53 protein-coding genes and 1 pseudogene (1 of these 54 cut by a window edge) are annotated in these 57,671 nt (G+C 36.6%); 15 read left to right on the top strand and 39 right to left on the bottom strand.

Translation table 11 applies throughout. The features are described 5' to 3' along the window. The first annotated feature begins 105 nt into the window (after positions 1-105). Positions 106-1,161 carry an LLM class flavin-dependent oxidoreductase gene (locus JEM45_RS01000; protein ID WP_198687557.1) on the top strand — a complete coding sequence of 352 codons (1,056 nt, stop codon included), beginning with the start codon at positions 106-108 and terminating at the stop codon, positions 1,159-1,161. 124 nt (positions 1,162-1,285) lie between these two features. Here the strand turns inward: JEM45_RS01000 and tnpA are convergent, their stop codons facing one another. The 5 genes from tnpA to sppA form a co-directional block, all read right to left on the bottom strand. After that, positions 1,286-1,741, bottom strand: coding sequence for an IS200/IS605 family transposase (gene tnpA / locus JEM45_RS00995; protein ID WP_198687556.1), 456 nt, complete (start codon positions 1,739-1,741; stop codon positions 1,286-1,288). 197 nt (positions 1,742-1,938) lie between these two features. Next, positions 1,939-3,126, bottom strand: coding sequence for an acetate kinase (locus tag JEM45_RS00990; RefSeq protein WP_198687555.1), 1,188 nt, complete (start codon positions 3,124-3,126; stop codon positions 1,939-1,941). A gap of 9 nt (positions 3,127-3,135) precedes the next feature. After that, a complete protein-coding gene (locus tag JEM45_RS00985) occupies positions 3,136-4,032 on the bottom strand; it encodes a class I SAM-dependent methyltransferase (RefSeq protein ID WP_166626785.1) in 897 nt (298 codons plus the stop codon). A 100-nt stretch (positions 4,033-4,132) separates the two neighbouring features. Beyond that, positions 4,133-4,714 (bottom strand): RDD family protein, encoded by a 582-nt coding sequence (locus tag JEM45_RS00980; protein WP_051220507.1) that lies wholly within the window; start codon positions 4,712-4,714, stop codon positions 4,133-4,135. 11 nt (positions 4,715-4,725) lie between these two features. Next, positions 4,726-5,724, bottom strand: a complete 999-nt coding sequence (gene sppA / locus JEM45_RS00975; RefSeq protein WP_198687554.1) for a signal peptide peptidase SppA — start codon at positions 5,722-5,724, stop codon at positions 4,726-4,728. 194 nt (positions 5,725-5,918) lie between these two features. Here sppA and JEM45_RS00970 point away from each other — a divergent pair, with 194 nt between their 5' ends. Further along, a complete protein-coding gene (locus JEM45_RS00970; protein WP_026866842.1) occupies positions 5,919-6,716 on the top strand; it encodes an NAD kinase in 798 nt (265 codons plus the stop codon). A 53-nt stretch (positions 6,717-6,769) separates the two neighbouring features. On the opposite strand, the gene thiI is transcribed toward JEM45_RS00970, so the two are convergent. Genes thiI through JEM45_RS00955 form a run of 3 tightly spaced genes read right to left on the bottom strand, consistent with a single transcriptional unit; the run spans position 6,770 to position 10,845 of the window. Continuing rightward, complete coding sequence (gene thiI, locus JEM45_RS00965; RefSeq protein WP_026866841.1) at positions 6,770-7,972, bottom strand: tRNA uracil 4-sulfurtransferase ThiI; 1,203 nt, start codon at positions 7,970-7,972, stop codon at positions 6,770-6,772. Beyond that, positions 7,969-9,096 carry a cysteine desulfurase family protein gene (locus JEM45_RS00960; RefSeq protein WP_026866840.1) on the bottom strand — a complete coding sequence of 376 codons (1,128 nt, stop codon included), beginning with the start codon at positions 9,094-9,096 and terminating at the stop codon, positions 7,969-7,971. The genes thiI and JEM45_RS00960 overlap by 4 nt, the downstream gene beginning before the upstream one ends. A gap of 57 nt (positions 9,097-9,153) precedes the next feature. Then, positions 9,154-10,845, bottom strand: coding sequence for a septation ring formation regulator EzrA (locus JEM45_RS00955; protein ID WP_198687553.1), 1,692 nt, complete (start codon positions 10,843-10,845; stop codon positions 9,154-9,156). A gap of 113 nt (positions 10,846-10,958) precedes the next feature. Here JEM45_RS00955 and JEM45_RS00950 point away from each other — a divergent pair, with 113 nt between their 5' ends. The 4 genes from JEM45_RS00950 to fetB all read left to right on the top strand — a co-directional run bounded on the left by JEM45_RS00950 (position 10,959) and on the right by fetB (position 13,858). After that, the gene (locus JEM45_RS00950; protein ID WP_026866838.1) at positions 10,959-11,429 is read left to right on the top strand and encodes a GAF domain-containing protein; all 471 of its coding nucleotides are present in this window, start codon (positions 10,959-10,961) and stop codon (positions 11,427-11,429) included. Between the two features lie 221 nt (positions 11,430-11,650). Then, on the top strand, positions 11,651-12,253 hold the full coding sequence (gene rpsD, locus JEM45_RS00945; RefSeq protein ID WP_026866837.1) for a 30S ribosomal protein S4: 603 nt from the start codon (positions 11,651-11,653) through the stop codon (positions 12,251-12,253). A gap of 142 nt (positions 12,254-12,395) precedes the next feature. After that, on the top strand, positions 12,396-13,100 hold the full coding sequence (locus JEM45_RS00940; RefSeq protein WP_026866836.1) for an ABC transporter ATP-binding protein: 705 nt from the start codon (positions 12,396-12,398) through the stop codon (positions 13,098-13,100). Next, positions 13,097-13,858 (top strand): ABC transporter permease, encoded by a 762-nt coding sequence (fetB, locus tag JEM45_RS00935; RefSeq protein ID WP_026866835.1) that lies wholly within the window; start codon positions 13,097-13,099, stop codon positions 13,856-13,858. The genes JEM45_RS00940 and fetB overlap by 4 nt, the downstream gene beginning before the upstream one ends. A 14-nt stretch (positions 13,859-13,872) precedes the next feature. Here the strand turns inward: fetB and JEM45_RS00930 are convergent, their stop codons facing one another. The 7 genes and pseudogenes from JEM45_RS00930 to JEM45_RS00900 all read right to left on the bottom strand — a co-directional run bounded on the left by JEM45_RS00930 (position 13,873) and on the right by JEM45_RS00900 (position 22,872). Beyond that, on the bottom strand, positions 13,873-16,689 hold the full coding sequence (locus JEM45_RS00930) for an AAA family ATPase (protein ID WP_198687552.1): 2,817 nt from the start codon (positions 16,687-16,689) through the stop codon (positions 13,873-13,875). A gap of 128 nt (positions 16,690-16,817) precedes the next feature. Beyond that, on the bottom strand, positions 16,818-17,018 hold the full coding sequence (locus JEM45_RS00925; RefSeq protein ID WP_035856279.1) for a cold-shock protein: 201 nt from the start codon (positions 17,016-17,018) through the stop codon (positions 16,818-16,820). Between the two features lie 155 nt (positions 17,019-17,173). After that, positions 17,174-18,478 carry a CitMHS family transporter gene (locus JEM45_RS00920; protein ID WP_026866833.1) on the bottom strand — a complete coding sequence of 435 codons (1,305 nt, stop codon included), beginning with the start codon at positions 18,476-18,478 and terminating at the stop codon, positions 17,174-17,176. Between the two features lie 30 nt (positions 18,479-18,508). After that, a pseudogene (locus tag JEM45_RS00915) lies at positions 18,509-19,653 on the bottom strand (aldehyde dehydrogenase family protein); the annotation flags it as partial. A 119-nt stretch (positions 19,654-19,772) separates the two neighbouring features. Then, entirely contained in the window at positions 19,773-21,047 is a 1,275-nt protein-coding gene (locus JEM45_RS00910) for an amidohydrolase (protein WP_198687551.1), read from the bottom strand. Position 21,048: 1 nt separating this feature from the next. Further along, positions 21,049-22,230 (bottom strand): M20 metallopeptidase family protein, encoded by a 1,182-nt coding sequence (locus JEM45_RS00905; RefSeq protein WP_370545373.1) that lies wholly within the window; start codon positions 22,228-22,230, stop codon positions 21,049-21,051. A gap of 18 nt (positions 22,231-22,248) precedes the next feature. Beyond that, the gene (locus tag JEM45_RS00900) at positions 22,249-22,872 is read right to left on the bottom strand and encodes a GNAT family N-acetyltransferase (protein ID WP_198687549.1); all 624 of its coding nucleotides are present in this window, start codon (positions 22,870-22,872) and stop codon (positions 22,249-22,251) included. A 77-nt stretch (positions 22,873-22,949) separates the two neighbouring features. On the opposite strand from JEM45_RS00900, the gene JEM45_RS00895 reads away from it, so the two are divergent. Next, complete coding sequence (locus JEM45_RS00895) at positions 22,950-23,168, top strand: hypothetical protein (protein WP_198687548.1); 219 nt, start codon at positions 22,950-22,952, stop codon at positions 23,166-23,168. 15 nt (positions 23,169-23,183) lie between these two features. On the opposite strand, the gene JEM45_RS00890 is transcribed toward JEM45_RS00895, so the two are convergent. Then, positions 23,184-24,089 carry an alpha/beta hydrolase gene (locus JEM45_RS00890; protein WP_198687547.1) on the bottom strand — a complete coding sequence of 302 codons (906 nt, stop codon included), beginning with the start codon at positions 24,087-24,089 and terminating at the stop codon, positions 23,184-23,186. 133 nt (positions 24,090-24,222) lie between these two features. Between JEM45_RS00890 and queF the strand changes: the two genes are divergently transcribed. Beyond that, positions 24,223-24,711, top strand: coding sequence for a preQ(1) synthase (gene queF / locus JEM45_RS00885; protein WP_198687546.1), 489 nt, complete (start codon positions 24,223-24,225; stop codon positions 24,709-24,711). A gap of 104 nt (positions 24,712-24,815) precedes the next feature. Here the strand turns inward: queF and JEM45_RS00880 are convergent, their stop codons facing one another. The 6 genes from JEM45_RS00880 to JEM45_RS00855 form a co-directional block, all read right to left on the bottom strand. Beyond that, the gene (locus JEM45_RS00880) at positions 24,816-26,753 is read right to left on the bottom strand and encodes an FtsX-like permease family protein (protein ID WP_198687545.1); all 1,938 of its coding nucleotides are present in this window, start codon (positions 26,751-26,753) and stop codon (positions 24,816-24,818) included. Further along, positions 26,740-27,501 (bottom strand): ABC transporter ATP-binding protein, encoded by a 762-nt coding sequence (locus JEM45_RS00875; protein ID WP_198687544.1) that lies wholly within the window; start codon positions 27,499-27,501, stop codon positions 26,740-26,742. The genes JEM45_RS00880 and JEM45_RS00875 overlap by 14 nt, the downstream gene beginning before the upstream one ends. A gap of 102 nt (positions 27,502-27,603) precedes the next feature. After that, positions 27,604-28,596 carry a sensor histidine kinase gene (locus JEM45_RS00870; RefSeq protein ID WP_198687543.1) on the bottom strand — a complete coding sequence of 331 codons (993 nt, stop codon included), beginning with the start codon at positions 28,594-28,596 and terminating at the stop codon, positions 27,604-27,606. Between the two features lie 4 nt (positions 28,597-28,600). Further along, positions 28,601-29,275 carry a response regulator transcription factor gene (locus tag JEM45_RS00865; protein WP_026866822.1) on the bottom strand — a complete coding sequence of 225 codons (675 nt, stop codon included), beginning with the start codon at positions 29,273-29,275 and terminating at the stop codon, positions 28,601-28,603. 3 nt (positions 29,276-29,278) lie between these two features. Next, positions 29,279-30,472, bottom strand: a complete 1,194-nt coding sequence (locus JEM45_RS00860) for a DUF418 domain-containing protein (protein WP_198687542.1) — start codon at positions 30,470-30,472, stop codon at positions 29,279-29,281. A gap of 427 nt (positions 30,473-30,899) precedes the next feature. Continuing rightward, a complete protein-coding gene (locus tag JEM45_RS00855) occupies positions 30,900-32,033 on the bottom strand; it encodes an MFS transporter (RefSeq protein WP_198687541.1) in 1,134 nt (377 codons plus the stop codon). 106 nt (positions 32,034-32,139) lie between these two features. On the opposite strand from JEM45_RS00855, the gene JEM45_RS00850 reads away from it, so the two are divergent. Beyond that, the gene (locus JEM45_RS00850; RefSeq protein ID WP_026866818.1) at positions 32,140-32,628 is read left to right on the top strand and encodes a COG3014 family protein; all 489 of its coding nucleotides are present in this window, start codon (positions 32,140-32,142) and stop codon (positions 32,626-32,628) included. Between the two features lie 36 nt (positions 32,629-32,664). Here JEM45_RS00850 and JEM45_RS00845 read toward each other — a convergent pair whose 3' ends face one another. Continuing rightward, entirely contained in the window at positions 32,665-33,615 is a 951-nt protein-coding gene (locus JEM45_RS00845) for a dipeptidase (RefSeq protein WP_166626804.1), read from the bottom strand. Between the two features lie 147 nt (positions 33,616-33,762). Here JEM45_RS00845 and JEM45_RS00840 point away from each other — a divergent pair, with 147 nt between their 5' ends. Next, on the top strand, positions 33,763-35,091 hold the full coding sequence (locus JEM45_RS00840; RefSeq protein ID WP_026866816.1) for a YjiH family protein: 1,329 nt from the start codon (positions 33,763-33,765) through the stop codon (positions 35,089-35,091). 221 nt (positions 35,092-35,312) lie between these two features. On the opposite strand, the gene tyrS is transcribed toward JEM45_RS00840, so the two are convergent. Continuing rightward, entirely contained in the window at positions 35,313-36,575 is a 1,263-nt protein-coding gene (tyrS, locus tag JEM45_RS00835) for a tyrosine--tRNA ligase (RefSeq protein ID WP_235678933.1), read from the bottom strand. Between the two features lie 405 nt (positions 36,576-36,980). Between tyrS and JEM45_RS00830 the strand changes: the two genes are divergently transcribed. Next, complete coding sequence (locus JEM45_RS00830; RefSeq protein ID WP_198687540.1) at positions 36,981-39,503, top strand: transglycosylase domain-containing protein; 2,523 nt, start codon at positions 36,981-36,983, stop codon at positions 39,501-39,503. Between the two features lie 161 nt (positions 39,504-39,664). Here JEM45_RS00830 and JEM45_RS00825 read toward each other — a convergent pair whose 3' ends face one another. The 4 genes from JEM45_RS00825 to acsA all read right to left on the bottom strand — a co-directional run bounded on the left by JEM45_RS00825 (position 39,665) and on the right by acsA (position 44,790). Then, the gene (locus JEM45_RS00825) at positions 39,665-40,531 is read right to left on the bottom strand and encodes an IS3 family transposase (protein ID WP_051220504.1); all 867 of its coding nucleotides are present in this window, start codon (positions 40,529-40,531) and stop codon (positions 39,665-39,667) included. Positions 40,532-40,551: 20 nt separating this feature from the next. Further along, a complete protein-coding gene (locus tag JEM45_RS00820) occupies positions 40,552-41,223 on the bottom strand; it encodes a helix-turn-helix domain-containing protein (RefSeq protein WP_198687226.1) in 672 nt (223 codons plus the stop codon). A 91-nt stretch (positions 41,224-41,314) separates the two neighbouring features. Continuing rightward, positions 41,315-42,982: a formate--tetrahydrofolate ligase gene (locus JEM45_RS00815; protein ID WP_026866704.1), complete on the bottom strand. Its 1,668-nt coding sequence runs from the start codon at positions 42,980-42,982 to the stop codon at positions 41,315-41,317. A gap of 140 nt (positions 42,983-43,122) precedes the next feature. Beyond that, complete coding sequence (gene acsA, locus JEM45_RS00810) at positions 43,123-44,790, bottom strand: acetate--CoA ligase (protein ID WP_370545411.1); 1,668 nt, start codon at positions 44,788-44,790, stop codon at positions 43,123-43,125. A gap of 244 nt (positions 44,791-45,034) precedes the next feature. On the opposite strand from acsA, the gene JEM45_RS00805 reads away from it, so the two are divergent. The 3 genes from JEM45_RS00805 to JEM45_RS00795 are packed head-to-tail and all read left to right on the top strand — an operon-like array spanning position 45,035 to position 47,465. Then, positions 45,035-45,667, top strand: a complete 633-nt coding sequence (locus JEM45_RS00805) for a hypothetical protein (protein WP_026866702.1) — start codon at positions 45,035-45,037, stop codon at positions 45,665-45,667. Positions 45,668-45,684: 17 nt separating this feature from the next. Then, positions 45,685-46,320, top strand: a complete 636-nt coding sequence (locus tag JEM45_RS00800; protein ID WP_026866701.1) for a CBS and ACT domain-containing protein — start codon at positions 45,685-45,687, stop codon at positions 46,318-46,320. Next, on the top strand, positions 46,320-47,465 hold the full coding sequence (locus JEM45_RS00795) for an acetoin utilization protein AcuC (protein ID WP_035856160.1): 1,146 nt from the start codon (positions 46,320-46,322) through the stop codon (positions 47,463-47,465). The genes JEM45_RS00800 and JEM45_RS00795 overlap by 1 nt, the downstream gene beginning before the upstream one ends. Positions 47,466-47,578: 113 nt before the next feature. Here the strand turns inward: JEM45_RS00795 and ccpA are convergent, their stop codons facing one another. The 9 genes from ccpA to JEM45_RS00750 form a co-directional block, all read right to left on the bottom strand. Next, complete coding sequence (gene ccpA, locus JEM45_RS00790) at positions 47,579-48,568, bottom strand: catabolite control protein A (RefSeq protein WP_198687539.1); 990 nt, start codon at positions 48,566-48,568, stop codon at positions 47,579-47,581. Between the two features lie 161 nt (positions 48,569-48,729). Next, positions 48,730-49,158, bottom strand: a complete 429-nt coding sequence (locus JEM45_RS00785; RefSeq protein ID WP_198687538.1) for a YtxH domain-containing protein — start codon at positions 49,156-49,158, stop codon at positions 48,730-48,732. A 33-nt stretch (positions 49,159-49,191) separates the two neighbouring features. Then, positions 49,192-49,662, bottom strand: a complete 471-nt coding sequence (locus JEM45_RS00780; RefSeq protein WP_026866697.1) for a DUF948 domain-containing protein — start codon at positions 49,660-49,662, stop codon at positions 49,192-49,194. 90 nt (positions 49,663-49,752) lie between these two features. Further along, positions 49,753-51,054: a UDP-N-acetylmuramate--L-alanine ligase gene (gene murC / locus JEM45_RS00775; RefSeq protein ID WP_026866696.1), complete on the bottom strand. Its 1,302-nt coding sequence runs from the start codon at positions 51,052-51,054 to the stop codon at positions 49,753-49,755. Positions 51,055-51,069: 15 nt separating this feature from the next. After that, positions 51,070-52,755: a DNA translocase FtsK gene (locus JEM45_RS00770; protein ID WP_026866695.1), complete on the bottom strand. Its 1,686-nt coding sequence runs from the start codon at positions 52,753-52,755 to the stop codon at positions 51,070-51,072. A gap of 15 nt (positions 52,756-52,770) precedes the next feature. Next, positions 52,771-53,355: a YtpR family tRNA-binding protein gene (gene ytpR, locus JEM45_RS00765; protein ID WP_026866694.1), complete on the bottom strand. Its 585-nt coding sequence runs from the start codon at positions 53,353-53,355 to the stop codon at positions 52,771-52,773. An 11-nt stretch (positions 53,356-53,366) separates the two neighbouring features. Beyond that, the gene (locus tag JEM45_RS00760; RefSeq protein ID WP_035856157.1) at positions 53,367-54,185 is read right to left on the bottom strand and encodes a DUF1444 family protein; all 819 of its coding nucleotides are present in this window, start codon (positions 54,183-54,185) and stop codon (positions 53,367-53,369) included. Between the two features lie 15 nt (positions 54,186-54,200). Continuing rightward, complete coding sequence (locus JEM45_RS00755) at positions 54,201-55,190, bottom strand: PTS sugar transporter subunit IIC (protein WP_026866693.1); 990 nt, start codon at positions 55,188-55,190, stop codon at positions 54,201-54,203. 3 nt (positions 55,191-55,193) lie between these two features. Next, the gene (locus JEM45_RS00750; protein ID WP_166626805.1) at positions 55,194-56,267 is read right to left on the bottom strand and encodes a M42 family metallopeptidase; all 1,074 of its coding nucleotides are present in this window, start codon (positions 56,265-56,267) and stop codon (positions 55,194-55,196) included. A 70-nt stretch (positions 56,268-56,337) separates the two neighbouring features. Here JEM45_RS00750 and JEM45_RS00745 point away from each other — a divergent pair, with 70 nt between their 5' ends. Further along, positions 56,338-56,634, top strand: coding sequence for a hypothetical protein (locus JEM45_RS00745; protein WP_026866691.1), 297 nt, complete (start codon positions 56,338-56,340; stop codon positions 56,632-56,634). Positions 56,635-56,648: 14 nt separating this feature from the next. On the opposite strand, the gene JEM45_RS10895 is transcribed toward JEM45_RS00745, so the two are convergent. After that, positions 56,649-56,963: a beta C-S lyase family protein gene (locus JEM45_RS10895; RefSeq protein ID WP_235678879.1), complete on the bottom strand. Its 315-nt coding sequence runs from the start codon at positions 56,961-56,963 to the stop codon at positions 56,649-56,651. A gap of 67 nt (positions 56,964-57,030) precedes the next feature. Further along, positions 57,031-57,671 carry the 3' portion of an aminotransferase class I/II-fold pyridoxal phosphate-dependent enzyme gene (locus JEM45_RS00740; RefSeq protein WP_235678877.1) on the bottom strand. The gene runs 172 nt beyond the window's last position, so the window shows 641 of its 813 coding nt (coding positions 173-813); its start codon lies beyond the right edge, outside the window; it ends in the stop codon at positions 57,031-57,033.

Below are 57,671 nucleotides of genomic sequence, written 5' to 3'. Positions count from 1 at the left end.
ATTATTTGAAGCAATGCACTCAGTTCTGAGTTGCATTGCTTTTTTATTTATAGTATATCGAGTAAAATTAATTCAAATTCAAAATAATATTTTCAGGAGGTTCTTATGGAACTTGGAATCAACACATTTGGTGATGCAGGCTTAGATCCTGTCACTGGGAAAACAACAACTCATCCAGAAAGATTACAACAATTAGTAGAAGAAATTGCGACAGCAGACAGAGTTGGTTTAGATATCTTTTCTATTGGTGAACACCACAGAAATGACTATGCAGTCAGCTCTCCTGACGTTGTATTAGCAGCTGGAGCAGCGATGAGTAAAAACATCCGTCTATCTAGTGGTGTCACTGTCTTATCTTCGGATGATCCAGTACGCGTCTACGAGCGCTTTGCTACTCTAGACGGCATCTCTAATGGTCGTGCAGAAATAATGGCAGGACGCGGCTCATTTATAGAATCATTCCCTTTATTTGGTTACGATTTAAATGATTATAATACCCTTTTCGATGAAAAGCTCGACCTACTTTTACAACTGCAAAAAGGCGGTAAGATAAATTGGGAAGGTACACATCGTCCACCTTTAAAGGATGCTGAAATATTCCCTAAAACTGTACAAGATGAAATTCCGATATGGATTGCTAGTGGTGGTACACCGCAATCTGCCCAGCGTGCGGCCGTACTTGGTTTGCCACTTGTCTTAGCCATTATTGGTGGTAGTCCTTATCAATTTAAAAGAACAGCCGATTTTTATCGCCAAGTGGGTAAAGATGCTGGCCATGATGAAAGTAAATTAAAGGTTGCAACAAACTCACATGGCTTTATTTGGGACTCTGATGGTGAAGCAAGAGACCTTTTCTTCCCTGCAATATCTGGGTCAATGACTAAGCTTGGTCGTGAACGTGGATGGGGAACATATACAAGAGAGGCTTTCGATGCGATGGCTGATCCAAGCGGTGCGCTATATGTTGGTAGTCCAGAAACTGTCGCGCGCAAGATTGTCGATTTATATGAACACATGGGAGTTGAACGCTTTACATTACAAACTCCAGTCGGTGTCATGTCACATGACAAAGTCCTAAAAACTATCGAACTCTTTGGTGAAAAAGTCGCACCTCTTGTACATGAACGTGTAGAGAAGATCAAAGCCGAACGCCAGAAATAGTAAGTATCCACCCGTATAACGGGTAGCTTTTTTTCAGCCCTATAAGGGCTCATTCCGCACATACTCCCTAAAGGGAGCTCTCAAAAGACTGCCAACCGCTATTCACTTTACCTTTTATTTGGTTTTACTTTTTGAATGGATCCACGTATTCTCGTTTTGAAATTGAATCGAGCACCCTGTCATCTGCTTCCTGCTCTCTGATATACTTTTCAATCGTTTTTTGGTTCAGTCCGACGGTGCTCACATAGTATCCCTTCGCCCAAAACGTTCTGTTTCCATATTTGTACTTCAAATTCGCATGTTGTTCATGGATAAGTACGGCACTTTTCCCTTTCAAATATCCCATAAATCCAGAAACACTCAGTTTCGGCGGAATTCTCACAAGCATGTGTATATGATCAGGCATCGCATGTGCTTCGATAATTTCTACATCTTTCATATCACATAATCGTCTAAGTATTTTCCCTATGTCTTTTCGAAGTTGTCCACACACAACTTTTCTCCTATACTTAGGAGTAAATATTATATGATACTTACAATTCCATCTTGTATGTGATAAACTTTGGTCGTCTTTAGACATTCAATATGCCCCTTTCTTTTCTAAATAGCGGTTGGTAGCCATTATTTAGTATACAGAAAGGGGCATATTATCGCTAAAGCTACTTCATCCACACGCATAGCGTGTGGTTTATTTGTTTCGCACGTCTACGTGCTCAACCGACTGAAGTCACTAATTATAAAAATACACTCATCTAACTATTTAGATGAGTGTATTTTTTACTTAAGTCTCATGACTTCTCTTGCAATCATGACTTCTTCTGCCGTTGGAATAACAAGGACTTTTACAGGTGAATAGGAGTGACTGATTGTCGCTTCGACACCTCTTGTTTCGTCATTGGTTTTTTTGTCTAGGTAAACCCCCATAAACTCAAGGCTATCTAAGACCTTTTCTCTTATTAAACTCGAGTTTTCACCGACACCTGCAGTAAAGATAATGGCATCTACCCCACCCATACGTGCAGCGTATGATCCCATATATTTGTGGATACTCGAACTAAATACTTCTAAGGCAAGTTCCGCTCTATCATTACCTTTTTTAGCTTCTTCGGTTATATCTCTTAAGTCACTTGAGAAACCACTGACACCAAGTAGACCGGATTCTCTATTTAGAACATTCAATACTTCTACTGCGCTCTTATCAGTTTTTTCCATAATATAAGGAATTAAAGAGGGATCAATGTTACCTGAGCGTGTACCCATAGTCACACCGGCAAGTGGTGTGAAACCCATTGACGTATCGATGGATTTACCTGCCTTAACCGCAGCAATACTCGCACCATTCCCCAAGTGACAACTAATTAACCTTAATTCTTCTAGAGGACGTTTTAAAATTTCTCCTGCTCTTTCTGTCACGTACTGATGGCTCGTGCCGTGGAAGCCAAACTTTCTAATTCGATAGTCCTTATAGTACTTATAAGGCAAACTATATAAATATGAACTCTCAGGCATAGATTGATGAAAGGATGTATCGAATACAGCGATATGTGGCACATCCGGTAGAAGTTCCCTCATCGCCCTAATCCCCATTAAGTTCGCGGGATTATGGAGAGGTGCAAACTCTGACAATTCTTCAATATCTCTAACTACACTATCGTCAATCATAGTTGCCTCTGAGAACTTTTCACCGCCGTGTACCACACGATGACCAGTACCTTCTAGTTCGTCGATTGATGAGATAATATTTTTAGAAACTAAAATATCTAACATGATATTAACCGTTTCAGTATGGTTTTTAAAGTTTTGTTCAAATACTTCACGTCCACCTTTATAAGACAGCGTAAAAACACCATGATCTAATCCGATTCGTTCGACAAGTCCTCTGGCAATTTCTTGTTCCTCAGACATTTCAAACAGTTCAAATTTAAAAGAAGAACTGCCGGCATTGATTGCAATAATTTTAGTCATAAGCTTCAACTACTTTCTGCTGTATTGTTCATGCCATTCATTTAACTGTCTAACAAACTCCTGCATCTTACTCGCATCTTTAAAGTCAGGCACATCTCCAATTAAAACTTCATTATTTACAAGTGGTGAGAATCCTTTTTTAAGTACGATTAGTGACTTACGTTGCTTCTCTGTCTTAAATATAGTTGACGGTAAGTTTAAGAACATGAGTAAGGTCGCATCTTCTGAAATATATTGCTTAATCGTTTCATTGTTTTCTTCTAGTATATTCGAAGGGACAACAAAAATTCCAATATCATCTGTTTCAATAAGATTCATACCTGCTTCTAACATTAAAAGATGTGCGTAACTTTGACCTGCATCAAAAGCAGTTTTATATTTTTCTGCTGGTAGTGGATAATAACCGACTGGTAAATCCCCTACCGCAATATTACTCATCGGAATGCGACTCGGCTCAATCACATTTTGTGGATGAATGTACATCGGTGTTTCTAAAAACTCACATAGATTTGCATTAATTTCTGCTAAGGCAGGATCAACTTCAATCCCTGATAAGTTTAAATCAGTTACCATTTCCTTAATCGTCATTGCAAGATGGCCTGTACCACTGCCGATATCGACTAAATTTTTCTTATTATCATCTGTGAACAAGTCTACAATATGAGCAACTAAGTACCCAATCGCATCAGGTGTTAATTGGTGGTTACTCTGTACTGGCTCTTCTTTTACTTGGTAAAGATATGCAAACTGGAAGGCTTTTCTTTTATCCGAAAAAGTGCCCTTACTTTCAACTTGCAATAAGGCCTCTGCTAGCGCTTCTAATCTAGGACTTTCTTTTTCTTTTACGATTTCTTCTACTCTATTGATTAAATTCTCATACATTTCTTCCATTGCTGTTTTAGCCATTTTAAATCCCTCTTTACACAAAATATGGACTATCCATAAACCGGATAGTCCTAGTGTCTTGATTATATTACATGACTGACTTCGCATCAATCAGTTCACTTTAAAAGTTTCGTTCAACTGTGTGATCAATCGATGAAGTTTCACTTAAATTCGATTTAGTATCTGCTGACATTTCGTCTTTAATTCGACGTGAATATTTACTGTACTTATCATTCACAACGTAAGTGTCAGCTATAAAGTCGTGTAAACCAATCTTTGCATTGGTAAAAAAGACTGCAAGATATGGCAAGTATAATAAGAAGTTTGAAATAATTCGTCCCACTGTTTCTCTGTAAAACGTTTGTGCGAATGTTAACTTTTCACCTGTAGAAGAATTGACGCTTATACCTAGAATCATCTTACCAACTGTTTGTTTAAAGAAAAATGTCATCAATGTGAAATAGATAAAATATAACAACGTTGTACCTATGTTCTCTAAGGATAATGCTTCTATACCAAAGAAAACATTTCTTAAATCAAATATTGATAGAAGCGGTACAATGGTTAACTGAGCGACTCCCCAAAGTACAACAATATCAATGATGTATGATATGAATCTCGGGAAGAAACCTGCATGAGTCATGTTATTTAACGCTGTAATGTAATTTGTATCATCATGTTCGATACTTACTTGTTCAGTCATACGTTTCCCTCCTATTCATATAAGTACATCGGTTGAACACCTTGTCGGTTGTCGATTAGTTCTTGAACCATTCTAACCTCGCCACCACCGAACAAGTCACTTATGGCACTCTTAATCTGTACACCAAATGGGAATGAAGAATTGTAACCTCCATCAAACTCAACCACTTGTGGATTCCCACCGAGCTCTTCTTTTAAGGCAGCTAGTGCATCATCGAAGTGACCATTTTGGTCAACAAGTCCATTTTCAATTGCTTCCTCACCAAGGTAAATACGGCCATCAGCGATTGCACGTACTTCCTCTTCAGTCATACCTCTACCTTCAGCTACGACGTCAACGAAGTCTTGGAACATTGTATCTACAATACTTTGAATATATTCTTGTTCTTCTTCGGTCGCTTCTCTAGACGGTGACATCATATCTTTCATTTCTCCACTCTTATAAGTGTCAAATGAAATCCCGTGTTCTTCAGCTAACTGACCGTAGTTGATGCTCTGCATGATTACACCAATTGAACCAGTAATCGTTTGATCTGTTGCAAAGATCTGATCTGCTGGTGCAGAAACATAATAGCCACCAGAAGCGGCCATGTTACCCATCGAACTGTATATTGTTTTACCGCTTTCTTTAACTGCCATTAAGTACTTATGTATTTCAGCACTTTCATAGACACCACCACCAGGTGAGTTTACATTAAGAAGTACCCCGCTATATGTGTCATCTTCAGCAATATCTTTCAACGCCTGAATCGTCAACTCATGGTTATAACCTTCCGATCCAAACATGCCAACAGTTGCTCCAGTATCCTGAATGGTTCCTTCAAAGTTCAATACAGCGATTTTATTTCCTGCATCCCCTTCTTCAAGAATAGAAGATTTGCTTGCTTCAGTTGATGCAAGGTCATTAAACATATCTTCCCAATCACTTGCCCATAAAGAAGACATAAAGGACACACCAAGTCCTAAAATGACAATTGCAATTGCTGAAACCAATGCAATAATTCTTTTCATGAAAACACCCTTTCTATATTTAAGTCAAAGATATCATAACATTACCCCTAATAGCGTCACAATGAAACCTAATATCTTTTAAGGTACATTTAAGGTTATGAAGTTTATAGATTGATGACTAATAGAACTTTTAATTTTTCTATGGTAGTCTAGATTTAATAATAATCAGACAAAGAGTGAAATGGAGTAATCCTATGACAAAAAAAAGCATCTATTTATTTGAACCGACCTATAAAAATTCAAAGAAGATACTAACTGACTTACAACAACTATTTGAAGATATTGGTTATAAGATTGCCGATTCATCTGACACTGCTGACATTATTGCATCAATTGGTGCAGACGGTGCTTTTTTACAAGCAATTCGTAAGAGCGATTTTAGAGATGATTGCTTATATATCGGCATTGGAGTCGAAGACCGAAACCATATGTACGTCGATTTTAACTACCACAACTTAGCTGAAATACGTGAAGTCTTTGAGACAATGAATTTTGAAACACGTCAATACCCTATTATTGAAGTGAAGGTTAATGACAATCAGCCGAACTATTGTTTAAATGAGTTTACTATTCGATCAAACCTAGTAAGAACCATCATGATGGATATTTATATTGATGACTTCTTGTTTGAACATTTCAACGGGGATGGCCTAGTTATCTCCACACCTACAGGATCGACAGGCTACAACAAATCCCTTGGCGGTGCAGTTATTGATCCACTAGTTAAAGCGATGCAGGTGACTGAACTTGGTAGTGTGAACAACAATAACCACAGAACACTCGGAACGAGCTTCCTTTTATCGAAAAAACGACCAATTACTTTGGTCATAGACAATTCAATCGAGTATTATCCAATAATGAGTATGGATAATGAAGCACTGTCAGTACAAAACACTGAAAAAATTAGTGTAAAATTGAGTGACCACTCTATCAACACAATTAAACTTACGAACAATACATTTTGGCACAAAACTCAGAGAAACTTTTTATAGAATTAAGAAAACCAGGTCAATTTGACCTGGTTTTCTTATTATCATCTTACCTCTTACAGTAAATCACTAAAGTCGTCTTCAGCTTCTACTTTGTGGTTCGGTGTATAGATTTTAATATTTTCTATAGCTTTTTCGATCATTGAATCAAAATCGACCCCACTCTCAAATTTCTTAACTGATTCGAGATTCGGTTTCGTTTTTGGTGCATTCGGCTTAAAGATTGTACAGCAATCTTCAAATGGTAGAATGGATGTTTCATATGTCCCCATTTTTCTCGCCATCTTCACGATGTCATTTTTCTCTAAAGTGAGTAAGGGTCTTAAGACTGGCATACTTGTCACTTCATTTATAGCATACATACTTGTTAAGGTCTGTGATGCAACTTGACCTAAGTTTTCTCCGTTAACAATCGCTTCTCCCCCAATATTTTTAGCTAGTTGTTCTGCGATTCTCAGCATGATACGTCGAGTAGATGTCATGGATAGGTTATCCGGGACCTTATCGTATATTGTTGTTTGAAGTTCCGTGAATGGTACGATATGCAACTTTATATCAAAACCTGTACGGTCACTCATAATGTCCACAAGTTTTTTCACCTTATCTGTCGCCTGAGGACTCGTGTACGGTGGCGAGTGGAAATGAATGGCTTCTATTTCTACACCACGCTTCATAACATCAATACCTGCAACGGGTGAATCAATTCCACCTGAGAGCATGAGTAAAGCTTTACCTCCTGTACCAAGTGGTAAACCACCGAGACCTTTGATAGACTCATAATACATATAAATCGCATCTTGTCTGACTTCTACCATGATCTTATAATCAGGATTCTTCACATCAACAGTCATATGCTCTGTATTCGACATGACATGACCGCCGAGTAATTGTTGTACACCAAAAGTATCGAGATGATAATTTTTGTCCGCACGTTTGACTTCGATTTTAAAAGTCTCACCCGCTTTAATATTCTCAGCAAATTTCATGACTGTTTCTTTCATCGCTTCATCTGATTTTTCAATCTTAACTACAGGTGACGTGCTAAGAATTCCACTGATATTCATTAGCTTATCAATGACTTGATGTGGGTCTTCATCGTTAATTTCAATATAAGCACGGTCTCTATTTGCCTTTACGTCAACATCAAAACCTTTTAAGGCTTTTCTCATTCTATCTCTTAGTGCATAGACAAACATCATTCTATTTTTTGTCTTAAGGGTTAACTCACCATAGCGAATTAATATATGATCAAATTTCATTTTAGTACATCTCCTAATTCTTCATAGACTGATTTTAACGCTGTAACCAATGCGTCTACATCGTCTTGTGTCGTATAGTGTCCCATGGAGATTCTTATACTTCCTTCTATGACGTCATCTGGATTCTTTAAAGCAAGTAAAGTTTCATTTAACTCAGCTAATCTTGAGGCGCATGCGCTTGTTGTTGAGACTAATATGCCCCTTTTAGACAAGGCATTAACGACTACTTCTCCTTTAGCACCGACAAAGGACATATTCACGATATATGGTGCATCTTTCGGTTGGACTTTTATAGATTTTAAATCTTTTACGGCATCTCTAATCTGGCCATTAAAATCATTGAGTCGTATATTAACACTTCTTGCTTCTTCGAGCGTTAAACGTAGCGCTTTAGTCATTGCGGTAATACCTGGTAAATTCACAGTACCGCTTCTCACATTATACTCATGTCCCCCACCGTAAAATACCGGATGAAGATTACTCAAGGTCTTAACAAAAAGTCCACCCGCACCTTTTACACCATTGAACTTATGAGCAGAGATACTAATTGTATCAACGCCCTTATAATCAATATCTGTCTTACCAATTCCTTGGGTCGCATCGACATGAAAATGTGCTTTTGGATAATCTTCTAATATTTTAACCATTTGTTCAATCGGCTGAACACTACCAATGATATTGTTTAGAGACATCGTTGTTACGAAAATGACGTCGGAATCTAACTTTTCTTTAAAGTCTTCTAAATCTATCTTACCAACAGATGTCGTCTTTATATATTTTACGATAAAGCCTTCATCTTTCATCTCAGCCAAAACGTTAACAATACTTGGGTGTTCTAATTCACTCGTTAAAATCGTTTTACCAAATTGCTTTTTGTGTCTCAAGGTACTAAGTATAGCAATATTATTCGATTCAGTTGCCGAACTTGTAAATACTAAATCATAGTCTGGTAAATACATTAAATCAAGTATTTGCTTACGTGCGGCTTCTAACAATTTAGCTGCATTTTTACCTGCCTGATGAATACTTGCTGTATTATAGAAATATTTTTCACTCGTCGTGTTAAATGTTTCTAATGCTTCTTTGAATGGTTTTGTTGTTGCTGCATTGTCAAAATATATCATGTGTCACCTCTCACATTAAAATGACTTAGGATAATGACATATCCTAAGTCATGATGTTTACTTATCAAATTGTTTTTCAATTTTAGCGGCGCTACCAGGCTCTTTACTTTCAATTGCATCTTTTGCAACATCAAAAGCACGTTTGTAACGATTTTCTTTAAATAATCTTTCCGCTTCATCAAGTTGTTGGCTTAAGGCCTGATCTTGGCTACGGAATCTATTTCCGTATTGTACCATTAATTCTGTCAGTTGAGAATCCCTCATAACCGCACTCGCCTCAACTTCAAACTTGTTTGTCATCTTCACTGTGTCATTGACTTTCTCTTTGACGTACTCGACGTTTAAAGGTCGACGTTCGAACACTTTTTCAATGTCATTAATGTTCATTTCAATTTCATGCTTCATAACAACAAATTGTTCAGGTAAATTGACTAAGTTTGAAGACATCAAATCACGATACACTTTTTCTTTACGATCATTCACATACTGAAGATTTTCTTCTGCTTCTGCTTCGTCTTCACGTAAGTTAACTAAGTGTTCTTGAATGGCGTTTTGCTCTTCAAAAATCGTGTGTGCATTATTTTTAAGGTAGTCAATATTTTCAATAACAGCACTGTAACGTGTCGTATTCTTTTCAGTTTCGCTAATCATCTCACTGAAGATACCTGTAAGATTTTCAATTTCATTTTCATAATTATAGACTTTTTGAACATCCGACTCATCAATATGATACTGTTCTTTAATATACTCAATTTCAGTTCGTAGCGTATAGTTTAAGGACTTAGATTTAAGCAGTTCATCTTTGATGACATCTTGCTCTTGATCAAACTTGTTTTTTGCAGTTACTTCATGCTCAACAAGTGCATACATATCGTCTAATTCATCATGAATTCCTTCAAGTATCGTATCTGCTTCTTCAAGTTCAAGCTTAGCAACGAGTGGTTCTACCCGATTTAAGTTACTCTTCATTGTAGACAGACGATTTTCAACTTTGATATGGTCTAGGTCATAACCTTGGCCTCTTAAATCGCGACAACCATATCTAAGTTCTTGGAACTGTTGTGGCAGTTCCTTTTTAACTTCCTTAATTAACAGTGGAATCTCATCCATGTTTTCTTTTAAGTTCGAGAGTTCTGTATGGGTGTTAAAGATAAACTCATTCGCACGAATATAGTTCCCATCATTGACCATTTTTTCGTACTTAGCTGTCTCATTCTCATAAGATTTAATCACTTCTTCAAGTGGTTGTTTGGCTTCACCAAACTTGTGCCCATTGGCAAGCACATCACGTTTTGCTTCACGATATAGACGTTCACTATCGATGTACTGTTCTTTACCCTTATCTACAGACTCCATGAAACTTGCGATATCACTAGTCAGTTCATCATACTTGGCCTGAATCAGCTCAATATCTTCTCCGGCTGCTTCATTATTCTCAGTACTCTTATTAAACTTAAACTTCTCTATGTTTAACTTAGACTGCTCTAAAGACTCGCTTGCATGTGTACTGTGAGTATTAACAGTCTCATTCCACTCATTCTGCCAGCCATCATATAATTCCTTGGCTTCCCCGTGCAGATTGTAGCTTTTTAATTTGTCTATATCCAATTTAAATGGAAGATTTTTTGTTTCCTCTAATTTGCTGTACTGCTCATTTACCATCTGTGTTTTAACAGACCTCAGATATAAAAGCACAGCTGCCGTAACGATTACTAATATAATAATCGCAATTAATATATACACCCACATACACTTTACCTCCTATACATAAACTTAATTATAGCCCAAATCATTGCGTTCTAAAACAGATAAATGTATAATTCTTTAAAATCACATTATATAAATACAGTGCGGAGGTTGTCATGTTTACTGAAGTTGAAATAAAAGACTATGAGACACTTAACAAAATGCTAGAAGGTTTAGTTTCAGATGAAACAGATCGTATTGCTAACTTATCAAATGCTTCAGCACTACTTAACACATTCCTAAAAGATATCAACTGGGTTGGTTTCTATTTATATGAAGAAAAATCTAATGAATTAATCTTAGGACCGTTCCAAGGCTTACCAGCATGTGTACGTATAGAAAATGGAAAAGGTGTATGCGGTACTGCTTTTAGAGGAAATGATATTTTCATCGTCGATGATGTCAGTGAATTCCCTGGTCATATTGCATGTGATGCTAACAGTAAATCTGAAATTGTTGTTCCAATGTATAAAGACGGTGTCGGTATTGGTGTCTTAGACATAGACGCACCAATCTTAGAACGCTTTACAGAAGAAGATCGACTCGGCTTAAAAGCTTTTGTAGATACGCTGATTAAATATATTTAATATTGACTTTATACCTTAAGTCATGTATTATTATTTATTGTGTAAATGAACAGATAAGTAGCGGATGATCACTATTAGATAGTATGCATTCCCCCGCGTCAGGTATGTGCTGTGTAACCAATGCTATGAGGCGAAGGCACTTTAGAATGTATACCCTATTAGGAGATTATTCCCTTATGATGTTTTTTGCATAAATTAAAAAACATAAGGAGGAGCTAAATATGGCTCGTTTTACAGGTTCAATCTGGAAAAAATCACGCCGTCTTGGAATTTCTTTGACAGGCACTGGTAAAGAATTAGAACGTCGTCCTTACGCACCAGGACAACATGGTCCGACTCAAAGAGTTAAACTTTCTGAGTACGGTATGCAATTACAAGAGAAACAAAAACTTCGTTACCTTTACGGAATCAACGAACGTCAATTCCGTACGTTATTTAACCGTGCTGGTAAAATGCAAGGTGTACACGGTGAGAACTTCATGATCTTACTTGCGACTCGTTTAGACGCAATCGTTCGTGCAGCAGGTCTTGCTCGTACACAACGTCAAGCACGTCAGTTAGTTAACCACGGTCACATCACTGTTGATGGACAACGCGTTGACATCCCTTCATTCATCGTTAAGCCAGGTCAAGTTATCGGTGTTCGTGAAAAATCACGTAAACTAGATATCATTGCTGAAGCTGTTGAATTAAGCAACTTCACGCCAGACTACCTTACTTTCAATGAAGATAGCCTTGAAGTTACTTTTGACAGACTTCCAGAGCGCAGCGAACTTAACGCTGAAATCAACGAACAACTTATCGTTGAGTACTACTCAAGATAAGCACTTTCGAAACACTAGAAAGCCTGAGAACACTGGTATTATTACTGTTCTCAGGCTTTTTTCTTTTTCAATATTATTTTTTAATTATTTATGAAAGATAACTGATATGATATATAGGTAAATAACGAATTTGAGGTGGAACATGTCTTTAATTGAATTTAAAAATGTTAGTCACAAAGATATTCTGCATAATATTACCGGATCTTTTAAAGAAAATAAGATTACTACCCTTGTAGGTCCAAGTGGTGCTGGTAAAACAACATGCTTAAAGCATATCAACAGCCTCTTGTCCCCCAGTCAAGGAAATATATATTTTAAAGGACAAGATATTGAACAGATAAATAAAAAAGAACTAAGAAAGGAAATTGGCATGGCTTTTCAAAGCTCCCCAATGATCGAAGGAACAGTTTATGATAATTTAAATCTTCCTAAATCTATTTTTAATGAGAAGCTCGACACGGCCATTGCTAAAGACCTATTAGCATGCATGGATCTTAGTCATATCGATTTAAATCAAAAAGTGAAAGTACTTTCTGGTGGTGAGAGAAGCAGGCTTTCTATCGCTAGAACTTTAGTTAATGAACCTAAAGTTTTACTACTTGACGAGATAACCAGTAGCGTGGAATATCGTATGGTGAGAGAGATTGAACGCTTAATTTGTCAACTTCAAAAAAATGTGGGACTCACTGCCATTTGGATTACCCATGATTTAGAACAAGCTCGGCGTGTAAGTGATGATATGTGGTTTCTCAAAGACGGTCATTTACTTGAATTTGGTGAAGCTAGCCTTATCAACCAATCAGATAACACTTATATTCAATCCTTTGTGAGGGGTGAGTATGAATGACTTTTACACAACTACTATTATCGTTAGTATTTGTACTTATCCCTCTAGTACTTACTTTATATTTAAAACTTGGTTTAGAAAATGACATCATCATTGCGACTATACGTTCAACTATCCAACTTTTAATAATTGGTTATATACTAACCTTTGTTTTTGATGCAGAAAACCCAATTTTCATCATATTGATGATTATTGTCATGATTCTAGCCGCAACACAAAATGTTATTAAAAAAGGCAGTGGCATTCCTGGTATTGCATGGACGATTCTTCTTGCTATGATTACGGTAGAATTACTTTCAATGAGTCTTATGCTTAGCTTGGGTATTATAGATTTCACTGCTCAAGAAGTCATCCCAATATCAGGGATGGTTATTGGAAACAGTATGGTGCTCTCTCTACTATTTGTCAGCGAATTCAAAGAAGAAGTTAAAAGAAGTGATGAAATTATAGAACTAATATTATCCTTTGGTGGTGACAAAAAAAGTGCCGTATCAGGTAGTTTAAAATCTGCAATCAGAACAAGCATGATTCCGACCATAGAATCGCAAAAAACCATGGGTCTAGTACAACTCCCTGGAATGATGAGTGGGCTCATTATAGGTGGTGCAGACCCCTTAGAAGCAGTCTTATACCAACTTTTAATACTCTTTTTAATACTGATGACAGCAACGATTGCCTCAATTATCGTCGGATATCTATCTTATCCTAGGTTATTTAACAATAAGCTGCAATTTATCGGTATAAAAGAAGAAAGCTAATCCAAATAATTAGATTAGCTTTCTTCTTTGACAATTGATAAAATTGTTGAATCTATAATAAAGTCAAAATTATCTGGTTCTACATTCTCGTTAACTATATAATTTTTGTGCATCATTAGAAGCTTTTGAGTAAAGTTACGGGCGTAACGTCCACTCGTCTTTTCTTGATCTTTTAAACTCTCATATTTATTGATGACTGCCATTCTTAAGAAATCTTCATTGAATCGCCACTGATTCTTTAAATTATTAACGACAATTTCTGCAACTTCCTCAGCACTAAATTGTGGGAACTCTAAAGTATACGGGACTCTTGATCTTAAACCTTCATTTGATGACATAAACCGTTCCATATCAGCGGTGTAACCTGCAAAGATGACAATAAATTTCTCTCGATTATTTTCCATAGCTGTGATGAGTGTTTCAATTGCTTGTTTACCAAAGTCATTATCGCTATTTTCTATGGACAGTTGGTAGGCTTCATCAATAAACAGTACCCCACCCATTGCTCTATCAATTGCATTACTTGTGTTTTTCTCTGTATGACCAATATATGATCCAACAAGATCACTACGATCGACTTCAATTACTTTATCGTCAGGTAAAATGTCTAGGGCTTTAAAGAATTTTGCAATCAATCTTGCAATGGTCGTTTTTCCTGTTCCAGGGGGACCGGTAAAGCTCATGTGATAGGAAGACTTACCGACATCTATCCCTCTTTCTTCAAACATTTTATTTGCCTGAGCTTCTTTAATCAATTGGTTAATAAAAGTTTTCACATTATCTAATCCGGTCATGCTATTGAGCTCATCATGTAAGGCTTTTAAACTATTGACCGCTTCACTTTCATTACCTAAAAGATTTGTCCAATCTTCATCTGTAATTTTTAAGAAGTCATCTGACTCAATGGTTCCGGATTCAGCCACCCGATTCGATTGTTCTAGTATAAGTTTTTCATTAAAATTCCGAACAAATCTAGCATTACTACCATCAGTCGAGCGACTGTAAGCTTTCTTTAATTCTTTTGCATATTTTTGATGATCAAATTCATAATGTTCATTTTCTAACTCTTTAATGCCAATTTTCCCGAGTTCTTCAGTGCTATAATCTTCAAATTTAAAATAATGTGGAATTCTAGATTTCAAACCTGGGTTCATATTAAAGAAGTCATACATCTCTTTTGTATAGCCTGCAAAAATGATCATAATGTCATCCCGATTATCTTCCATATATTTAAGTATAGTATCGAGTGCTTCCTGACCATAATTCGTCGTTCCGCCTTCACTGTTTAAGGTGTATGCTTCATCTAGGAAAAATACTCCACCGTGGGCACTTTTTAATTTTTCTAAAGTAATTTCTGTAGTTTTTCCAAGATAACCGGATACTAGATCTTGTCTAGATACTTCAACGAATTTATTGTTCGATAAAGCACCTTCTTCATATAAAGCTTGACCGACTAATCTTGCGACTGTTGTTTTACCTGTTCCTGGGTTTCCAAGGTAGACAGAATGAAGAGACGACTGACGAACGGGTAAGCCTTTCTCCTCTTTTGCCTTGTTAATTTTAGCCAAGTTTATAAATTTCTTAACAGCATCTTTTACTTCGCCAAGACCGATTAAATTATTAAGCTGTTCTAATGCTTTCCCCTTCTTGACAGTCGGTTGCTCGTTACTTTGTTGATTTTCAACTTTGTTATTGTCGACATCTGTCATTAATTCTTGAATCTTCGTCTTTTTATCCTCAGTGTTTACTTTATAACTACCAGACACATCGACAGCGATTGGATAATAATCACTCTGAATATTATCGATGGTCAACTCTGAGTCAACGACTCTCATTATCGGGTTATAGGGAGATGACAAATTCTTAATTTCAACCGTTGAGTTTTCATGAATCTGCATGGAATATACAGGGGGTACAATCATCACAGCTAAATTCTCCACCTTAAAGTGACTCTTAGCATAGAGTTCAAAAAATCCATAGACAGTCATCCAACTCTTCTCAGTGAGCTGTGAATTTTTAAGAAACACGCCTCGAACCTTATTGCCATCGAAGGTTGCTTTACTATCATTTAGTTCAACACCAAAACCCTTAGCCCTAACATCTGTAACATCTGACTTTGTTAAAGTAAGGTTGGCATTAAACCCCCTAATCGGATTATCATTGATATCACCGATTACCGTACATAAATTTAAATCAGTTTGACTGTCAGTGATATATATATTTCTAGGATCGACCGAATCATAGAAATTTAAAGTTGATTTATTTGCTATAAATCTCGAACTTTCCTTAACATATACGCCGCCAGTAATTTTACAATCATCAATTAAGAGTGATGAGCTATTAACCACAATCCCATTTAGTTCTGACTTATAAATATCACCATTACAATCCTCACGGAGTTCTAAAGCGTAACTTCTTTCAACAATGTTATCCACTACAGAACGCTTCATTTTTAGCTCGCCACCACCATTGATAAAGACTGGACTCGCCATTCTTTTACTTCCAATTATCTTGACATTTTCTAAGGTAAGCTTCCCACCATCAACATAGATTCTCTCACCAGATCGTTCATCAGTAAGACCAAAATCAATCGTTAAATTTTTTAAATGTAATTCCCCTTGCACAGTAAAACCTGCACTGATCACGACACTTTCATTTTCACGGCCTTCTATTGCTGTATAACAATCTTTCGGTATGTTCATTCCGTCGATTAAAGTATGATATGGTTCAACCTGAGACATGATGATTCTGTCATTGTTTTTTATTGTTTTAAATACATCTTGAAAAGGAACTTCTCTTCTGCCATTACCGACTAATATATCTTTTCCCATCCCTAGTACCTCCATTAAAACAAAATAGGTATCATTTATTATACTAAAGTTCAGAATAATCTAAAGTAATGACTCAAACATAAAAAAAGAGACACCTTTCGGTGTCTCTCAAAATGTACTATTTATAATTAAGCTCCAGTAACGTTGACAGCTTGTGGTCCACGTTGACCTTCTTCGATTTCAAAAGTAACTTTTTGACCTTCTTCTAAAGTTTTGTAACCATCAGCTTGGATAGCAGAGAAGTGTACGAATACGTCGTCTCCAGCTTCTTGTTCGATGAAACCAAAACCTTTTTCAGCGTTAAACCATTTTACAGTTCCTTCATTCATTGAAAAAACCTCCTTGTGCTTATGCACGTGTTATTTTTGCAGTTTTGAACATTTAAAAGAGTTTTTTCAACTATGAAATAGAAACTATTTAAACTTATCTTAAAAACTACATTCTTAATATACCACACACTAGCAATTATGCCAAGTGTTTATTACTAAATAATACCGAGTATAAAGGCCACAGCCATTGCAAGTATACTGAATGCCCATACCCACCAAAAAGCATAACGGATATATCGACCCATTTCTATACCTGCAAGACCAACCGCTAGCCATAGAGCTGGAGAGAATGGACTGATGAAAGTACCGATGATATTACCTATCATCATTGAATAGGCTGCGACAATATTATCTACACCTTCTGCAACGACTATCTCCTCGACTACTGGTAAGAGTGCAAAGTAGTAGGCGTCGGTATTCAGGACTAGTTCCAACGGTGCACCGAAGAAACCAACAACATAATGTAAATATGGAATGAGCGCACCAGGTAAAATAACGATAATATCTTCAGCAAGTGAGTTCAACATTCCCGAGTTCTCTAATATACCTAAAAATGACCCTGCTGCTAGAATAATCGCAGCCATTAGCAGGGCACTCGGTGCATGTGCTCTAATACGCTCCATCTGTATGTCAACATTAGTATAGTTCACTACTAATGCGATACTTACAGCAATCATAAAAATTAAACCTGCAGGCAGTAATCCTGACATTAAAAATCCAACGACTAAAAGCGTTAATAATATATTAAACCATAAAAGCTCAGGTCGTACTAATGCTGTCTTCTCGTCTGATTTCTCTACATTAAATTCATCCATGTTGATTCCCTGAATCAATAGTCCATTTTTCTCAAGTCGTTTCTTCTCTAAGTTTCCGATAAATGCTGCCATTAAAACTAAGAGAACAATCAGTGAAATTTGTAAGGGAATTAAAGGTTGCCACAACTCTGATGGATCAGAACCTGTTATTGCCGCAGTACGACCTAAAGGTCCTGCCCAAGGCACCATATTCATGATACTGGCACTGATACCAATTAACATGACCAACAAATACGGACTCATATTAAGTCGCTTATATAGCGGAAGTAAAGCTGGTATAGTAATTAGAAATGTCGACGCACCAGACCCATCCAAGTGAGCAATGGCACCTATGATAGCAGTTGCCATTGCAATTAGTATGACATTTCCTCTAGAAAGTTTAACCATCCGTTGGATTAAAGGATTAAACATCCCAGTATCTTGCATAATTCCAAAGAACAATATAGCAAAAATAAACATTATAACAACTGAAATAACTGAAGCAATTCCGTCGTTAAAAAACGTTGTAATTTCTTCTAAACTAAACCCTGCTACAAGTGCCCCTATAAACGGTACTGTCACCAACGCAACAATTGGATTCAGCTTTTGTGTAATTAATAAAACAACTATCGATAGTATTACAATTAACCCAACTATCGTAAGCATAAAGATCCCCCTCTTTTATCTATCGACTTCAAGTTTTCCTTCTTCTTTACCAATTTCCAAGTATTTTTGAATTTTTTCAACTGATGATTCATCGATCACTGGCCCCATAAAGTTATCTTCTTCTGGGTTACCAATTGTTAAGTCTTTAGTTAAAGCAACAACTTTTTCTAATAGCTCATCATGAATATCTTCTAAAGCAATAACACGTGAACATGCTGAACATTTTTGACCAGAGAATGCAAATGCTGAAGTGACAATTGACTCTGCAGCTAAATCTAAGTCTGCACTGCTGTCAACTACGATTGTATCTTTACCACCCATTTCAGCAATCACGCGTTTAAGGTTAACTTGACCTTCTTGAACGACTGCTGCTTTTTCATAGATATCTACACCGACATCACGTGAACCTGTGAAGGATACAAATGCTGTATCTTTGTGTTCAACAAGTAAGTCACCAATTTCACGACTTGAACCTGGAATAAAGTTAACTACACCTTTTGGTAAACCTGCTTCTTCTAGTACTTCAACAAATTTATGAGAAATTACTGAAGCTTTAGAAGATGGTTTTAATAGGACCGTATTACCAGTTACTAAGGCTGCAGAAGTTGTCCCTGCCATAATTGCTAGAGCGAAGTTCCATGGGGAAATCACTAGCCCTACACCTAATGGAATGTAGTCAAAACGGTTTTTCTCACCAGGACGTGAAACGACTGCTTTACCGTTTTTAAGTTCTATATTTTGTCTTGCATAATATTCTAAGAAATCGATCGCTTCTGCAGTATCTGCATCAGCTTCTTTCCACGGTTTACCTGCTTCTTTTACAAGTAAAGCTGTGAATTCAAATTTTCTGTTACGAATAATGTTAGCTGCTTTAAAAAGTACATCTGAACGGAATTCAAATGTTGATTTTCTCCACTCTTTAAATGTTTCTTTAGCAACTTCCATTGCATCTAATGCTTCTTTTTCACCTGCTTGAGACATCTGTCCAATGATCTCGTCTTTTTGTGCAGGATTATAAGATGCTAATTTTTTTCAGTTAAGACTCTTTCACCATTAATAATCAATGGATAGTCAGAACCAAAATCTTTCTTAACTGTTTCAAACCCCTTATTTAATAAATCTCTGTTCTCTTCTTTAGAGAAATCAGTAAATGGTTCATGTTTGTACGGTATCATAAAATAAATTCTCCTTTGTTTTTAATATCCTTTAAAACTTATTAAATTCTTTCCGCATTTTTAAGATAACATTGTTTAAGAAAATCTCCAACTATTCCTTTGCATATTCTGTAAATTTTTTAATCCGCTTTCATTATTGCCAGAGTAACATTTTGGAATACTTCTACTGCAACTGGTAAGACGTTCTCATCCAGATCGAAACTCGGGTGGTGATGTCCATACTTAAGATCAAATGGGAACAACATATAAGTTGCTTGCCCACCTTTTTCATGGACGCGATCTAGCATCAAAGTAACATCTTCTGAGGCACCAAGTGGTAAGGCATCTCTTAAGTCTTTTACAGAATTTACTTTTTCAACTGTATCTCTAATCATTTTAACCAATTCACTACTACAAACTGAGCTTACAGCCTGCCCAACGAGTTCTATCTCTACTTTATTGTCATACATATTAGCTGATGATTCTAAGACTTTTACCGCTTTTTCATACATGTATTCATTTAACTCAGTTGTTTCACCACGTGTCTCAATTTCCATTTTTGCTTGGTCTGCTATTACATTTCTTCCACTTCCCGCAGTAAGTGATCCTGTATTTATTCTAGTCGCACCGTCTCTATGTCTAGCAATCGCATTTAAGTTCAAGGCTGCACTTGATGCAGCTAAAAGTGAATTATTTCCTTCATTTGGTTCTACACCAGCATGTGCTGATTTCCCTGTGAAATGTGCATCTAATTTAGTCGTCGCTAAGAAGTCTGTCGTGGATAAGGAAACAGTGCCCACCGGCATTTTTCTAATACCAAGATGTAAGGAAAAGAAGTAATCAACATCATCCAACCACCCTTTTTCTACAACAGACTTTGCACCTTTAACACTTTCTTCGGCTGGTTGGAAGATAATTGTAAAACGTCCTTTTAAATTATCAATGTTAGCATTAATATATTTCACGAGATTAAGTCCAACCGTGATGTGACCGTCATGACCACAAGCATGCATCTCACCAAAATGCTGTGAACCAAAGCCTTCACTATTAGGGATATGTGCTTGATCTGTTGCCTCTGTAATCGGCAGACCGTCAATATCAAAACGTGCCGCAAAATGAGGACCTGGTTTATTTGTATCTATAGTCGCGATAACACCAGTCATACCATCCTTTACTTTACTTAAAAATGACTCTGGCACACCGTAATCAAGTGCTCTTTGATAAGATGCTGCCATCGTTTCTTCTGAAGGCATACCAACTCGCGCGCTCTTTAGTAAAACATCGTCACCGAGATGTAAGGTAAAATCAGTATCTTTTAAATGCTCGTAAATTTCATAGGTTGTAATATATTCAGTAAATCCCACTTCAGGAAACTGATGAAATTTTCTTCTTGTTTCAACTAAGATATCCGACATATTATTCTTCCTTTGCTAAGCTATTCAATGTATCTACAGCCATATTTACCATCGCAGTGATACCGTATTTAAAAGCATCTTCATTTAATCTAAATGCAGGGTTATGGAGTGGTTTTTGACCCTCACCGACTGACGTTCCTAACCAGTAATACACACCTGGATATTTTTGCAGGAATCTTGCGAAGTCTTCACCCGCTAAACTTGGTTGCAAGGATGGGACAGCCGTTTCACCGTAAAGGTTCACGATAGATTTTCTAAGTTCGCTCGCCCAGTGATCGTCATTTACTGTTGCAGGGTAGCCATCGTCAAAAATAATTTCACATTCAGCACCCATTGAGGTTACAACATTTTCAACCACTTCAAAGAAGCGTTTCTTCATCAATGTTTTCGTACCATCTGACTGTGTACGAATCGTACCCTCAAGTTCTGCAGTTTCTGCGATGACATTATGTTTAGTGCCTGCCTCAAAACGTCCGACTGTTAAAACGGCAGGTTCCATCGGGTTCGCATTTCTACTTACGAGTGTTTGTAGTGCATTGACAACTTGGTTTCCGGTAATCAAAGCGTCTACCGTACTATGTGGCATTGAGGCATGGCCACCAGAACCTTTTATAATGATTTTAAACTTATCAGAATTGCCCATTATTGGCCCTGCCATCACTCCAAATTTGCCAACTTCAAGATCTGGCCATACATGCTGAGCTAAGAGCATTTCTGGTTCATATTCATCAAAGATGCCATCTTCCATCATAGCCTTTGATCCACCTGTCGGTGATAGTTCCTCAGCAGGTTGGAAGATTAATAAAATCGTTCCTTTTAAATCTTTTTTATTATCGTTTAGTACTTTACCCGCATGGAGCAACATCGACGTGTGCGCATCATGACCACATGAGTGCATGACGCCTTCATTTTCTGAAACGTAATCCACTCCTGAAATTTCTTTCATTGGTAAAGCGTCTATATCTGCTCTTATACCAATTATTTTACCGCTTTGTTCACCTTCTATGATGCCGAGTATCCCTGTCCCAGCAAAGCCTGTTTTAAAGGGAATACCATATTCAGTTAATTTTTCTTGAATTCTTTTTGAAGTCTCAAATTCTTCTGTACTCAGTTCAGGATAGCGATGCAAGATTCTTCTATAATCAATTGCATCTTTAATTGTATGTTCATCAATAGTAAACATCATCTTTCCACCTTTGCTTTACTTATTATAATAATCAATAAAATCGCCTTCGAGTTGCCACCCGATATAATTTTGTCCGTCATTCATCATCCAATCATAATTGTCATACTTAACTTTGATGACTTCCCCATGATTGGTCAATTCTGTATTAAGCGGTAAATATAAAATGTGTCTTCTCTTACCATTATATTTCAGTCTTGTACGCATAATTTTAAACCCAAGCCTAAATTTATCTTTTAGACTCGCAAGGTTTGACGGCATAACTGTTGAAAAGATGTAATCAAAATCACCAGACTCCCTAACCTGATCGATTAGAAACTCTCCCATTTTAGTCTGTAATCCTTGCCCTCTATGATCTGGGTGCACAAGAGAAATTTCCGAATAAATCGAGCGCTCACGTGGCACTTGAACATCGTCAGCTAAATGTTCGTCTTCATCTAAGTGCGGAATATACATCGTTCTTAAAGCAACAAGTTGATCATCAACAAAGACACCAGCTGTATAGCCTTGTTCAACACCTTGTTCAAACTCACTTCTAGAGAGCTTTTGTAGCACTTCTTTTTGCTCTAAAAATTCATAGACAGAATCTTGTAAGACCAGCATTTCATCAATATCATGCTTGTTTAGTTTAACGAAATTCATGGAAATCCCTTCTTTCTTAGTTAATATGTTTATAGTATATTTCTTTCGGTTATATTTATATTGAGGAGTTGGTTAACATGAATATATTAGTAAAATGCATGAACTCCAACGAAGATCACAGTTTCTTTAAAATAATCCATAATATAAAAGAAGAACAATCTGCTGTAGACGACTTTATTTTTGAATGTGTGAGAAAACATCCTGACTTCAATGACAAGGATGTCGTCGTACAGTTGATTTACCCACATCACTCAGAATTGTATACGGAATATCATTTGGATTATGTGAGCCGCTAAAATTAGTGGCTTTTTTTATTTGAGTTCTAACCATTCAAACATAAGTGGAACCCAATTTTGAACATGCTTATTTACTTTACCAGTAATTTCACTCGCAACACTTAATCCGTGATTACCTTCTGTAAAAGTGTGCAGTTCCCACGGAATACCCGCTTTCTCTAGAGCATCTGCAAAATCAAGTGCATTTTTCACATAGACCAAGCGGTCTCCTACCGTATGCCAGATAAAAGTTCTAGGGGTATCTTGATCTACATGGTTTTTTAAGGTCGCCTTGTCTATAATTTCTGGGTCAATTTCAGCACCAAATACCATACGACTCGCCATAGACATATATATTGGATCTCCTACACCACGAGTTTCAGCAATTTCTCTGTTTAAGTCATAGTCTAAAATTGGATACGAAAGCACTTGGAAATTCGGCTTAAACCAACGTGATTCCTTACCAACTAAATCACTTAACCACGTTTTATTCCAATGAACACTGAGGCTTGCAGCTAAGTGTCCACCTGCAGAAAAACCAATTAATCCAATATTATCTGGATCTACATTATATTCATGAATGTTTTCTCTAATATGTGAGAGTGTTAATGCAAGCTCAATTAACGGATTTGGAAATTCAGAACCAAGCACTTTGTCAGGTTCTACCATTGAAGCGATTTGATAGAGTTCATCTCTTGAAGCTTGACGTCCTTCACTTTCTATCATCGTACCGATCGTTGAGTAGCTTAGTATAAATACCTGATAACCCCGCTTAAGAAAATCATAGGCAATAGGTTCACCCTCTCTTTTAGATAGATACATGTAACTACCACCTGGACAGATAACCACAGCAGGCTTCTTCTCAAAACTCACTCCAGTTTCACCGAGCAGCGCAGTAACTTCAGCATAGTAATCACCGATTTTAAATTTCTTTATATTCATAAATTTCAAGCCTCACTTCCTTACCTTAATATTATCAAAAAATTCAGTTCAATATATATAAAAGACAACTATTTCAGACAAATGTATAATGAAGTAGACAAAATTATTTATATGTATTTAGGAGGATAATGTAATGACAAAAGAGTACTCAAAAGATTTAAGCTTATTAGGAAACCAAGAAGTATCATATAACTATGAATACAATCCGGATATATTAGAAACTTTCGATAACGACTATCCAGGTAGAGACTACTTTGTTAAATTTAACTGTCCAGAATTCACAACACTCTGTCCAATGACAGGACAACCAGACTTTGCTACTGTTTATATTTCTTACATACCTGATGTCAAAATGGTAGAGAGTAAGGCTTTAAAACTTTACCTGTTCTCCTATAGAAATCACGGGGGCTTCCATGAAACGAGCATGAATATGATCTTAGATGATCTAGTGAAATTAATGGATCCAAAATACATTGAAGTTTGGGGTAAATTCACACCGCGTGGAGGGATTTCCATCGACCCTTATGTTAACTACGGTCGACCAGGTACTAAATATGAGGAAATGAGTACGCATAGAATGTTAAATCATGATATGTATCCAGAGAAAGTAGATAATAGATAAGATTAAACCTATAAAAAGCGGATGTTAGACTTCTAGGGAAAAGCATCAGCGTAAGACTACATGCTTACGCGATGCTCCTGAAAAGCTATCATCCGGCTTTTTTATTATAAGCTTTTACTTACTGTCTTCTTATAATATAAGAGTGACATCAGTGCAAAGATTGAGTATAGAATTGTGTAGATGAGCATAACGAGGAGTGTGGGTCTCCACATCTCAACACCGAATATAAACCAACCAGATCTGACTGCAAAAATTGAATGAAGTAATCCAATGAATAGTGGAATACCAAAGGATATAACCATCTTATTGACTAGTCCTCTTAATATCTCATTATTTGTGAATCCAAGTTTTCTCAGGACTTGGTAAGATCCTTTTTCACTTTCACATTCATCAATTTGCTTAAAGTATAAAATACAACCTGATGTGAGTAGGAAAGCAAAGCCTAAATAGCCTAAGACAAACATGAGAATACCTGATGTTTGAATCATCTCATTATAAGACATTTGCTGTGATGAGAATGCTGGATTTTCTTCCTTATCCATCATTTCTAATACATCCTCATTGTCTCCTTCAACAATGTTAAAGGCTGCAAGTTCTGTCGGCCTTTCAGCATCAATTTCAGACACTACTTCGTTTTCCATCAATTCTTTATATACTTTATCGTCCACTACTAGTGTCGGCATACCAAAGGTTAACCGTGTTGGGAGTACTGCTTCAGAATATACTTTTGAAACTTGTACTGTTTTTTCAAATCCTTCAGTTGTAGTAAAGGTCATAGGAGTGCCGGCTTCTAGATCTGTAAAAAAGTCTAAGATTGCCATTGTCCCTGTTGCATAGACTTCATTTTCACTTACATCATAACCTTCAAAGTCTGCATCACTTACGATAGGATATTGTATACCGTCTATATCTTGACTGGCTAAATTTGTTTCCATTTGATTATCCATTTGTACATTAAATAATAGGAATTCTTTTTCGTAACGACTAATGCTATATCCCTCATCATTTAACATATCTTCATAGAAATCAATATCTTCACTTGTTTCAACCGTATAGTCGTATGGTTCAGTACTTTCTAGCATTTTCTCGGTCGAGTAAAAGTTAATATACGATAGTGACATTGCTGTAATGCTTATTGCTGTAATGACTGTGATTATTGTGAGTAAGAAAGCATTTGAACGCATCTTAAACATAATAGATGTCGTAGACAGTACATCTTTTACATTAACATGGCCAGCTTTTCTTTTTCTAAAGAAGTTTAAAATTAGAGCGACACCACATTTAAATATAAGATAAGTCCCTACAATCGTTAAGAACAAAATACCTAACATTAAAATGGGGAGTAGTACTGGCATCTCCATGGCCATATCAAACATCTGGGATGATAGGAAATATCCCACTGCTACCATAACGATTCCGAGAATTCCAAACAAGGCAGTCGGTACACCAATTGGTCGTTGACTCGACTCTGATACCTTATTTAATTTCAATAGATCAATAAGTTGATGTCGACCTAAGAAGATTCTATTTTGTATTAATAAGCAAATGAAGATAAATACAAAAACGCCAGCTGTGGTGAGGGCTGCTACCATAGAGAAACTCATCTCAACCATTAAGTCAACACCAATGATTTTCATTAGAATCATCAACAATAGTCGAGAGATAAAGAATCCTAAAATGATACCGAGAACTAAACTTCCAAAATATATGATAAAGTTTTCAACCAGTAAAATTCTAAATACCTTGGACTTATTCATCCCGATTAACTGGTAAAGTGCCAGTTCCCTATGTCTTCGCTTAATGAATATCAGATTCGCAAACATGACAAAGAATATTATGATAATCACAATGACAACGGATCCGGCAGAGAACAAGGCGTTCATTGCAGTACTTTGTGAAATTTCTTCGCCAGCCTTTTCGTCAAATGTCAGTGTTAGCAATGAAAAGAACAAGGCAACACTAAAGACAAGTGCGAAGATATACAGCGCGTAGTTTTTAAGGTTTCTAGAAAAGTTTTTGATGATTAAACTATTTAGATTCATCAAGCACACCACCTAAGACGCGTTGGGTATCTAAAATTTCACTGTAGTAATCATCCTGACTCATGTCGCCACGTGAAAGTGATGTATACACCAGACCATCTTTTAGAAATACCACTCGATGTGAGAAACTCGCAGCAGTTGCGTCATGTGTGACCATGAGTACACTTGTGTTAAGATTTTCATTTAGTTGCTGTAGCTTTTTCAACAGATCACTTGCTGATTTTGAGTCTAGCGCACCGGTTGGCTCATCAGCAAAAATAATTTTCGGTTGGTGGATAAATGCACGTGCAGCACTCGTTCTTTGAGCCTGTCCTCCAGAGATTTGGCTAGGGTACTTGTTCTTTAGATCACTAATTCCGAGTTGGCTAGCAATTGTCTCGAATTGATTTTCCGCTTCTGATTTAGACATCGAACGTATAGATAGAGGTAACATAATATTTTCTTTTACCGTTAGCGTATCTAAGAGATTATATTCTTGAAAGATAAATCCTAAATCCGTCTTTCTAAAGTCTGCTAATTCCTTATCTTTTAAATTCGTAAAGTCAAAATCATCGATATAAATATGACCGCTTGTCAATTTGTCAATTGAACTGAGCACATTAAGTAAGGTCGTCTTACCTGAGCCTGAGGCACCCATGATGGTAACAAACTCGCCCTTTTCTAGATTCAAATCAATACCTTTTAAAACTTCTGAGCGATTAAACTTATTGCCGTAACTTTTTTTAATGTTCGTTGCTTTTAATAACATATTAATTGCCTCCTGTTTTAATTGTTAATACCAGTTTAATCTCTAGAAATCCTTTTATCGTTTGAATCTCCTAACAAAAAGCACTATGAAGTGACAAAAATGTCACTTCATAGTGATATCAGAGAATTTATTTGCCTTATTAAATATTAAGGTCATTGTTGTATATTCTCCATATGTGGACTGAGCGCTTAAGTCTATATTTAACACCTTACACACTTCCTGACTTAAATAGAGCCCCATACCTGTAGATTGATTATCGTCGTGATCTGACGTTGATGTAAATCCTGAGTCAAAAATTCTATCTATATCTTTTCTTTCGATTCCTCGTCCGAAATCAGTGATTGTAAGTCGTAAATGATCCGCCACCATTTCCCCTGAAATGACTATGTCGTTATCATTCGAATACTTCACGCTATTTGTCAAAATTTGATCTAATACGAACTGTAACCACTTTTTATCAGAATATACATGCTCATATTTAAGTTCAACATCAAAACCTATATTTTTTTCCATACACACACTTCTCAACTTAAGTATTGAGTGTTTAATCAAATCATTAATATTAAATGATTCAATATATAAATCATTTTTAATATTGGGCAGTCGCTGAAGATATAAAATTTCGTTCAGCATATTATTCAGTCTGGTCCATTCACTTTGGAGTTTGTCATGATAATCGCCTTCTAAGTCATCAATCATTAATTTCATGGTTGTGACTGGCATCTTCATATCATGGATGAACCGTGTCAGCTCATCTAAGTTTTCCTTTGTTCTCCCCGCTTCTTCCTCAAGTTCTGCTTGATGATGAAGCCTTAACTCATATAACTTGTCGTAAATCTTCTTTTGAGTATTTACTAAGGGTTGGTCTACAGTTTCCACATCATTTAGGTTACCTAAGGCATCAAACTCATTTTGAAACGTCCACTTTCTCACAAAATCCCAAGCTAAATATATTATAAAGATTAAAAGATTAAATAAAATCAAGTAGATAACAGAAACGTTTGGAATACCGTTATCAAGTATTCCTATAAGTACTATAAAACTATTCATTATTATAAACAAAACAGCGATATTAATATTTTCTTTAAAGTACATTATTTTACCCCTTTAAGACGTAACCACTACCTGTCTTTGTTTCAATCGCATCGTCTAACCCTATTTCCTCAAGTTTTTTTCTCAGGCGATTTACGTTCACAGTCAATGTATTATCGCTAATAAATCTAGAGTCATCCCATAGGGATTCAATAATATCATTCCTTGAGATGACCTCATCTATGTTTTGAGCCAAAATTGATAAGATATAAGATTCATTTTTTGTTAGTTCAACTTCATTTTCTTCCATGATAATTTTCAACTTTTTAAAATCAAAAACAGCGTTCCTATATTTATAAACACTGACGTCAGTTGCCTTATACTCATAAGTTCGTCTTAATAACGCTTGAACCTTTGCATTTAACACTTCAAAGTTAAAAGGCTTTTGGACATAGTCATCCGCACCCATTTGCATGCTCATGACCATATCAGCAGGATGATCCCTCGAGGATAGAAAAATAATGGGGACACTAGAAATATTTCTAATCATTCTGCACCAATAGAATCCGTCATATTTTGGAAGTGTAATGTCGATGATGACTAAGTTAGGTTTGACCTCTATAAAATCGTTCATTACATCGCTAAAATCCTTTATTCCAAATGCGTCTATATCCCATTCATTGAACCTTTTAAAAAGCTCATCTAAAAGTACCATATCATCTTCTATAATGAGTAACTTCATTGATTAGACCCCTTTTTTCTTGATCGGCATTACATTTAAGTATGTCAGTGTTCTCCATATCCACTCTAGTGGACCATATGAAAAATTAGACATCCACATCTTAGATAAAATAATTTGCACAGTGAAAACAACGAGTACGATTGGCACAAAATAAATTGCATCCACACGATTAAATAAACCACCAACATAAAAGATAAGTAACATGATTATCGTTTGACCAATATAATTTGTCAAAGCCATTTGACCGACTGGTTGTAGAACTTTCACAAGCCCTTTAAAGTGCTTCATTAAAATTAGCATCAATGCAACATAGCCGAGTGACATCAATGGACCACCTAAAGAACTTGAGAGTTGCCCAAGTGTTGAATAAATATCATTATCACCTGCATAGGTTGTAAAATATCCTGTCACAATTTTAATTGGCAGACCAATACCTAAACCATACCAAGCTAGTTTTTTTATCATGTTCATATGTGCAGGTAAGTTTTCAAACACTCTCATTTGACCGAAAGATAAACCGATTAAGAACATTGCAAGTACAATTGGCACAACAAAAATCATTCCTGAAACCGAGATTCCTAGTAAGGTCATATTCATACTGACAACTTCACTATAAGAACCACTACGAATCGCATCGGTCATTCCAATTTCAAAGGCAAAGCCAGCCATCGATTGATCGCCCATTAAGAATAAGGCTAGAGCCCCTAGTAAAATTAAGCCTGTGATCATTGTTAATATCAGTACTGCAATAATCACGTTCACCTTAGGACTCAATCTATAGAAGAAGAAAAGAAGTGCACCAGCAATTGCATAGGTCCACAGAATATCGCCATACCATAAAAATATTCCATGTAGGAGACCAAAGATTAATAAGACAAACATTCTTCTATAAAACAAGGGTGCAAGATTTTTACCCTTTTGTTCCGCTCTAGATAAAAAGATGAAAAATCCTAATCCAAACAAGAACGAAAACATTGTAAAAAAATTCGTTGTAAAAAAAGTGTTGATGAAAAATAAACTCAGTTCATTCCAAAAACCTGTGTATATTTCACTGCGCTCTGGATTCAAGCTGTCCTCAATATCAGGACCAGCAAATGCCATAATATTCATCATCAAGATACCTAACAAGGCAAATCCTCGAATGCCATCAATTTCATGTATTCTTTCCTTAAATGAAACAGGTTGATTTTGATTCATTGGTCCACCTCTAAAGATTATTTATTTCTAACTTACCCTAATCTTACTAGTAAAAATAAAAAATCGCATTTCTTTATGAAAGAAAGGCGATTTTAAAACTGCATAAATTCTGGTGGTGCACCAGTTAAATATGTGTATATATAGTAAAAACATATCAAAGCCAGTGGAACTACAATAACAATAAACAAGAATAATCTCAAAAATCTCACCAAGATTTTATATATAACAATGCATAATATAATAATTAACGTACCATATAATATGTTACTCCAAGTATATTCAATGGACGTATATCCAGTATAATTCACAAGAAATATTGCAACCACACTGAGTATGACAATCAACACCAAACGCATTAACATGATTCTCTCTCCTTTTGGTCTTTTAATTATACAGGATAAACGTCAACATTTGAAATTTAAGCACGTTAGTTTCTTATATTTAAGGCTGCAATCATACCAATAAAGACGATGACAAAGCCTAACCAAGGGCCATATGATATATCGAAATTGTTGATGAAGACGCCGCCGATAACTGCCCCAATTCCGATACCAAGATTTAGTGCTGACATGTTCCAACTGAAGACATTTGAACTCGACCCCTCAATATTATCGACTAGGCCACCTTGTACTGCAGGTGAAGTTGCCCACTGGAAGAGCACCCATAAGAATACATTAATATAGAAGAGAATCGGTGTATCATATAAGAATGGCATCATGAATAGACTAAGTAAGAAAAATGAAAGCATGGTAATAACTGTACGTTTAGCACCAATTTTATCGACTAAATTACCGCCAATATATGTCCCAGTCATCCCTCCTGCTCCTGTAATCAACAAGGCCATTGAAACATTCTCTAAAGTATAACCATGTGACGTCATAAGTGGCGAGATATAACCTAAGATAATATAGTTACCAATCAACACAGCCAATGTCACAGCAATATATAATGAGACATTTCTTTTAGATGTGATTCGACTTTTTTGTTCGCCTGGTTGAATATCACTATCAAGCGCCTTACTGTTAACAAACAAAATCACACCAAATCCTACAAGAATTGCTAAGATAATGACTAATAAGAAAATAATTCTCCAACCAAACTGAGCACCGATAATCGTACCGATTGGAATCCCAAATACGTTTGCGGCACTAAAACCCATGTAGACTGTAGCAAGCATCTTACCACGAACTCTCGGTTCAGATAAGACCACAGTCATATCTAATATTTTTACAATAAACACTGCAGCAGCCATGGCAGTAATGACACGACCGACAGAAAGCATAAAGAATGTGTCAGCTAAACCGAAAACGACATTACCTATTATAAATACAACTAAGGATAGAAGAACTACAGGCTTAGAGTTTAAATTTTCAGTTAAACGAATTAATATCGGTCCAAAAACTGCGAAGCTGATCGCATAGACCGTAATTAACTGTCCAGTCAGAGCATGACTGATACCTAGATCACTACTCATCAGCTCCAAAATACCGGATACAATCAATTCCATCATACCGAGCAAAAAGATACCGACGGTAAAAGTAACGATTAATTTTTTGTTCATTTATAAACGCTCCATATGTAAATTATTTTAAAGGGCAACTCTGCTATTATACAATAAAGTATGACCGTTTTAAATGATAGAAATATTATATTCATAGGAGTGGACCATGAAAAGATATATATTACTTTTTTCTTTTATTCTTTTAGTTTTAAGTGCATGTTCTAGTGAATCGACAGAAAACTATAGCCAGATGACCTCAGCTTTTGAAAGAAACGATTCTGAATTAAATAAAAAAATTAGTGAAACTGTTACGAATATACAGGAAGAGTCCAACAGGGACAAGGCCTTAGCAGATATCAATGAAGGTATTATTCCTAGAATCGATGATTTTAAACAAACAATAGATAATTATACCTTGTCTGATGAAGCACATATCGAAGTCCAAGAGGCGATTCAAACCTACTTAGATAATTTACGAACATTAATGGAATTGTATTCAGAAATTAATTCTGAGTTCTTTATAGTCAATCCTTTTGAAGATGCGTCGCTAAGTGAAGACATCAATCAACAGCTTGAAGAGATTCAAAACCTAGAAGAAGAAGTCCAAAAAAATAGAGCTGATATCGATCAGCTCATCAGTGAAAATAATGAATAAGTAATGACCTAGGTCGCTATATAGCGACCTAGTTTTTTATGAACAAAAGTTATTAATGAAGTTCCTTGATGCAATATCTTCAGCAAAATCTTTACCGTATCGTACCTCAATAGCCGACATAAGGTTCGGGTAGTCACCTGAGTCTTCGAGATCAGCGACGAAATTCGGAATACCATCGAAGTCTGAACCGAGACCAATGTGTTTTTCTGCGCCGAGTTCACGGATTTTATCGATATGTGTTAAGAGGTCATCAATAACAAGGTTCCCTTCTCCGACAAATGCTGGGCAAAAGACGATATTGACCATACCACCCTTTTGAACGAGTTTAATGATTTGCTCATCGTAGAGATTTCTAGGATGATCCATTATTGTGCGTGAATTAGAATGACTGGCGAATACATGCTTACCTTTTTCAATCACATCTTCAAAGCCGTGAACGTTTAAGTGACTCACATCAATTAAAACGTCATGTTTATTGCATTCTTCTACTACTTGGTTACCAAGTTTACTTAAGCCAGTGCCGCGAGTTTCCCCCACACCATCAGCAACTAAGTTAGCATTATTCCATACTAAACCAACTGATAGGACACCTAAGCGAAATAAGGTTCTTAATTTCATTAAGTCATTGCCAATCGCATCGGCACCTTCTAGGGTTAGTACCGCTCCGTATTCATCTTCTTTTAAATTATTGATATCGGATAATTTCTTTATGTGCACCATCTTATCCATTGTGAGTACTTCATTATAAAAAGCATCAACTTGTTCTAGTGCATGCTGCCATTTTTCATTATCAGGGATTGTTGGTGATATAAAGATTGCATAGAACTGAACTTTTACATTCCCTTCAATCCTACGTTTCATATTAGTATCAATTTCTTTAGAATCTAAATAATTTAAATTTCTTTTCCTACCATAGTAGCCATGAGTACTACGCTGGTCACTCTGTAATTTCAATAAAGCATCGCAATGTGTATCAATAATATTCATTTTAACTCTCCCCTTTTAATCTTATATCTATTATAATATAATACATTCAAATGAAAACGTTTACTTATTTACTTTTATACATTATGATGTATAATTATTTAATACATTCAATGAGCTTTATAAATCTATAAATAAAGAGGTTATCATATGACAAGATCTACTACATTCCTTAAATTTTTATTACCATCCTTATTTGGGATCTTTATGTTTCTTGTTCCCCTTAATATTGATGGTGAAACAACAGTTCCTGTTGCCTTTTTAGCTAACTGGATAATTGAACTAATTTCAGTTGAAACGATTACATTACTTGTTGTCATTACGATTGTCTTTGCGGCCATAATGAGCATATTGTTTACTTGGATATTAAAAATTGATACTGGATTCTGGTCTAGTATTTTTAATACCAGTCATTTTTGGGTCACTTTAAGAGCAATCGGTGCAATATTTGCAGTTCTTGCTTATTATGGTGTCGGTCCCGAGATGATTACTTCTTCTAGTACAGGTGGCATGATTTTAAATGATTTACAGCCAACCTTATTCACGGTATTCATTATTGCTGGTTTCTTCTTACCGTTATTATTAAACTATGGATTGTTAGAGTTTGTTGGCACGCTGTTTGCGAAATTCATGCGTCCCGTATTCACCCTACCTGGACGTTCAACAGTTGATAACTTAGCTTCATGGGTTGGAGATGGTACTGTCGGTGTCATCCTAACGAGTAAACAATATGAGGATGGATATTACTCAAAACGCGAAGCTAGTGTTATTGCATCGACGTTTTCAGTCGTATCGATTACATTTACAATTGTTATTTTAGACTTAATTGGACTGATGCATTTGTTTGGTCCATTCTATTTAACAATATTTATTGCTGGTGTAATTGCAGCCTTGATTATGCCGAGAATTCCACCATTATCTAAGATTGAAGATAGCTATTATAATGATGGATCTGAACTGGAAGAAATAATTCCACAAGGTCATAATCCATTCTCTTGGGGATATAAACAAGCTTTAACAAAGGCAGAAAAGTCACCAGGTTTTGTTTCACTAGTTAAAGAAGGTATTAAGACTGTGTTTGATACTTGGTTTGGCGTACTACCAGTCGTTATGGCAATTGGTACACTTGGTACAATATTAGCAGAATACACACCAATATTTACTTGGCTCGGCCTACCTTTTGTACCGCTTCTAGAATTGATTGGTATACCAGAAGCTCAGGCAATGTCAGAAACATTATTCATCGGTTTTACTGATATGTTCCTACCAGCGATTTTAATTGAAGGCGTACAATCAGACATGACCCGCTTCATTGTTGGTGCCATGAGTATTACCCAGTTAATCTACTTATCAGAAGTCGGTGGTGTAATTTTAGGCTCTAAGATTCCACTAGGACTCGGAAAACTCTTCACAATCTTCTTGATAAGAACAGTGATTACCTTACCAATTATTATTATTGCTGCGTTCTTAATCTTTTAATACAGTAAACGACATGAGGATCTACGGATTCTCATGTCGTTTTTTTGTGCTTGTATTTAAATTGTGATTTTAATTCTATAAGTCCCTTAGGCAATAACGATTTATAGAATAATGGCTTTAAAATTCTATTCGTCATCAATAATTACCTCATGTATAGAAAAAACGCACTTGTCTTCCCAAGGGATCAAGTGCGCACTTTGGACTCATGTCCAAGCCTATTTTTATTTGTAATATACAATCGTGTATTTCTTCTTACCACGTCTGAACACCGTGAAATCATTGTCTACCTTATCCGCTTCTGAGATTTCATGTTCTAAGTTTTGCTGTCTTTCACCATTGATGTAGATTGCACCGTTTTGAATATCCTCACGTGCTTGTCTTCTTGATGATGAAATACCAGCATTTACAAGGACTTTTACTAAATTGTTGTCTTCAGCTTCAACTGTAGCAGATGGTGCATCTTTAAGCGCATCTTTAATTTGACTCGCATCTAACGATTTAATATCTCCACTAAATAATGCTTCTGTTACTTTTTTCGCCTCTTCAAGTCCGTCATTACCATGTATAAATTCAGTAATTTCTTCGGCTAAACGTTTTTGAGCTTTTCTTAAGTGTGGCTCAGTTGCAACTGATTCTTCTAGTGACTCAATTTCTTTTCGTTCTACAAAGGTAAATAGTTTCAAGAATTTAATAACATCTTCATCTGATTGGTTTAACCAGAACTGGTAGAATTCATAAGGCGATGTACGGTTTTTATCGAGCCAAATATTTCCTGACTCGGTCTTACCAAATTTCTTACCATCAGCTTTCGTAATCAGTGGAATAGTTAAGCCTTCTGAATTCGTCGTACCATACATACGTCTCATTAATTCAAGACCACTAGTGATATTACCCCACTGATCTGATCCACCAATCTGCATGCGCACATTGAATTCTTTATTTAAGTGACCAAAGTCAATTGCTTGTAAAATCGTGTAAGTAAATTCTGTATATGAAATACCAGTTTCCAATCTCGTTTGGATTGCATCTTTCGATAACATGTAGTTCAACCCAACATGTTTACCGTAATCTCTTAGGAAAGATATTAAACTGATGTTTTGTAACCAGTCTTTATTATTTACGAGTACTGCAGCATTTTCATCACTAAAGTCAAAGATAGTTTCCATTTGCTTTTTAATACCCTTAACATTTTCATCTATTTGTGCTTCGGATAAAAGCTGACGCTCATCTGCTTTAAAAGATGGGTCTCCGATCATCCCAGTACCGCCGCCAATTAAGACAACTGGGCGATGTCCATATAGCTGGAAGCGTCTCAACGTTAAGAATGGGACTAAGTGGCCAATGTGTAAACTATCTGCTGTTGGATCGGCCCCACAATATAAAGAAATTTTCTCACTTTCTAACATCTTGTTGATTTCATCTTCATCAGTCATCTGATAAATAATACCACGGTATTTTAAATCTTCTAATAAAGTTGTCATAATAGCCTCCTATAATTTTTTTAATAAATAAAAAAGCACCCATACTATATAGTATGGGTGCTGACACGGTACCACCAAACAATTTATCTCTAAATAGAATATACGTAATTCTAGACGTTCAAACTAACTTATGAGTGTATTCATCTAGATATCCTCACAGACTCTCACCATCCGTCTGCTCTCTGAATCAAATAAAAAGATTACTTGTCTCACCGCTTGAATTTATTCATTAAATTTACATCAGTATATTATAATCTGGAGATTAAAGTCAAGTTGGCGAGGTCTTATAGCTTGAAAATTATAGATTTTAAGCTAATATGGAATGGTTGATTATCATAGTATTTTCGGTCTTTTATCGCTAGGGAGCACTGAAAACATGTGATATAATCTTTTTAATAGGAGGTTGGCATGAAAAAGAAAAATGACTTTATTGATAATATAAAGAAGATGTTTTCGCGCAGTGACTCTGATAAGAAAACTGACAAGATTCACGGCGAGACTGCGAAGGACAAATATCAAAATACAGTCGCCCGCTTTAAAAAAGCTGGGTCTCCACTTAGAGTAACATTCTTCACAGCGTATGATACGATTTGGAATGTTGTTTTATTCTTACTATTAGCAGTTACTCTACTTGGACTATTTCTTTTCAGCATCGGTCTTGGCTATTTTGCAGCACTTGTTTCTGATGAGGAAGTGCTCGCTGAAGATGAAATCCAAACTGCCTTGACGGAAATGACTGAAAGTACGTCTGTGACTTTTGGTACCGGTGAAGAACTCGGAACACTTCGTTCAGATCTTATACGCGAAACCGTCTCATATGACGAAATCTCTGAAAACGTAATGAATGCCCTTATCGCTACAGAAGATGAACATTTTTATGAGCACAACGGTGTTGTACCTAAGGCATTTATGAGAGCTTCCCTTCAGGAATTATCTGGTAGTGAAGCAAGTTCAGGAGGTAGCACCATTACCCAGCAGTTGGTCAAAAACCAAATGCTAACTAACGACCCTACTTTCGATAGGAAGGCGACTGAGTTACTACTCGCATTTAGAGTCGAGAATATATTAACGAAAGAGGAAATATTACAAGCATACTTAAACGCAGTATCATTTGGTAGAAATGCGAATGGTCAAAACATTGCAGGTATCAAATCTGCAGCTCAAGGTGTCTTTGGAAAACCTGCAGCTGAGTTAAATATTGCAGAGAGTGCCTTTTTAGCAGGTTTACCACAAAACCCATATGCATACACACCGTTTAATCAAGATGGGTCAATGAAAGAACCCGAACTGTTAGAAGCAGGAAAGAATCGTCAGGAGTTCGTACTTTCAAGAATGTTGACAGAAGGTGTCATTACCCAAGAAGAACATGATCAAGCTCTCGGCTACAACATCTATGAAAATATGGCTTCTAGTGTGGTTGTTCCAAACCAAAACTACCCGTTCTTAACCGATGAAGTTGAACGCCGTGGTGTCGAAGTCATCAAATACATCTTGGCAGAAGAAGAAGGCGTAAGTCGTGAGGATGTTGACTCTACTCCACTCTTAGACCAAGAATATACTCAAAAAGCAAATGATGCATTGCGTAATGAAGGTTACCAAATCGAAACAACAATCGATAAGGAAATTTACGACACAATGCAAGACACCAAGAATAATAACTTCAACTATTATGGACAACGCTCAAGTTTAGATGCCTTGAATGCCGTTCAAGGTGAGGAAGAGGAAATTCTTGATCATGAAGTTGGTATGGTCTTAAAAGATAATCAGTCTGGTAAGATATTAGGTTTTGTCGGCGGCCGTAACTATGAAAACTCAGAAGTTAACCACGCAACTCAAACAACACGTCAGGCAGGTTCGACTATGAAACCACTCAGTACTTATGCACCAGCTATTGAAGAAGGACTCATCGTACCTGACACTGTATTACTCGATGAAGAGTTCAACAACAATGGCTATCAACCAGCAAACTACTCTGGTGACGAATATGGCTTAGTTTCTGCTAAACACGCACTCAGTAACTCTTACAACTTAAGTACCTTGAGATTATGGTCAGAAGTTAGAAATCATGATCCATATCAGTACTTAGATGCAATGAATATGAGTGTACCTGAACAACTCGTTGGTATTACTTCATTACCACTTGGTCCACTCGATACGTCAGTTGAAAGCAATGTCGATGCCTTTTCTACTTTCGGTAATCAAGGTGAAATGAATGAAAGTTATATGATTGAAAAGATTACTTCTCCAACAGGTGAAGTTGTCTATGAACACCAAGGCGATCCAACTCGAGTATTTAAGGAATCTACTTCATTCTTAATGGCAGATATGTTGAAAGAATCCTTTGTTTCTGGTTCGGTTTACCATATTAAAGATTACTATGAAGCAGTCAGTGACGTTTACGATTGGTCAGCAAAAACGGGTACATCAGAACAGTTTGTTGATTCTTGGATGATTGGTTTTAACCCTAAAGTTACCTTAGGAATATGGATGGGTTATGACAGAAATATTCCTCAAGTTTATGATACTGATGCGGAAACACATCCGCATATCTACAACTGGAGAAACATGGCACAAGCTTTAACTGCAGTAGCTCCAGAAACGATGGGTGCATACGAAGAATTCCAACAACCATCATCAGTTAGAACAGAAGATTTCTGTGCATTAACGATGGAATTAGAAGATGATTGTTCAAGAAGTATGGATCGTCCAATTGAAGGTTTAATTGCTGAAGATACACAATTCAGTGATAAGAGTTCTCTAAATGATCCCGCAATTCAAGCAAGAATGGGTGCAGGTATTGACCCTAGTCTATCTAACGGAGATCTAAGAGGAACTGTAACGAGAACTTACGATGACACTTATAGAGTTCCAAGAGGTTCTTCAAGTAGTAGCTCAAGTGATGACGAAGATGAGGACGAGGACGAGAACTAAATACTTGCAAAAGGGTGGGAATATATTCCCACCCTTTTTATTTGATAATCTATTAATTTCATTAAAAAAACACTCGATGCTTGACCTGATGTCACTTAAGTTTACAGTTGAATAAAATAAATTTTTCTCTGGGATATGAACATGTTCATATCTCAGTTTTTTTATGCAGCCACACGACGAAGTTCGATTGGTGTCAAACCAAACAGCACATCTTGTGGTCGTTCATGGTTATAAAAATGGATATAATGATTGAGATCTTCCACCAGGTGTTGGTAGGTGGCATAGCCACCTGACTTTCTAACTAAGTGATAACGCTCTGATTTTAACTTACCAAAAAATGACTCCATCGGCCCATTATCAATACATTTCCCCACTCTAGACATGCTCTGAGTCATCTGATTCACATTTAACAGTTGTCTAAAACCATAAGAGGTAAACTGGTATCCTCGGTCACTGTGCACCATGGGTGAAGCCAGTGGATTGCACTTTAAAGCAGCTTTAAACGTATCCAACACAAGTTGATTATTATTCCTCAAACTAAAACGATGGGCGACAATACTATTATCAAATAAGTCCAATATCGCACACATGTAGACACGCGAGCCATTCTTAAGCTTATATTCTGTAACATCCGTTAGCCATTTCTCATTCTTAAATTCAGAAACGAACTGTCGACCCAATGTATTTGTTGCAGTCAAATCACCAGATTTCTGTGTGCGGACTTGTTTCTTTTTACGTGTGACGGATTGTATACCCATGAGTCGCATGATGCGTAAGATACGTCTCGCACCGTATGCGGTATTAAGTTGGCGATTCACTAGATGACGCATCATTCGATATCCAGGGACACCTTTATATTTTAGGTATAACTCAGCAATGGTGGATGCGATGACTGCATTCTCAATCTCATATTGTGGGGGCTGACGGTTCAAATATTTATAATATGCTTGACGACTGATATTTGCGACCGCACATAGTTCCGAGATTGTATAGCCGACCCTGTGTAATTCAGTAATGGCTTCATGCACCCTATGGCCACGAACTCGGCTTATTTTTGTCTCCGCTCGAGTTCTTCCAACTTTTTTAGAAACGCATTCTCTACTTCCACTTTCCGACGTTGACGACGCTCTTGTTCTAGCGCGCGTTTCAATTGATCGACTTCACTCAATGCATCTTCAGGCTTTCGCTTGCCGCGTCGGTCTTCTAAACCATACTTTCCAGCTGCTTCATATTTTTTCACATATTGATAAGCTTGCTGATAGGTGACATCAAAAAGCTCAGATAGTTCACGAATACTCACTTCATTTGCCTCATAATACTGTGCAATGTCTAATCGTTCTTGGTATGTGGTCTGTCTTGACTTAACCATCAATGGCTTACCTCCGAAGGTAGATTTAACTCGTTTACCTTCAGTATACGCCTTAACCCATTTCTTTACAGTAGAATGGGTACGAATATTGTATTTTATAGCTAAGCTTCTATAACTAATGGATTGATTAAGATACTCCTCTACCACCATTGACTTAAATGCTTTTGTGTATGTCTGATGCTTGGGCTCATGTCTCAAAGCTTCAGGGCCCTTCTCTTGATATAATCTCATCCAATCTTTTAAACTTTGGATGCTTACATTAAATTTCTTTTGTGTGTCTTGCTGGCTACCATGCTTCAAGTAGTATTCAATAATACTAATTTTTTCTTCAAAACTACGATGTCGAGCCATAATAAAACCTCCTAAGTCTACAGATTTTTTAATTCATCTGTAAACTTAGGAGGTAGCAGGTCAGCTTAGCATCGAGTGTTTTAACTTATCTTTAGAATAATCCTGTTGAAGATCCGTCTGCATTAACATCCATGTTATTTGCAGAAGGAACTTTAGGAAGTCCAGGCATTGTCATGATATCACCAGTCAGTGCAACAACGAATCCTGCACCTGCTTTAGCGATAACTTCACGAACAGTTACAGTGAAGCCTGATGGACGTCCAAGTTTCTTAGGATCATCTGATAATGAGTACTGAGTCTTAGCCATACATACCGGGAAGTTGCCCCAGCCGTTCGCTTCGATATCAGCAATTTGTTTTTTAGCTTTGTCTGTAAGTACTACGCCGTCACCGCCGTATACTTCAGTAACAATTTTTTCAATCTTGTCAGCGATTGGTAATTCATCTTCATATAAGTGGTGGAAGTCATTTCCTGCTTCAACAGCTTCAAGTACTTGCTCTGCAAGTGCAACGCCGCCTTCTCCACCTTTTTCCCAAACTTGTGTAAGTGCAACGCGTACGCCTTGCTCTTTACACCAGTCAAGAACGAAGTTTCTTTCTTCGTCAGTATCTGTTACGAAGTCATTTAAAGCAATAACTGGTTCTACACCAAATTTACGAGCGTTCTCGATGTGCTTACCTAGGTTAGCAACACCTTCTTTAAGTGCATCAACGTTTGCTTCACCTAAGTCAGCTTTTGCAACCCCGCCGTTCATCTTAAGCGCACGGATTGTAGCAACTAAAACGATCGCATCAGGTTTGAATCCACCCATACGTGCTTTAATATCCATGAATTTCTCTCCGCCTAAGTCAGAACCAAATCCACATTCAGTAACAACGATGTCTGCAAGTTGTCTAGCAGTGTTTGTTGCAATGATTGAGTTACAACCATGTGCAATGTTAGCGAATGGCCCACCGTGAATTAGAGCAGGTGTACCTTCCATAGTCTGTACTAAGTTAGGTTTGATTGCTTCTTTAAGAAGTAATGCTAATGCACCTTCTACTTCAAGCTCCCCAACTGTTACAGGTTTTTTGTCATATGTGTAACCAAATACAATTTTAGATAATTTTTCTTTAAGATCCATGATGTCATTTGATAAACAAAGAATAGCCATAATTTCACTAGCTACTGTAATATCAAAACCATCTTGACGAGGAACACCTTTAGTCGGTCCACCTAGACCAACAACAACTTCACGTAGAGCACGGTCATTCATGTCGATAACACGTTTCCAGCTCACACGGCGTGGATCAATGTTTAACTTGTTACCGTGGTGAATGTGGTTGTCAATAAAAGCACTTAACGCGTTATTCGCTGTAGTAATCGCGTGTAAGTCACCGTTAAAGTGAAGGTTAATTTCTTCCATAGGTAGAACTTGTGCTTGTCCACCACCAGTTGCGCCACCTTTAACACCCATTACAGGTCCTAATGAAGGTTCGCGTAAAGCAACCATTACATTCTTACCAATTTTGTTGAATGCATCACTTAGGCCAACAGTTACCGTTGATTTACCTTCACCAGCTGGTGTAGGGTTCATCGCAGATACTAATACAATCTTAGAATCTTCTTTGTTACCTTCTAAATTGTTGATGTCAACCTTAGCCTTATATTTACCATACATTTCTAACGCATCTTCAGGAATACCTGCTTTTTTAGCAATATCCTGGATCGGTTGTAATGTTGCTTTGGAAGCAATTTCCTGGTCAGTCAAATGTGCCATCTTCTCAGCTCCTAAATAAATGTTGTACGTTGTAAATCGATTTCACAACTCCACTATCATTATTACATAAAAAAAGAAAATCGACCATAAAAAGCGGTCGACTTTCCGTTATTTGTGAATTTTTTCAATAAATTTATGATTTAGTTATCGTCCATGGATGATAAATCGCCCGCCGGCAAGTCTAATTCCCAAGCTTTTAGTACACGTCTCATAATCTTACCACTGCGTGTTTTAGGAAGACTATCTTTAAATTCAATTTCTCTTGGTGCAGCGTGTGCAGCTAAACCATTTTTCACGAACACTCTAATTTCTTCTTTCAATTCATCGGTAGGTTCATAACCATCTCTTAAAGCAATGAATGCCTTAACAATTTCACCTCGAATTGGATCAGGCTTACCAATCACACCCGCTTCTTGAACTGCCTCATGTTCAACAAGTTTCGATTCGATTTCAAATGGTCCAACTCTTTCACCAGCTGTCATGATGACATCGTCCACTCGCCCTTGGAACCAGAAATAACCTTCTTCATCCATATAAGCTGAGTCGCCGGAAATATACCAGTCACCGATGAAATAAGAATCATATTTAGGTTTATTTTTCCAAATCTCTCTCATCATCGCTGGCCAACCTGCTTTAAGTGCAAGGTTCCCCATACGGTTAGGCGGTAACTCTTGTCCTTGGTCATCAACTATTGTTGCTTCTATACCTGGTAGTGGTTTACCCATTGAACCTGCCTTAATGTCAATAGATGGGAAGTTGACAATCATATGTGCACCCGTTTCTGTCATCCACCATGTATCATGGATTCTTAGACCGTACACGTCCATTCCCCATTTTACAACTTCTGGATTTAGAGGTTCACCAACTGATAAGATATGTCTTAGTGATGATAAGTCATATTTTTCAACAATATCATCACTTGCACCCATCAGCATTCTAAAGGCCGTAGGTGCACTATACCAAACCGTTACTTTTAGCTTTTCTAAAGCATCATACCATGATTCAGGTGAAAATCTTCCACCTACGATGACATTTGTTGAACGGTTCAACCAAGGTGCAAAAATGCCGTAAGATGTACCTGTTACCCAGCCTGGGTCAGCTGTACACCAATACACATCATCTTCTTTTAAATCTAAAACATATTTACCTGAAATATATTGCTGAATCATAGCTTCTTGAACGTGCAATACACCTTTTGGTTGACCAGTCGAACCACTAGTGTAATGCAGAATCAAGCCATCTTCTCGGTCTAACCATTCTATTTCAAAATCAACTGATGCGTCTTTTACTAGGCTTCGATAGTCAATAAATTGATCATCGACATCATCACCTACAACAACAACGTTTTTTAATTCAGGTAATTCATCAACTGGAATTCTCCCGACGAGTTCAGTACTCGTAATCACTGTTGACGCATCACTGTTTTCTAGTCTATCCTTGACTGCTTTTTCCATGAAAGCTTCAAATAATGGACCTACAATTGCACCGATCTTTAAAGCACCTAAAAGTGAGAAATATAATTCAGGTGAGCGTGCCATGAAGATAAAGACACGATCTCCTTTTTTTACCCCTATATCTTTTAATACATTAGCAGCTTGGTTTGATTTTTCTTGAATTTCTTTAAAGGTAAATGATTGAACCTCATCATCTAATTTGTAATGAAGCGCAATCTTATCCCCATATCCGTCATCGACATGACGATCAATCAGTTCATATGCCATGTTTACTTTACCGGTTTCATACCATGAAAATTGTTTGCTAACTTCTTCCCAAGATAAGTTTTCTTTCGCCGCTTCGTAATTCGGCATGTTTGCTTGTTGATCTGTTGCTTTATATGTTTCTACTTTCATCTTAACGACGCCCCTTGTTTGTAATATTTATTCCGTTTATATAGCCATTATATTGAAAGTTGATTTAAAATTCTATGAAAAAGACTAAATTCCTTGAATTTTCCCACAAAAAAATAAACCGTTTTCACTTTAGTATATATTCACTCTAATATATAATATAAATGAGTAGTAACGTATATAAATTTCACTAAGGGGTGTTTCGTTGAAGCATCAAAAAACGTACTATAAAACTGAAACTAGCGCTGACGATTACACTGTTATTATAGAAGGTCCACTCACTTCAAATGAGCTTAATCAATTTACTTTTGATGATGGTTTAGATGCCTTTCGGCAGCCAAAAGATCAATTCCAAGCACTTTTAGAAATTGCAGATTTAAATGAAGGTCGCATTATTATATGCAGAATTGATAACCATATTATTGGTTACGTCACTTTTTTACATCCCGACCCACTTGAGAGATGGTCAGATGGAAACCTCCCCTTCATAATGGAACTCGGTGCAGTAGAAGTCACTTTACCATTTAGAGGTTATAACCTAGCTAGCCACATGTTAGAGTTATCAATCAAGGATCATTTTGTCGAAAATTACATCATAATTACGACAGAATATTACTGGCACTGGGACTTGAAAAACAGTGGTCTCGATGTCTATGAATATAAAAATTTAATGATTAAATTGATGAAACGTGCAGGCTATGAAGTGTTTCAAACGAATGACCCAGAAATCACTGGCCATCCAGCCAATACTTTAATGGCGAGAATCGGCCGCAATATAAATGATGAGCAAATGCAACAATTTGATGAAATTCGTTTTAAAAACAGATTTTTAATCTGACGAAAGGTGCGTATTGAATGTTAGTAGAAAAGATTATGACCCGCCCAGTTAAAACTCTACATGAGAATGATACAATCCACGATGCAATGAACATGATGAGCAGCTTATCAATTCGACACGTACCGATTGTTAACGATGCCGGCGAGCTTGTAGGTATTATTTCCGATAAAGACCTCAACCTTGCCCTTCCCTCCATTGCAGGTGGTGATACTGAAATTTCTTTGGACCTGGAACTTAAAAAAATTATGAGACAACAAGTAACGACTTGTCATCCATTAGATTTCGTCGAAGAAATCGCCAAGGACTTTTACCATTATAGTATTGGTGCAATCCCTGTGATGAGCGGTAAGGCGTTAGTGGGCATTGTCACTCAAAAGGATATGTTAAATACATTTTTAGAATTAACAGGTATTAGAGAACCAGGTTCAATTATCGAAATTGATATCAAGGACCGGATGGGAATTATATATGATTTAGGTAAAATATTTAAAGATTTAAACATTAAAATCGCCAGTATTTCAATTTACCCAAATACTGAAGTCAAAGGCAACAAAATCATTGTCTTAAGAATTGAGGCAATGAATCCACTCATCGCAATAGAAAAATTAGAAGCCTCAGGCTTTAATGTGATTAGTCCGGGTGGGATGCACTGATGAAACCACTATATATTTATGATGATGAATTATTAAAATATCGCTTTAGTGACAGTCATCCTTTTAATCAGATGCGGCTAAAGTTGACCACTGACTTGTTAAAAGACAGTGGTTATTTAACTACAGAACATATTGTTAAACCAAGAACTGCCACCATTAAGGAACTTTCCCTGGTTCACTCAAAGGCATATATTCAAGCTGTTCAAGATGCAGGTCATAATTTGTTATCTACTGAAGAGTTGATTAAATATGGTTTAGAAACAGAGGATACCCCGAGTTTCAAAGATATGCATGAAAAGTCTGCCCTACTTGTCGGAGCTACCTTAACGGCAGTGGACCTTGTTATGACCGGGAAAACGAATCAAGCCGTTAATTTATCTGGAGGACTTCATCACGGATTTAGTGGTAAGGCGAGTGGCTTTTGTATCTATAACGATGCTGCAGTTGCCTGTGAATACATCGTCCAAAATTATAATAAGACTGTACTCTATGTAGATACAGATGCTCATCACGGCGACGGTGTTCAATGGACTTTTTACGGACGTAATGATGTTGCGACCTTATCTATACATGAAACAGGCCGTTACCTCTTTCCAGGGACAGGTAGTGTTACAGAGAGAGGGACTGAAGAAGGATTTGGATATGCGGTCAACTTACCAATCGATGCATTCACTGAAGATGATTCCTTTCTAGAAGTGTTCAAAAAATCTTTAGAAGGGGCGATTCAAAAATTCAAACCTGATATCATACTCAGTCAAAATGGTGTCGATGCACATTTTAGAGATCCAATGACTCACTTATCATTGACGTCAAAATCATTTGAAGAAATACCTAGGTTTGTTAAAAAAATGGCCGATCAATATACGAACGGTAAATGGATTGCTATCGGTGGTGGTGGCTATAACATATGGCAGGTCGTTCCAAGAATGTGGAGTCAAATTTGGTTGGCTATGAATGAAGAAGAAGCACCGAGAGGTCCCTTGCCTACTTGCTTTATAGAAAGATATAAAGATGAATGCAAGGTCGTTTTTCCGCTCAATTGGGAGGATACACTAGAAGATTATATGGAAATTCCTCGACGAAAGGAAATAACAGAGAAAAATCATAATACTTTAAATCGAATTTTAATGTATTTTGAACAATAAGTGTAAAGCGTATGCCCAAAATCGAAGCATACGCTTTTTTACTTTATCATAAAATAAAACACCTACTTAAGACAGACTATAATGTCCATCTTAAGTAAGCGTTATTGTGTATATTATCTAGTTGTCGTTCTATAATCGATACGGTGTGGTAATTCAACCATTGTCGTATCCACAGTCTCTTCGTTCATTAATTTTGTTAATAAACGCATGCCCACAGCACCTAAATCATAAAGTGGCACTGCTATGCTTGAAATTTTCGGTCTAACCATTGTAACAAGCCTTGTATTTGAACAGCTGATGATCTGTAACCTTTGTGGCATCGCAACGCCGTGGTCATGACCACCGTGTAAAATACCGATTGCAGCTTCATCACTAATGACAATTACTGCATCTCTTTCTTTGTTCATCAGATCACCGAAAATTTCTTTACCACTATCATAATCAGCAGCATCTTCAACCATTAAATAGTCATCACCATTTAATCCAGCTTCTTTATAAGCGGCTTTCATACCTTCAACCATACGGTTTTCTTGGAAACGTGAATAGCCAGCAGTAATGAAACCGATGTTTTTCGTGTCATCTTTAATAAATTTTGTTGTGGCTTCTTTAGCAGCCTCAAAATAGTTAATGTTGACACTCGGTATATCACTTTCAACTTCCCCACTACCACAGATTACAACAGGCACATTTGATGAAGAAATATCTTCTCTTACCTTATCGTTTAACTTACCTCCGAGAAATACAATACCATCAACTTGTTTACTCACTAAGTTTAAGAAGGCATCTTCCTCTTTTCTTGGATCCTGATCTGTATTTGTAATAATAATTTGATAATTATACATTTCTGCAATATCTTCTAAGCCTCTTGCCAGTGCAGAATAATAAAGGTCTGATATATCAGGAATAATAACGCCGACCGTCGTTGTTTTTTTACTTGCCAGACCTCTCGCTACAGCATTTGGTCTATAGTTTAACCTGTCTATAACATCTTTTACTTTTTTCCTTGTTTCTGGTTTGACATTTGGATTACCATTTAAGACTCTAGAAACTGTTGCCATGGAGACTTTTGCTTCTCTAGCCACATCGTATATCGTTACTGTCATAATATCCCTCCGAGTCTAATAGTGAAATGTAAGCGTTTTATATATATTAATATATCAAAAATGTTAGCACTCTCATAGCACAAATATACAAACATTATAACAAAAAATTCAGTCACATGTAGTGACTGAATAAAATACTCATATTCTTTTATTTGAAAAGCTTACTTATCGACGTATTTTGACATATCAACAACATTCGCTTTGTCTAAATTATCATCTGCGACTTCATCTCTTATTGCTCTCTTTTGAGCTTGGACATCCTCAGAATCAAGTTTCTTCACTCTAGATTTCTCATCTAGTTCTGCTTTCTTGTGAAGCACTTTCTCTTTAACATCTCCAAACTTCTCATCTAACACTTCAGTAAATGAGGGACCATCGTGTCCGTCCTCATTCTTAACTGAATCCTGTAGTCGTTTAATGTCATCGCGTAATGCATCTCCCGATTTCGGTGCGATAAACAATCCCCCGACTACACCTGCTAAAAGACCAAGTGCAAGTCCGAAAGTGAAGTCTCTGCCAGTAGATCGTTCGACAGTGGCATCATATGTGTCGATGCCTTGAATGTGTCTGTCTCTATTGTACGTTTCCATGATTTTACCTCCAAATAGGATTAATCATTACACTTACAAGTTTTCGTCATTTTGTACGTTAACCTTACCGTAAGCATTATTTCTTTGTTGTTTTCTTAGCTGCCACTTGTCTGCAATTTCCATTGCAACATTTGACCATTGAACAACTTGTGAGATTTTCTCTTCATTTTGTGAAATGTTGTGAGTAATTGAATTTGTCACACGATCAACTGAATCATTCAAGTTAGTCACAGAGTAACCAACACCTTGAACAGCATCTACAACGGCATTAAGTTTTTCTGATTTACCTTGAATATCTTCAACAAGTCTGTTTGATTTGTGAAGTAAGTCAGTAGATTCACGTGTAATACCTTGAATTTGACCATCTAAACCATCGAGTGTATCAGCTACGTGGTCTAAGTTTTTCTTAACTGAGAATAATACAACTGCAATCGCGATACATAATACTAAAAATGCAATCGCAGCTATGCCTGCGGCAATGTATAAAACTATTTGCCAATCCATTTTAACGCCTCCAATATTTCTTAACTGTTTTCTTAATTATCATAGCCTAAATTTCATATCAATAAACATAAATTTCAATTATTTTATTAATTAAGATAATAATTCTGTGAAGCGTTTTTCATATTTTTGAATGTCTCCAGCACCCATAAAGATAATCACTCCATCTGAGTGTTGATCTAAACTTTCTAAGTTTGCTTCCGACAGAGATTCTGCACCGTCTATTAAATAAACTAAATCTCTTGACGTTAAATTACCGCTTGCTTCCCGAGCCGACCCAAATATATCAACAATATAGGCTTTATCTGAAGCAGATAAGGCTGTTGCAAATTCCTTTAAGAATTTCTCTGTTCGTGAGAAAGTGTGCGGTTGAAAGACTGAAATAATCTCTCTATTTGGGTACTTTTTACGTGCGGTTTCTAAAGTTGCTTCAATTTCTTTTGGGTGATGTGCATAATCATCGACGATCACCATGTTGTGAAGTTTAGTTTCTGAAAATCGACGTTTGACGCCACCATAGCTTAAGAATGAAGCTTTAATCGCTTCAATATCTAATTTTTCTAAGTAAGCAATTCCGATGACAGCAAGTGAGTTTAAAATTAAATGGTCACCAAACATTGGTGTTTTAAAAGTTTCAAAGTAGGCGCCATCAATTTTTACATCAAAGGTTGTACCTTTCTCACTAACGACAACATTCTCTGCAACAATATCATCATCGCTATCAATACCGTAAGTCACGACTTTTTTCCCTAAATCTTTTATCTCTTGTATGTGAGCGTCACCACCGTAAGCAACAATTGCTTTTTTCACCTGTGATGCCATCTCTTTAAAAGCATCAACGACATCTGAAATATCTTTGAAGTAATCAGGATGGTCAAAGTCTATATTAGTAATGATGGCATAGTCCGGATAATAGCTCAGAAAATGGCGTTTATATTCACATGACTCAAATGTAAAGTATTCACTTTTTGGTAGTCCAAAACCAGTACCGTCACCGATTAGATAAGTTGTATCTACCGAACCATTCATCACATGACTCAAGAGGCCTGTTGTAGAAGTCTTACCATGCGCCCCAGTGACTGCAACTGATATATAATTGCTCATAAACTCAGCAAGGAATACATGATAACGTACCACTTCATAGCCTAAGTCTCTCGCTTTTTTAATTTCAGGATGATCATCTTTAAAAGCATTACCTGCTATATATGTCATCCCTTCAACAATATTATCTTCAGAGAATGGAAGTACTTTTATACCCTTTTTACGGAGTGGTCCTTCAGTAAACACTTCATTTGTAATATCAGAGCCTTGAATGGTATGCCCAATGTCATGTAGTACCTGAGCTAAGGCACTCATACCCGCACCTTTTATTCCGATAAAATGATATTTCTTCACGATTACACCAATCTTTCATCGATTATTATGTTTTATGTGATCAAACACACTTTGCCTTACACTGTTATCAATTGTTCCAATCGACACACGGTTAGGCTTATTAGAAGTCGGAATGACAACTAACGTATCGTTACCTTCTGTCAACTCATGTGCGGTATTTACAGCACCATTATCTTTGTCGAAGAAGGAAATTTTTGTCTGCATTAATTGTAAAAGTTCATATCTAATGCCATTATCTTTATTTTTAAAGTTTGCCAAAACATGTATACCTAAGGGCTTACCTTGACGTAAAATTTGCACAAGCGCCCTTGGGACATCAGCGTTTTCGTTATTAATTAATGTTTCTAAGTCATCAATAATAACTACCATCGTTGATTTTTGGCTTTCATATTTAACACGATTGTTATAGCTTTGAATATTTCTGACATGTGCTCGTCTAAACTGAACATTACGTTCATTTAGTTCAGTTAAAATTTCTAGCAATGCATCGGGATGTGATGGACTAATTTTAGAACCAAAAGCATGAGGTACATCTAGGTAATCATCATAGTCATCTGATTCTGCGACAACAGATGTATTTAAGTCATGAGGGTTATGATTCATTAACAATGACAACAAAATATTATCTATTGGATGCACATCGTAATTCACTTGATTACCATATATTAAAATATGACCTGCCTTTGATAGCTCGTATGAGAAGATTTTATCATCCACTGTTTTTCCGACAGCAAACTTTAAATCATTCTTTCTGAGTTTTAAGCTACTGGATTCAAATAGTGTTCTAAAATGAATTGGGCTTACATTTTGTAAAGGTACTTCTAGGCCGATGTTTGATGCACCGATTAAGGAAGACATTATGCGTAAATGTTCTAAACCGAGTGCTTCTTTTAGTGCCTTATTTAAACGCGGAATATTAGACACTCTGAATGAACGATTAAGTTTTACTTCATAGCGTCCTATAATACCATTAGAAGTGTAATCAATCACTCTTCCCTCAACATCTAGTGTATCAAAAGCTTGATTGATGCGTTCACTTAATGACTTATCCATTTCTTTATAGCGACTATTTTGTGCCTGACCTAATATACTCACTCCAGGTTGGCTCACGTTTGGTCCAACCCGTTTAGCTGTCACCGCTTGTTGCTTTTGTTTTAAGCTATCTTGTTTAGAGCCTAATACACTTAGAGCCTCATTGTCCTTTTTCGTTACAGTTGCCCCAGTTCCTTTCACTTCACCATTCGCTTTTTGTACCTTACGCTTCTTCTCTTCAAGCGCTAAATCTAAACGACGTTGCTGCTCTTTACGCTTAAGCACATTCTTACGTTTTTCTTTTTTCTGTCTTTCTTTAACAATGTTGTCAACAATGACAGAATTATAGTTCTTAAATTTCTCTAAATATCTTTCGCGCTCATCTACAGGATTTGATTTTTTGTTTAGGCCGTGGATTGCAGATGGCACTTCTCTTGCTTTTAAGATTGTATAACGTGTTGGTCTTTTAACAGATGGTTTTGTGTCTAGATGTCTTGACTCTCTTTTAGGTCGCTTAACATAGTCAGGTGTCGAATTAGACGGCGCTTCGACACTACGATCATCATTTACTAGATTTGAACCATCTAAATCCATAGGAAATTTAAAAGATTCTTTCTTGTCTTCTTTATTTGAGCGTTCTCTGTTAAACTCACGCCTTCTTCTAGTCATTTCATCACACCTTTACTAGACTGAAAAAATTTCTCCGACATTATAACTATCATCGAGGACGTAGATACCTTTTACCCCGTCATCTTCTAAGTTCAATTCCTTTTTAGAACAAATCATACCGTTTGAATTTACACCACGTAAGACAGACGGCTTAATATAAAGACCATTTGGCATAATCGCACCATTACATGCCACGACAACTTTTTGTTCTACATCAACATTCGGGGCCCCACAGACGATCTGTAATAGTTCAGTCCCTACATCAACTTTTGTTACATTTAGTTTATCAGCATCTGGGTGTGGTGTCTTCTCTATTACTTTACCTACTATAAATTTAGGCTTTAGATCAAATTCGAGAGACTCAATATCATTTTTTGATAAAAGTTCGTTGATCAAAGGCACCATTTTTTCATAGTCTTTGTAAGATGTATCTAAATTGTCAAAATGACTTGAAGCGTTGAAGATATTTAAACCAATAACTTCATTGCCATCTTTGATTAACGTAATATCGCCTCTGGTATCATATGAAACTGTATCTGCTTTTTTCATCGTGACAAGTAAAACATCACCGATATGATCTTTATTGTATGTGATTCTCAAAAGTATTCCCTCTATTCTTCATCATTTTTCTTTTTATTATAGTTCCTTTGTTTCCCTAGAATAAACACTGGTTGAAGCTTATCTCCGTCATAAGAGAACGACAGCGACGTAATTGGTGTTAGACCTTCTGCAAAATACTGCATCATCATTTGAGCCATGATGTCATAACCAACATTATTTTTACAATCTGCAATAATCAACACATCTTGGTGAGGCAGTCCAACTAACATTTCACCTTCTGTTTGACTCAACATATCATTTAAAAAATCAACATTTAATATTCTAGAAGCATCATAACCGTCGTTGTGATTGACGAAATAAAAGTCATTTTCTTGAATCGTTTCCTTCTTCAAGTCGATTTTTAAATTCTTTAAGTTGTTATTTGCAAGCACCTTCATGTCTTCTTTTGACATGCTCATTTCTTCTAGTAGACTTTCATCAATGAGTCGATAGCTCTTTTCGAAATCAATCGCATAATAGATATTAGTTTCATTCGTATGTGCTTCAACAATAAAGTGTTTACCATCCTTAGTTTCAGTTGGGAAACTAGTCGCACGGATGACTGGGTAAACCATCGCGTCTTTTGGATCAATCGATTCTTCACCCATTCTTCTGAGTGACTCATCAATATAATAGACAATTTCATCAATGAGAGAACCGTCATTCTTCGCCTTTGTTAAAGCTTTAGACAAGGCTACTGTAATGCCCTTTCCATTATCTGTTCTCTCAACTCTGAGTGTTTCTTCTTCCCTATCAAACTTTTCTTTAAACTCAAGATTTTTTTCATTCAATTTTTCAATAATTAAGTTTTTAAATTTATATATATTCATGGTGACCTCCTACATTTATTTCCCTAAACGTATCACTTGATCTCCCGCTTTTATAAAGCCGAAGTGACTAAACAGCTTATAGAATATCAAAGTAATAATCAGAGGTAAAATAATATGAAATACTGATATCAAAACGATTGTTGATACTGATAAGCCCATCGTTTCAATCGCCATTATTTGACCAACAAAACCGCTCGTTCCCATTCCTGCACCAGCAGCATTGTTAGCCATGGGGAAAAACACAGTCATAATCGGTGCAATGATCGCACTCGATAATACTGGTGGTATGATGATAAATGGATTTCTTAGAATATTTGGTACTTGTAACATCGATGTACCTACCCCTATAGAGATCACACCAGAAATACCATTATCTTTATAGCTCATCGCAGCTAAACCGACCATGTGACAACAACATCCAATGACTGCTGAAGCAGCTGCTAATCCATTTAAATCTAACATTAAAGCCAAGGCAGCACTAGATAATGGTGCAGTGAGCGTCACTCCGAACACGACACTGACCAAGACACCCATAACAAAAGGTTGTTGGTCTGTTGAAAACATGATAATGTCACCAAGACCTGTCATCACGCCACCTACAGCCTCACCAATAAAGGAGGCACTAAAGAGCCCAATTGTTAAGGTTAATAAAGGGGTGATGATGATATCAAGCTTTGTTTTACTCTGATATAATCTTGCGAGCTCTATCACAATCAGTGCCACAATATAAGATGCTGCTGCACCACCTAGGTCATAAGAATATTGACTGACTGCAAGTGTTGAAAATATAACGAGTGGTGGGGATTTTAAACCATAAGCGATTGCTGCACCAATGGCGGCACCTGTAACACTCTGAGCCGCGTCTCCGATGGCTGAAAACCCACTTAAGATAGGGATGTATTTAGCGATAGTATTTATAATCAAACCGATGATTAAGGATCCAAACAAGCCTAACGCCATAAAGCTCATCGCTTCGATAAACCATCGATGTAATATTTTCTTCATCGTTTATCCTCTTAGTTCTTCAATTGTTTCTCTATTTGATTTTTTAATTAGTTCAGTTAACAATTTATTTGCATGAAGATAATCTTCGTAATTAATTATCGAGTTTGCAGTATGAATATAGCGGGAACAAATTCCGACTACAGCACTCACGACACCATCATTAGATACATGGATACTCCCTGCATCTGTTCCACCTGGTGAAGTATAGTATTGGTACTTAATATCATTTTCTTCAGCTGTGTCTATTAAGAACTGTCTCATCTTAGGCGCTAAAATCATTGTTCTGTCCATCAGTCTCAATAATGTGCCTTGTCCAATTTTACCCATGTCATCTTTCTTACCTAACATGTCGTTTGCTGGTGAACAATCAACAACATAAGCAATATCTGGCTGTACTAAATTCGCACTTGCTTTCGCACCACGAAGACCGACTTCTTCTTGAACATTTGCTCCAATGTATAAGTCACAGTCTAATTCTACATCTTTAAGTGCCTCTAAGACTTCAATGGCAATTAAGCAGCCATAACGATTGTCCCAGGCCTTAGCGAGTATTTTCTTCTCATTTTTAAGTACTTGGAAATCAACTTTAGGTACGATTGAGTCGCCTAAATTAATTCCCATCTCTAGAAGTTCTTCTTTAGAATCTGCACCGACATCAAGCAGCATGTCCTCAATTTTAGTTTCCTTATTGTTTCCTCTTCTAAAATGAACTGGGACACTACCAATTACACCAGTAATTTCCTCATTGTCTGAAGTTCGAACACTAAAACGTTGACTTAACAAAACATCTGTTGACCATCCACCTAGTGGTGTAAATTTGATGAATCCATTATCTGTTAACTCAGTGACCATGAAGCCAACCTCGTCCATGTGTGCAGCTACCATGACTTTTGGTGCATTCTCTTTCTTACTTCTTTTAACTGCAAAGATACCTCCAAGACCATCTTGGATTAGTTCATCTGCATTGTCTTTTAACTCTCTTCTCATATAATCTCTAACTTGATCTTCAAACCCTGGTGCACCGTGAAGTTCCGTTAAAGTTTTCATTCTTTCTAAAGTCTTTTGTGATAGTTCCATAAAATTACCCCTTTTTCTTGTTATTTCCCTTATATTCTATGGTAAACTGAGCTTTAAGGAGGATGTACATATGAAGCGTAATTTAATTATATTTACATTATTAGCTGTGACTGTAGTGCCATTAATTGTGTGGTTGAGTCTACATCGTAGAGTCGACACTAAGAAAATTGTTGATAATCTTCATCTACAATTTGAGGATATTTCATTTATCTCATTAGACTATCAAGCAGACGGAAGAAACCGTTTCGGACTCAACACAAATACAATCAGTGGGGTTTTACATGTCGGTAACGATGACAATGCTGTGAAGTATAACTTCCTAGCTGACCCTTATACAGCTGAAATCATGGAGATTACTATTCAGTAATCTCCATGATTTTTTTATTTTATCTGTTCGAAAGTTTTTCTAATTCTCTCTAAACCATCTTCAATTCTGTATCTAGGTGATGCTGCATTAAATCTGAAGTGCTTATTTTCATGATCTAAATACAACTTACCTGGTGAGACAGCAATACCCCCAATTTCAACAAGTGCTTTGTGAACAAGGTCAGCATCCAATCCTGATTTTTCAAAACTAATCCACCCTAAGTATGTCGCTTTTGGAATATCAAATGATAAATCATCAGCGAGATGTTCATCGATATAGTCGCTAATATATTTAAAATTGCCCTCAATATAAACGTTCAATTCGTCCATCCATTCACCGCATTCATTATAAGCGGCTTCGATTGCTGCTAAGGCGAGACTGGAAGCTGTATTTACGTTATAGCGTCCCCCCCATAGCTTTATTAATATCCTGTGTAATGTTTCTATCTTTAGTTAGGAAATACGAATGAGGTAAGCTTGCCAGGTTAAACGATTTACCAAGGCCAGTTGTAATTAATACAGGATCATTTTCATTGATTAAGGAAACCATTGATACAAAATCTTCCTTAGGTCTTACAAAGTCCATATGGATTTCATCGCTAATCAAATACACATTATTGTCCTGGCAAATACCTTTAATGGTTTCTAATTCTGTTTTAGACCAAACTTTGCCTGTTGGATTATGAGGATTACAGTGAATATAAAGCGTGACTGAATCGTCTTCACAAAGTTTAGTGAAGCCTTCTACGTCTAAGAAGTATTCTTTAACTTCAGCATCGTAAATTAAAGGGGATTCCACAATCTTTCTATCATTTCCTTTAATTAAATTAGGGAATGAATTGTATGAAGGTGTCGTTAGAATGACGCCATCACCTTCCTCCGTCACTTGTCTGATTACTTCACCTACAGTGTATAAAACTGAAGCTGCATAGTGGATATTATCATTATCAAGCTCGACATTAAAACGAGTCTTCCACCAATGTTTAATCGGCCCATAAAAACGCTCATTCTGCCACATTGTGTAGCCAAATATCCCAT

It is taken from the genome of Jeotgalicoccus sp. ATCC 8456, assembly GCF_016313225.1.
Classification (GTDB): domain Bacteria; phylum Bacillota; class Bacilli; order Staphylococcales; family Salinicoccaceae; genus Jeotgalicoccus; species Jeotgalicoccus marinus.
Note: the sequence above shows the minus strand (reverse complement) of the source record. Positions and strands in the feature narration are given on the sequence as shown.

Coding starts and splice junctions, on each gene's coding strand:
- JEM45_RS00785 (WP_198687538.1), bottom strand. CDS start 49,158: ATGGAAACGTACAATAGAGACAGACACATTCAAGGCATCGACACATAT.
- JEM45_RS00985 (WP_166626785.1), bottom strand. CDS start 4,032: ATGGCTAAAACAGCAATGGAAGAAATGTATGAGAATTTAATCAATAGA.
- JEM45_RS00930 (WP_198687552.1), bottom strand. CDS start 16,689: ATGGGAAAAGATATATTAGTCGGTAATGGCAGAAGAGAAGTTCCTTTT.
- JEM45_RS00960 (WP_026866840.1), bottom strand. CDS start 9,096: ATGATATATTTTGACAATGCAGCAACAACAAAACCATTCAAAGAAGCA.
- JEM45_RS00990 (WP_198687555.1), bottom strand. CDS start 3,126: ATGACTAAAATTATTGCAATCAATGCCGGCAGTTCTTCTTTTAAATTT.
- JEM45_RS00860 (WP_198687542.1), bottom strand. CDS start 30,472: ATGAATCAAAATCAACCTGTTTCATTTAAGGAAAGAATACATGAAATT.
- JEM45_RS00760 (WP_035856157.1), bottom strand. CDS start 54,185: ATGAATATATATAAATTTAAAAACTTAATTATTGAAAAATTGAATGAA.
- JEM45_RS00875 (WP_198687544.1), bottom strand. CDS start 27,501: ATGTTATTAAAAGCAACGAACATTAAAAAAAGTTACGGCAATAAGTTT.
- JEM45_RS00925 (WP_035856279.1), bottom strand. CDS start 17,018: ATGAATGAAGGAACTGTAAAATGGTTTAACGCTGAAAAAGGTTTTGGT.
- JEM45_RS00895 (WP_198687548.1), top strand. CDS start 22,950: ATGAATATATTAGTAAAATGCATGAACTCCAACGAAGATCACAGTTTC.
- rpsD (WP_026866837.1), top strand. CDS start 11,651: ATGGCTCGTTTTACAGGTTCAATCTGGAAAAAATCACGCCGTCTTGGA.
- queF (WP_198687546.1), top strand. CDS start 24,223: ATGACAAAAGAGTACTCAAAAGATTTAAGCTTATTAGGAAACCAAGAA.
- JEM45_RS01000 (WP_198687557.1), top strand. CDS start 106: ATGGAACTTGGAATCAACACATTTGGTGATGCAGGCTTAGATCCTGTC.
- fetB (WP_026866835.1), top strand. CDS start 13,097: ATGACTTTTACACAACTACTATTATCGTTAGTATTTGTACTTATCCCT.
- JEM45_RS00750 (WP_166626805.1), bottom strand. CDS start 56,267: ATGGAACTATCACAAAAGACTTTAGAAAGAATGAAAACTTTAACGGAA.
- JEM45_RS00780 (WP_026866697.1), bottom strand. CDS start 49,662: ATGGATTGGCAAATAGTTTTATACATTGCCGCAGGCATAGCTGCGATT.
- tnpA (WP_198687556.1), bottom strand. CDS start 1,741: ATGTCTAAAGACGACCAAAGTTTATCACATACAAGATGGAATTGTAAG.
- JEM45_RS00755 (WP_026866693.1), bottom strand. CDS start 55,190: ATGAAGAAAATATTACATCGATGGTTTATCGAAGCGATGAGCTTTATG.
- JEM45_RS00820 (WP_198687226.1), bottom strand. CDS start 41,223: ATGGCTCGACATCGTAGTTTTGAAGAAAAAATTAGTATTATTGAATAC.
- JEM45_RS00890 (WP_198687547.1), bottom strand. CDS start 24,089: ATGAATATAAAGAAATTTAAAATCGGTGATTACTATGCTGAAGTTACT.
- JEM45_RS00910 (WP_198687551.1), bottom strand. CDS start 21,047: ATGTCGGATATCTTAGTTGAAACAAGAAGAAAATTTCATCAGTTTCCT.
- JEM45_RS00840 (WP_026866816.1), top strand. CDS start 33,763: ATGACAAGATCTACTACATTCCTTAAATTTTTATTACCATCCTTATTT.
- JEM45_RS00970 (WP_026866842.1), top strand. CDS start 5,919: ATGACAAAAAAAAGCATCTATTTATTTGAACCGACCTATAAAAATTCA.
- JEM45_RS00905 (WP_370545373.1), bottom strand. CDS start 22,230: ATGTTTACTATTGATGAACATACAATTAAAGATGCAATTGATTATAGA.
- JEM45_RS10895 (WP_235678879.1), bottom strand. CDS start 56,963: ATGGACGAATTGAACGTTTATATTGAGGGCAATTTTAAATATATTAGC.
- thiI (WP_026866841.1), bottom strand. CDS start 7,972: ATGAAATTTGATCATATATTAATTCGCTATGGTGAGTTAACCCTTAAG.
- JEM45_RS00795 (WP_035856160.1), top strand. CDS start 46,320: ATGAAACCACTATATATTTATGATGATGAATTATTAAAATATCGCTTT.
- JEM45_RS00855 (WP_198687541.1), bottom strand. CDS start 32,033: ATGAACAAAAAATTAATCGTTACTTTTACCGTCGGTATCTTTTTGCTC.
- JEM45_RS00955 (WP_198687553.1), bottom strand. CDS start 10,845: ATGTGGGTGTATATATTAATTGCGATTATTATATTAGTAATCGTTACG.
- JEM45_RS00880 (WP_198687545.1), bottom strand. CDS start 26,753: ATGAATCTAAATAGTTTAATCATCAAAAACTTTTCTAGAAACCTTAAA.
- JEM45_RS00830 (WP_198687540.1), top strand. CDS start 36,981: ATGAAAAAGAAAAATGACTTTATTGATAATATAAAGAAGATGTTTTCG.
- JEM45_RS00900 (WP_198687549.1), bottom strand. CDS start 22,872: ATGAATTTCGTTAAACTAAACAAGCATGATATTGATGAAATGCTGGTC.
- JEM45_RS00920 (WP_026866833.1), bottom strand. CDS start 18,478: ATGCTTACGATAGTTGGGTTAATTGTAATACTATCGATAGTTGTTTTA.
- JEM45_RS00745 (WP_026866691.1), top strand. CDS start 56,338: ATGAAGCGTAATTTAATTATATTTACATTATTAGCTGTGACTGTAGTG.
- JEM45_RS00850 (WP_026866818.1), top strand. CDS start 32,140: ATGAAAAGATATATATTACTTTTTTCTTTTATTCTTTTAGTTTTAAGT.
- JEM45_RS00950 (WP_026866838.1), top strand. CDS start 10,959: ATGTTTACTGAAGTTGAAATAAAAGACTATGAGACACTTAACAAAATG.
- sppA (WP_198687554.1), bottom strand. CDS start 5,724: ATGAAAAGAATTATTGCATTGGTTTCAGCAATTGCAATTGTCATTTTA.
- JEM45_RS00800 (WP_026866701.1), top strand. CDS start 45,685: ATGTTAGTAGAAAAGATTATGACCCGCCCAGTTAAAACTCTACATGAG.
- ccpA (WP_198687539.1), bottom strand. CDS start 48,568: ATGACAGTAACGATATACGATGTGGCTAGAGAAGCAAAAGTCTCCATG.
- JEM45_RS00770 (WP_026866695.1), bottom strand. CDS start 52,755: ATGACTAGAAGAAGGCGTGAGTTTAACAGAGAACGCTCAAATAAAGAA.
- JEM45_RS00980 (WP_051220507.1), bottom strand. CDS start 4,714: ATGACTGAACAAGTAAGTATCGAACATGATGATACAAATTACATTACA.
- acsA (WP_370545411.1), bottom strand. CDS start 44,790: ATGCCGAATTACGAAGCGGCGAAAGAAAACTTATCTTGGGAAGAAGTT.
- JEM45_RS00845 (WP_166626804.1), bottom strand. CDS start 33,615: ATGAATATTATTGATACACATTGCGATGCTTTATTGAAATTACAGAGT.
- JEM45_RS00865 (WP_026866822.1), bottom strand. CDS start 29,275: ATGAAGTTACTCATTATAGAAGATGATATGGTACTTTTAGATGAGCTT.
- JEM45_RS00815 (WP_026866704.1), bottom strand. CDS start 42,982: ATGGCACATTTGACTGACCAGGAAATTGCTTCCAAAGCAACATTACAA.
- JEM45_RS00870 (WP_198687543.1), bottom strand. CDS start 28,596: ATGTACTTTAAAGAAAATATTAATATCGCTGTTTTGTTTATAATAATG.
- JEM45_RS00940 (WP_026866836.1), top strand. CDS start 12,396: ATGTCTTTAATTGAATTTAAAAATGTTAGTCACAAAGATATTCTGCAT.